The sequence below is a fragment of the Micromonospora sp. WMMA1947 genome, from assembly GCF_027497355.1.
GTDB lineage: Bacteria > Actinomycetota > Actinomycetes > Mycobacteriales > Micromonosporaceae > Micromonospora.
In genome coordinates, this window is record NZ_CP114909.1 from 5965605 (window position 1) to 6022978 (window position 57374).

A 57374-nucleotide genomic window follows, 5' to 3' on the forward strand; every position below is an offset into this window, starting at 1 on the left:
GCACCGGGGAGACGACCTTCTCCAGGTACGCCAGCTTCGGGTGCTCGGACGACTCGGCGCGCTCCAGCAGCCAGCCGTCGACGAGTTGCCCGGCGAACCGCACCTTCACCCGTACCCCGGGCCGGGCGTCGGCGTCGAGCGCCTCCGGCACCAGGTAGTCGAACGGGCGGTCGAGGTGCGGCAGCGGCACGTCCACGCAGACGCGCGCGACCGGCGACCCCGGTGCGGGTCGCCGGTCGCGGCGCGTGGTGGCGGTCAGGCTCCCGCGGCCGACTTGAGGTCGGCGGCCCGGTCGGTGCCCTCCCAGGTCAGCTCCGGCAGCTCCCGGCCGAAGTGGCCGTACGCGGCGGTCTGCTGGTAGATCGGGCGGAGCAGGTTCAGGTCCCGGATGATGGCGGCCGGGCGCAGGTCGAACACCTCGGCCACGGCCTTCTCGATCGAGGCGACCGGCACGGTCTCGGTGCCGAACGTCTCGATGAACAGGCTCACCGGATGTGCCTTGCCGATCGCGTACGCCACCTGCGCCTCGCACCGCTCGGCCAGACCGGCGGCTACGACGTTCTTCGCCACCCACCGCATCGCGTACGCCGCCGACCGGTCGACCTTCGACGGGTCCTTGCCGGAGAACGCGCCGCCACCGTGCCGGGCGTACCCGCCGTAGGTGTCCACGATGATCTTCCGGCCGGTCAGACCGGCGTCACCCATCGGCCCACCGATCTCGAACCGGCCCGTCGGGTTCACCAGCAGCCGGTAGCCCTCGGTCTGAAGGCCGAGGCCCTCCAGCTCCGGCGCGATCACGTGGTCCCTGATGTCCGGGGTGAGCAGCGACTCCAGCGAGATGTCCGCCGCGTGCTGGCTGGACACGACCACGGTGTCGAGCCGGACCGGCCGCAGCCCGTCGTACTCGATGGTCACCTGCGTCTTGCCGTCCGGCCGCAGGTACGGGATCGTGCCGTCCTTGCGCACCGCGGCGAGCCGGCGCGAGAGCCGGTGCGCCAGCGCGATCGGCAGCGGCATCAGCTCGGGCGTCTCGGAGCAGGCGAAGCCGAACATCATGCCCTGATCGCCCGCGCCCTGGGCGTCCAGCGCGCTCTCCGACCCGCCGGTACGCAGCTCGAAGGCGTTGTCGACGCCCTGGGCGATGTCCGGCGACTGGGCACCGATGGACACGCTGACGCCGCAGGACGCGCCGTCGAAGCCCTTCTTCGACGAGTCGTACCCGATCCCGAGGATGGTCTCCCGGACGATCGTCGGAATGTCGGCGTACGCCTTGGTGGTCACCTCGCCGGCCACGTGCACCTGGCCAGTGGTGATCAACGTCTCCACCGCGACCCGGCTGTGCGGGTCCTGGGCGAGCAGCGCGTCGAGAATGCCGTCACTGATCTGGTCGGCGATCTTGTCCGGGTGGCCCTCCGTGACCGATTCGGACGTGAAGAGACGTGTCACGGCACTCCTAAGCATGTGAAGACTTTTAAAGGTCGCTCGGCGGCAGTTTAGTCACCGTCGTTCCGCCGTGACCCGATGAACGCGGGTCGACCAACCGTCAGGAACGTGACGGCAACCGCGGACAGACGAGGTCCCAGACGGCGTCGGCCAGGGCCTCCTTGGGCTGCTCGGACAGCCGGTGCACGGCGCCGTCGGTTCCGATCACGGTGGCCGCGTTGATGTCGGCGCCGAAGACCTTGTCCACGCCGACCTCGTTGATCACGATCATGTCGGCCCCCTTGCGGGCCAGTTTGGCCCGGCCGTTGGCCTCCGCGTCGTCGGTCTCGGCGGCGAAGATCACCAGCACCTGGCCGGGACGGCGGACGCGCCCCAGCTCGGCGGCGATGTCCGGGTTGGTGACCAGCTCGATGACCGGCGCGACGCCGTCGTCGGACTTCTTGATCTTCGTGGTGGCGTAGCCGGCCGGCCGGAAGTCCGCGGGCGCGGCGGCCATGACCACGGCGTCCGCGTCGGCGGCCGCCGTGAGCGTGGCGGCGCGCAGCTCCTCGGTGGTGCCCACCCGGACCAGATCCACCCCGGCCGGGTCGGGCAGCGCCACGTTCGCCGCGACGAGCGTGACCCGGGCGCCCCGGGCGACGGCGGCGCGGGCGAACGCGTACCCCTGCTTGCCGGACGACCTGTTGCCCAGGAACCGGACCGGGTCCAGCGGCTCCCGGGTGCCCCCGGCGGTGACCACCACGTGCCGGCCCGCCAGGTCGGCCTCGGCCTCGGCACCGCGGGCCAGCGCCCGGCGGGCCACCGCGAAGATCTCCGCCGGGTCGGGCAGCCGGCCCTTGCCGGTGTCCCGCCCGGTGAGCCGGCCCACTGCGGGCTCGATCACGCGGACGCCCCGCGAGCGCAGCGTGGCCACGTTCGCGACGGTGGCCGGGTGCTCCCACATCTCGGTGTGCATGGCGGGCGCCAGCAGCACCGGGCAGCGGGCGGTCAGCAGCGTGTTGGTGAGCAGGTCGTCGGCGAGGCCGTGGGCGGCCTTGGCGAGCAGGTCGGCGGTGGCCGGTGCGACGACGACCAGGTCGGCGTGCTGCCCGAGCCGCACGTGCGGCACCTCGTGCACGTCGGACCAGACGTCGTCGGCGACCGGCTGACCGGACAGGGCCGCCCAGGTCGGCGCCCCGACGAAGCGGAGCGCCGAGGCGGTCGGCACCACCCGGACCCGGTGACCCGACTCGGTGAAGAGCCGGAGCAGCTCACACGCCTTGTAGGCGGCGATGCCGCCGCCGACCCCGAGGACGATCTCGGCGGGCATCGGCGCGGGCGCGGTTACGGCTGGTCGGTCGGCTCGGCGGTGAGCAGGCCCGCGTTGATCTCGCGCATGGCGATGGAGAGCGGCTTCTCCTGCGGGGTGGTCTCCACCAGCGGGCCGACGTACTCCAGGAGGCCCTCACCGAGCTGGCTGTAGTAGGCGTTCACCTGACGGGCGCGCTTGGCGGCGAAGATGACCAGCGCGTACTTCGAGGTGGTCTTCTCGAGCAGCTCGTCGATCGGCGGGTTGGTGATGCCCTCGGGGTTGGTGGCGATGGATCCCACGAATTAAACCTCTGCGTCTCGTGCGCCGCCCGCGGGCGGTCGGGCCGGAGCCAGGAAGGACGAACCGAGCAATCCTACCAGCTCCGCCGCGGCGCGCTCGGTGTGGTCGTGTGCCACCGCGTGGGCGAAGACGGCCGCCACGTCCGGGTCGGCGCGGTACGCCGGCGGCGCGAGGAGCACCAGCCGGACGCCGGGCGCCGCCGCCCGTACCGCGAGCGCGCCGGCCAGGTCCAGCGGCAGCAGCACCGGCCGTCCCTCGGCGAGCCGCGTCCGCACCGGGGCCCGGGGCACCCCCCTGCGGTACGGCCCGATCCGGCACCACTCGAGCAGCTCCCCGGCGGCGATCAGCCGGTCGAAGCCGGGCGCGTCGAGGAAGACGCGGTCGACGCCGTCGCGCTCGTCCGGACGCGGTGGGCGGGTGGTGGCCACCACCGGCACCCAGACAGACGCAAGGCGCGCCCGGACCGCCTCGACGACACTGCTCCGGCCGGCCCCGGAGGGACCGGACAGAACAGTGAGCCGAGCCGCCGAGCGCGCCTCGTCATCCGTGCTCACCGCTTGTTTCTACACGGCGGGCCGTTCAGTTGGCGGCGAACTCTCCGAGCAGAGCCTTGCGCTGCTGCTCGCCGAGGCCGCGCAGGCGACGGCTGTCCGCGATCTTGAGCTTCTCCATGATCTGGGTGGCCCGGATCTTGCCGATGCCCGGCATCGCCTGGAGCACGGCCGAAACCTTCAGCTTGCCCACGACGTCGTCGGACTCGGCCCGCTCGAGGACGGTGGCGAGGGTGGTCTTGCCCTGCTTGAGCTGCTCCTTCAGCTCAGCGCGGGCCTTGCGGATCTCCGCGGCCTTCTCCAGCGCGGCAGCGCGCTGTTCGGGGGTCAGTGACGGGAGCGGCACCAGTTCTCCTCAGGTCCCTAGTACGGCGGGCGGAGCGCCCCACCGCATCTGTGAAACGTGGTGTCGCTGGCAACCAAAGGGGTCCGTGGTTCCCAGCGCGGGGAAAACTAGCGGTCAACGGAGATTTCGGCAACGTGGGCGCGCGATGATCAACGGAAAGTGACCGAGCCGTCAGTCAGTCCGCCGCGCCCAGGGCGGCCCGGCAGTCGGCCAGCACCCGCTCGGTGGCGGCCCGCAGGTCGGCCGGGTCGGGGCCCGCGCCGAGCACCTCCCGGGAGTACGACGGGAGCACCGACGGCAGCGCGGCGCCGAACACGGTACGCAACCCGGCGGGCGTTCCGCCCTGCGCGCCCAGCCCCGGCGCGAGCAGCGGACCGTTGACCGAGTCCAGATCGTGACCCGTCTCACCGACCGTCGCGCCGACCACCAGACCGAAGCTGCCGAGCGGCTCCGCACCCCGGTTGAGCTGGGAAATCTCGTCGATCACGGTCTGCGCGACGGTGCGCCCGTCGGCACCCACGGCGCGCTGCACGGAGGCACCCTCCGGGTTGGACGTGAGCGCCAGGACGAAGACCCCGCCGCCGTGCTCGGCGGCGGTGGAGAACATCGGGGCGAGCGAACCTACTCCCAGGTAGGGGCTCGCGGTGACCGCATCGACATACAGAGGGCTGGATGGATCGAGGTACGCCGACGCGTACGCGGCGACCGTCGAGCCGATGTCGCCACGCTTCACGTCAAGCAGAGTGAGCGCTCCCAAATCTCGCAACTGTCGGATAGTTGACTCAAGCACGCCGACACCCCGCGCGCCGAAGCGCTCGAAGAACGCCGACTGCGGCTTGACCACGGCGACCCGGTCACCGATGGCCTCCACCACCGTCGCGCAGAACCGCTCCAGGCCCGCCACGTCGTCGGACAGGCCCCAGGCGGTCAGCAACCCGGGGTGCGGGTCGATCCCCACGCAGAGCGGCCCTCGTTCCGCCACGGCCCGGTGCAGACGGGTGCCGAACGTCTCCATCGCGTCTCTCCCTCTTCCGGCGGCTCCGGGCCGCCTGGCGTGTCCGGCGACGGTCCTCCCGTCGCGCCTGTCGAACCCGGCCGGGCTCAGCCGGCCTTGACCGCCGCGGCCACTCCGGCCGCGATCCGCGCCACGTCCGCGGCGTCGCAGACGTACGGCGGCATCGTGTAGACGAGATCCCGGAACGGGCGCAGCCACACCCCCTCGGCCGCCGCGGCGGCCGTCGCCCGGGGCAGATCCACCTCGTGGTCGAGCTGCACCACCCCGATGGCGCCGAGCACGCGGACGTCGGCCACGCCGGGGGCGTCCCGCAGCGGCTCCAGGCCGGCCCGCAGCCCCTCGGCGATGCCCGCCACGCGTCCCGCCCAGTCCCCGGCGCGCAGCAGGTCCAGGGAGGCGTTGGCGACGGCGCAGGCGAGCGGGTTGCCCATGAACGTCGGCCCGTGCGCCAGCACCCCGTCGGCGGAGATGGCCGCCGCCACCTCGGTCGTGCACAGCGCCGCCGCCAGCGTCAGGTAGCCGCCGGTGAGCGCCTTGCCGACGCACAGCACGTCCGGGGCGACACCGGCGTGCTCGGCGGCGAACATCCGGCCGGTCCGGCCGAAGCCGGTGGCGATCTCGTCGAAGACCAGCAGGATGCCGTGCCGCCGGGTCACCTCGCGCAGCACGCGCAGGTAGTGCGGGTGGTGGAACCGCATCCCGCCGGCCCCCTGGACCACCGGCTCGACGATCACCGCGGCCAGCTCGTCCGCGTGCCGTTCCACCGCCTCCACCAGCGCCGCCTCGTACGCCGGGTCCGGCGCCACGTCGAAGCCGGGCGGCGGCACCGGCGCGAACACCTGCCGGGGCAGCACGTCGCCCCAGAGGTGGTGCATGCCGCCCTCCGGGTCGCAGACGCTCATCGGGTGGAACGTGTCGCCGTGGTAGCCGCCCCGCCAGGTGCCCAGCCGGCGGCGCTGCGGGCGTCCCCGCGCCCGCTGGTACTGCAGGCACATCTTCACCGCGACCTCGACGCTGACCGAGCCGGAGTCGGCCAGGAAGACGTGTTCCAGGCCGTCCGGGGTCAGCTCGACGAGCGTGCGCGCCAGGCGTACCGCGGGCTCGTGGGTGAGCCCGCCGAACATCACGTGGCTCATCCGCCCGAGCTGGTCGGTCACCGCGGCGTCGAGCACCGGGTGCCGGTAGCCGTGGATCGCCGCCCACCACGACGACATGCCGTCGACCAGCTCCCGCCCGTCGGCGAGCCGCAGCCGCACCCCTTCGGCGCTGTCGACCACGTACGGCGCGCTGGCGGGCGGGACGGCGGCGTACGGGTGCCACACGTGCCGCCGGTCGGCTTCCAGAATCTCCTCAGGCGTCACGTCTCCTCCTCCTCGACCCCGCCCCCTCCCCGCCCTCCCCGCCTTCCCCGCCCTCCTCGCTGATCTTGCGGTTGCCGCCCCCGCCGCGCCCGCGATGAGGCGGTATGCCGGGGCCGGAAGTGCAAGATCGGCGGGGTGCAGGGGGGCGGGGGCGGGGGGCGGGGGGCGGGGTGGGTTGGGGTCAGGGTCGGGTGGTTCGGGTGATGGCTCGGGTCAGGGACGGGCCCCGGTAGATGAAGCCGGTGTAGAGCTGGAGCAGGGCGGCGCCGGCGTCGAACATGCGTGTCGCGTCGTCCGGGTCGAGGATGCCGCCCACGCCGATCACCGGTAGCCGCCCGCCGGTCTCGCGGTGTACGAAGGCGACCATCTCCCGGGCCCGGGCGGTCAGCGGCCGGCCGGACAGACCGCCGGCCTCGGCGGCCCGCGCCCGGTCGGCCGGGGCGAGTCCGTCGCGGGCGAGCGTGGTGTTCGTGGCGATGACCCCGGCCGCACCCCGGTCGAGGCACACCTCCAGCAGCTCGGCCACGGCCGGCTCGGTCAGGTCGGGGGCGATCTTCACCAGCACCGGCTTCTCCCCCACCAGCGCGGCGAGCAACGCGTCCAGGTGGGACCGGTCCTGAAGCGACCGCAGTCCGGGGGTGTTCGGTGAGGACACGTTCACCGCGAAGTAGTCGCCGTGCTCCTTGAGCGCCCGGTAGGACGCGAGGTAGTCCTCGACCGCCTCGTCCAGCGGGGTGACCTTGGACTTGCCGAGCGAGATGCCCAGCGGCACGCCGAGCGGGCGCGGCAGGGCGGCCAGCCGGTCCGCGAGCGCCGCCGCGCCCGCGTTGTTGAAGCCCATCCGGTTGATCACGGCTTCGCTGTCGCGCAGCCGGAACAGCCGGGGCCGGGGGTTGCCCGGCTGGGGGTGCGCGGTGACGGTCCCGACCTCGACGAAACCGAAGCCGAGTGCCGGCCAGGCGGGCAACGCGAGTCCGTTCTTGTCCATGCCGGCCGCCAGCCCGACCGGGTTGGGGAAGCGCACCCCGAACACCGTCCGCGGCGCCGCCCGGAAGTACGCCCGCCGCAGCGCCGCGAGGACCGCCGGCCGCCGCGACACCGCCGCGAGCCGTTCCAGCGTCCACTCGTGCGCGCCCTCGGCGTCCCCGCCCGCGAGCGAGAACAACCGGGGCCGCACCACCTTCTCGAAGATCACGCCCCGGCCCCCTGCCCGGCCGGCCCGTTGATCATGAGGTTGGCGGCGATGTGGATCTCGATATCCGCCGCCAACCTCATGATCGGCGCGTGGAGGCGCGCTGTCACTCGCCCGCCCGCAGGGCGGCGTGCAGGTCCTGCAGCGGACGGACCTTCAGGTCGCCGTTGATGCGGGCCTCGATGCCCATGACGGCCGCCGCCGCGCCCGGGACGGTGGTGATGCAGGGGATGTCCACGCTCACCGCCGCGCTGCGGATCTCGTACCCGTCGGACCGGGCGCTCGCCCCGGAGCCCTGCGGCGTGTTCACCACCAGCGCCACGTCGCCGCCGAGGATCAGCGAGACCGCGTCCGCGCCCTCCCCCGACTCGTAGTGCTTGCGGATCTGCTCGCAGGCGATGCCGTGCCGGCGCAGCACCTCGGCCGTACCGGTGGTGGCCACGATCTCGAAGCCCAGGTCGGCCAGGCGCTTGATCGGGAAGATCATGCCGCGCTTGTCCCGGTTGGCGACCGAGACGAAGATCTTCCCGGCGGTCGGCAGCGACCCGTACGCGGCCGCCTGCGACTTGGCGAACGCCTGCCCGAAGCCGGTGTCGATACCCATCACCTCGCCGGTGGACTTCATCTCCGGGCCGAGCAGCACGTCGATGCCCTTGCCGGACGGGGTGCGGAACCGCTTGAACGGCAGCACCGCCTCCTTGACCGCGATCGGCGCGTCGGCCGGCATGGTGCCGCCGTCGCCGGTCGGCGGCAGCATCCCCTCGGCCCGCAGCTGCGCGACGGTGGCGCCGAGCGCGATCCGGGCCGCCGCCTTCGCCAGCGGCACCGCCGTGGCCTTCGAGACGAACGGTACGGTCCGGGAGGCGCGCGGGTTGGCCTCCAGCACGTAGAGCATGTCGCCCTGCAGCGCGTACTGGACGTTGAGCAGGCCGCGCACACCGATGCCGCGGGCGATCTGCTCGGTGTAGTGCCGCACCTGGGCCAGGTGCGAGCCGGCCAGGGTGATCGGCGGCAGCGCGCACGACGAGTCGCCGGAGTGGATGCCGGCCTCCTCGATGTGCTCCATCACGCCGCCCAGGTAGACGTCGCCGTCGGCGTCCACGAGCGCGTCCACGTCGATCTCGATGGCGTCGTCCAGGAACCGGTCCACCAGCACCGGACGGTCCGGCGAGATGGCGGTGGCCCGGCCGATGTAGTCGCGCAGCGTGGCGTCGTCGTAGACGATCTCCATGCCGCGCCCGCCGAGCACGTACGACGGTCGGACCAGCACCGGGTACCCGATCTCGTCGGCGATCGCCTTCGCCTCGTCGTACGAGGTGGCCATGCCGTGCGCGGGCGCGCGCAGTCCGGCCCGGGCCAGCACCGCGCCGAACGCGCCGCGCTCCTCGGCCAGGTGGATCGACTCCGGGGAGGTGCCGACGATCGGCACCCCGGCGTTCTTGAGCCGCTGCGCCAGGCCGAGCGGGGTCTGGCCGCCCAGCTGCACGATCACCCCGATGACACCGGGTCCGTCGGCCTCCCGGCCGGAGGAGTCCTCCGCGTGCCAGACCTCCAGCACGTCCTCGAACGTCAGCGGTTCGAAGTAGAGCCGGTCGGCGGTGTCGTAGTCGGTGGAGACGGTCTCCGGGTTGCAGTTGACCATGACCGTCTCGTAGTCCACGTCCCGGAGAGCCTGGACGGCGTGCACGCACGAGTAGTCGAACTCGATGCCCTGGCCGATCCGGTTCGGCCCGGAGCCCAGGATGAGCACCTTGGGCCGGGCCGAGGGCGCCACCTCGGTCTCCGAGTCGTAGGTCGAGTAGTGGTACGGGGTGGTCGCCTCGAACTCGGCCGCGCAGGTGTCCACCGTCTTGTAGACCGGGCGGACGCCGAGCCGGTGCCGCAGCGTGCGGACGCCGTCCTCGGCGGCCAGCTCGGGACGCAGCGCGGCGAGCTGCCGGTCGGACAGCCCGGCCCGCTTGGCCCGGCGCAGCAGACCGGCGTCGAGCACCGGCGCGTCCACGATCTCGGCGCGCAGCTCGACCAGCGCGGCGATCTGGTCCAGGAACCACGGGTCGATGCCGCCGGACGCCTCGGACACCTCGGCGATCGACGCGCCCAGGCGCAGCGCCCGCTCGACGGTGTAGAGCCGGCCGTCGTGCGGCGTGCGCAGCGCGGCGAGGGTGTTCTCCTTCGTGGCGCCGTCCGGGTCCGGAGTGGTCCAGAAACCCGATGCCTTGGTTTCCATCGAGCGCATCGCCTTGTTCAGCGCCTCGGTGAAGTTGCGGCCCAGGCTCATCGCCTCGCCCACCGACTTCATGGTGGTGGTCAGCTCCGGGTCGGCGCCGGGGAACTTCTCGAACGCGAACCGGGGGATCTTCACCACCACGTAGTCGAGCGTCGGCTCGAACGCCGCCGGCGTCTTGAGCGTGATGTCGTTCGGGATCTCGTCGAGCGTGTAGCCGATGGCCAGCTTCGCGGCGATCTTCGCGATCGGGAAGCCGGTGGCCTTCGACGCCAGCGCCGAGGAACGCGACACGCGCGGGTTCATCTCGATCACGACGATCCGGCCGTCGGCGGGGTTGACCGCGAACTGGATGTTGCAGCCGCCGGTGTCCACCCCGACCTCGCGCAGCACGGCGATGCCAAGGTCACGCAGCCGCTGGTACTCCCGGTCGGTGAGCGTCATCGACGGCGCGACGGTGACGCTGTCGCCGGTGTGCACGCCCATCGGGTCGACGTTCTCGATCGAGCAGACCACCACCACGTTGTCGTGGCGGTCGCGCATCAGTTCGAGCTCGTACTCCTTCCAGCCGAGCACGCTCTCCTCGATGAGCACCTCGTGCACCGGGCTGGCCGCCAGGCCCGCCCCGGCGATGCGCTCCAGGTCCTCGTCGGTGTGCGCCATGCCGGAACCGAGGCCGCCCATGGTGAACGACGGCCGGATGACCACCGGCAGGCCCAGGTCGGCGACCGTCTCGCGGACCTCGTCCATCGAGTGGCAGACCCGCGAGCGCGGCACCAGCGCGGACGGATCCTCCAGGCCCAGCCGTACGCCGGCCTTCGCGACGATCTCCTTGAACAGCTGCCGGTCCTCGCCCCGGTTGATCGCCTCGATGTTCGCGCCGATCAGCTCGACGCCGTACTTCTCCAGCACGCCGGCCTCGTGCAGGGCGACAGCGGTGTTCAGCGCGGTCTGCCCGCCGAGCGTCGGCAGCAGCGCGTCCGGGCGCTCCTTGGCGATGACCAGCTCGACGAACTCCGGGGTGATCGGCTCGACGTACGTGGCGTCGGCGAACTCCGGGTCCGTCATGATCGTCGCCGGGTTGGAGTTGACCAGGCTGACCCGGATCCCCTCGCTGCGCAGCACCCGGCAGGCCTGGGTGCCGGAGTAGTCGAACTCGCAGGCCTGTCCGATCACGATCGGCCCGGAGCCGATCACCAGGACGTGCTTGAGGTCGGTCCGCTTAGGCATTGTCGCGCCCCTCAGTCTGCTTCCGGTCGGGGCCGCCGCCCTCGATCAGTTCGGCGAAACGGTCGAAGAGGTAGTCCGCGTCGTGCGGGCCGGCCGCCGCCTCGGGGTGGTACTGGACGGTGAAGGCGGGCACGTCCACGGCCCGCAGCCCCTCGACCACGTTGTCATTGAGGCAGACGTGCGACACCTGGACACCGCCGAACTCGGTCTGGATCACCTGATCCGGCACCACCGCACCGTCCCCGGCGCCCGGCACCTGCACCGCGAAGCCGTGGTTGTGGCTCGTCACCTCGACCTTGCCGGTGGCCCGGTCGAGCACCGGCTGGTTGATGCCGCGGTGGCCGTACCCCAGCTTGTAGGTGCCGAAGCCGAGCGCCCGGCCGAGGATCTGGCTGCCGAAGCAGATGCCGAACAGCGGGATCCGCCGGGTCAGCACCTCCCGGGCCAGCGCCACCGGGCCGTCGGCGGTCGCCGGGTCGCCCGGGCCGGGCGAGAAGAAGACAGCGTCCGCGCCGGTGGCGAGGAGATCCTTGATGGTCGACCCGGCGGGGAGCACGTGGGTGGTGACGCCGCGGGCGGCGAGCCGGCGGGGCACGTTGCGCTTGATGCCCAGGTCCACCGCGGCCACCGTGAACCGGTGCTCGCCCTGCGCCTCGACGACGTACGGCTTGGCGGTGGTCACCTCGTCGGACAGGTTCGCGCCGACCATCTGCGGCGAGCGGCGTACCCGCTCCAGCAGCGCGGCCGGGTCGTCCTCGACGCTGGAGATGCCGACCCGCATCGCGCCGCGCTCACGCAGGTGCCGGGTCAGCGCCCGGGTGTCCACGCCGCTGATGCCGACCACGCCCTCGGCGGCGAGCCGGTCCTCCAGGCCGCCGGTGGCCCGCCAGTTGGAGCTGATCCGGGCCGGGTCGCGCACCACGTACCCGGCCACCCAGATCCGGTCGGACTCGTCGTCCTCGCCGTTGACGCCGGTGTTGCCGATGTGCGGCGCGGTCTGCACCACCACCTGCCGGTGGTACGAGGGGTCGGTGAGCGTCTCCTGGTAGCCGGTCATGCCGGTGTTGAAGACCGCCTCGCCGAAGGTCTCCCCGACGCTGCCGTACGCCTCGCCGTGGAACGTGCGCCCGTCCTCGAGGACGAGAATTGCAGGCCGTCGCTTCACTGTGCCCGCCTTTCGTTCGCGACTGCGGGACTCCGCTCCGCTGCGTTCCTCGCGCTCACTTAACAGCCTTTCCGTCCAGGACCGTCGGCTCGCCGCGCAGGAAGGTCGCCACGATGCGACCCGGCAGCGTCATGCGGGCGTACGGGGTGTTGCGACTGCGACTGGCCAGTTCCGCCGGTTCGATGACGCGACGGACGGCCGGGTCGACAAGGGTCAGGTTGGCCGGTACGCCGGGCGCCGGGTCGAGGCCGTGCCCGGTCAGTCCGGCGATCCGGGCCGGGGTGCGGGACATCCGCTCGGCGATCAGGTCCCAGCGGGGGCCGAACACGTCGAGCGCGATGGACAGCGCGGTCTCCAGGCCGAGCATGCCCGGCCGGGCGTACGCCCACTCGCACTCCTTGTCCTCCACGGCGTGCGGCGCGTGGTCGGTGGCGATGATGTCGATCACGCCCTCGGCCAGCGCCTCCCGCAGCGCGGCGATGTCGGCGGCGGTGCGCAACGGCGGGTTGACCTTGAAGACCGGGTCGTAGCTCTCCGCCTTCTCATCCGTGAGCAGCAGGTGGTGCGGCGTCACCTCGGCGGTGACCCGTACCCCGCGGGCCTTGGCCTGGCGCAGCACCTCGACGCTGCCGGCGGTGGAGACGTGGCAGACGTGCAGGCGGCTGCCCACGTGCTCGGCGAGCAGCACGTCCCGGGCGATGATCGCCTCCTCGGCGACGGCCGGCCAGCCGGTCAGGCCGAGGCGGGTCGACACCTCGCCCTCGTGCATCTGCGCGCCCTCGGTCAGCCGGGGCTCCTCGGCGTGCTGGGCGATCACGCCGTCGAACGCCTTGACGTACTCCAGCGCCCGGCGCATCAGCCGCGGGTCGGACACGCAGTGCCCGTCGTCGGAGAAGATCCGCACCCCGGCGGCCGAGTCGGCCATCGCGCCCAGTTCGGCCAGGCGCTCGCCGGCCAGCCCGACGGTGACCGCGCCGATCGGCTGCACGTCGACCAGGCCGGCCTCCCGGCCGAGCCGCCAGACCTGCTCGACCACGCCCGCGGTGTCCGCGACCGGCGAGGTGTTCGCCATCGCGCACACCGCCGTGTAGCCGCCGAGCGCCGCCGCCCGGGAACCGGACTCGACGGTCTCGGCGTCCTCCCGGCCGGGCTCGCGCAGGTGGGTGTGCAGGTCGACCAGGCCGGGCAGCGCGACCAGGCCGCTCCCGTCGATGACAGTGGCGTCGTCCGCGACGAGCCCGCGGCCCGTCTCGGCCACCACGCCGTCGCGGATGAGCAGGTCGGTCGGCTCGCCGCCGACGATGCTGACGCTTCTGATGAGGTACGCGGTCACCGGTTGTTCCCTCCGAGCAGCAGGTAGAGCACGGCCATCCGCACGGAGACCCCGTTGGCGACCTGTTCGACGATGGTGGAGCGGGGCGAGTCGGCCACCTCGGGCGTGATCTCCATCCCCCGGTTCATCGGGCCGGGGTGCATGACGATCGCGTGCTCGGGCAGCCGGCGCATGCGCGGCCCGTCGAGCCCGTAGCGGCGGGCGTACTCGCGGGCCGACGGGAAGTAGGAGTCACCCATCCGCTCGCGCTGCACCCGTAGCATCATCACCACGTCCACATCTGGGAGAACGGCGTCGAGGTCGTAACAGACGTCGGTGCCGGGTGCCAGAGCGGCGGCGATGTCGACCGGGATGAGCGTGGGCGGGCCGACCAGTGTGACCTTCGCGCCGAGCGTGGACAGCAGCAGCACGTTCGAGCGGGCCACCCGGGAGTGCAGCACGTCGCCGACGATCGCCACGTGCAGGCCGTCGAGCCGGCCCAGCCGGGACCGCATCGTGTACGCGTCGAGCAGCGCCTGGGTGGGGTGCTCGTGGGTGCCGTCACCGGCGTTTACGACCGACCCGTCCACCCACTCGGCGAGCCGGTGCGGGGCGCCGGAGGCGGGGTGCCGGACGACCACCGCGTCCGCGCCCATGGCCTGGAGCGTGAGCGCGGTGTCCTTCAGGCTCTCCCCCTTGGCCACGCTGGAGCCCTTGGCGGAGAAGTTGATCACGTCGGCGCTGAGCCGCTTGGCAGCCGCCTCGAACGAGATCCGGGTCCGGGTGGAGTCCTCGTAGAAGAGGTTGACCACGGTGCGCCCGCGCAGCGCGGGCAGCTTCTTGACCTCGCGCCCGGCCACCGTCGCCATCTCCGCGGCGGTGTCCAGGACCAGGGTGGCGGTGCCGGCGTCCAGATCGGCGCCGGAGAGCAGGTGCCGGATCATGCGGATGTACCCCCGTACAACTTGACCTCGTCCGTGCCGTCGGTCTCGGCGAGGGTGACCTTGACGTTCTCGGCCAGCGCGGTGGGGATGTTCTTGCCGACGTAGTCGGCGCGGATCGGCAGCTGGCGGTGGCCGCGGTCGACCAGGACCGCGAGCTGCACGGACGCCGGGCGGCCGACGTCGCTGAGCGCGTCCAGCGCGGCCCGCACGGTGCGGCCGGAGAACAGCACGTCGTCGACGAGGATCACCCGCTTGCCGTCGATCCCGCCGGGCGGCAGGTCGGTCGGACCGACCGCGCGGGTGGCGTGCCGGCGCAGGTCGTCGCGGTAGAGCGTGATGTCGAGCACGCCGACCGGGACGGTGACGTCCTCGAAGGTGCTGATCCGGGCCGCCAGGCGGTGCGCCAGCGGCACGCCCCGGGTGGGGATGCCCAGCAGCACGGTGTCGGCGGCGCCCTGGGTCTTCTCCAGGATCTGGTGAGCGATGCGGTCGACCACCCGCGACACGTCCGCTGCGGTGAGGATCACCTTCACCGAGGGTTGTCGCGGCGGCGACGAGTGGGCAGCCGGTGGGTAGGCCACGGCGGACCTCCTTCCCCGCCTCACGGGACGGGTCGTTAAAGGACGTCTGGTCTGCTCCGGCAGGCCCGCGCGGGGCCCAGACCGGGGCTTCACGCCACGTTACCAGCGGTCACCGGGCCACCCGCCGCCGGTCCTGACCTGCTGGTCAGCCCGGAGAAATGCGGACAAGCCACACGTGGGTGCCGGACCTCGTGGACAGCAACACTTGACCACTTGTCGCAATCCCCGTACCGTCACGCTCCGTAGCGATAGCTCGGAGAACCCGAACAGCACTGGGAGTGTCCGAATGCCCTCTGAATACGCCAAGTCGCTGGGCGCCCGCCTGCGCTCCATCCGCCAGCAGCAGGGCCTGTCCCTGCAGGGGGTGGAGGAGAAGTCGAACGGGCGGTGGAAGGCCGTGGTGGTCGGCTCGTACGAGCGCGGCGACCGCGCCGTCACCGTGTCCCGCCTGGCGGAGCTGGCCGACTTCTACCGCGTTCCCGTCTCGGAGCTGCTGCCCGACGGCAGCGGGGTGCGTCACGAGCCCACCAGCAAGATCGTGCTGGACCTGGAGCGGCTCTACGACGAGGCCTCCGAGGACCTCGCGTACGTGGCCCGCTACGCGCGCGCCATCCAGCAGCAGCGCGGCGACTACAACGGCCGGGTGCTCTCCATCCGCGCCGACGACCTGCGCGCCCTCGCGATCGTGTACGACGCCTCGCCGTCGGGCCTGATCGAGCGGCTGACCGAGCACGGCGTGCTGGTCGCCGACCCGCGGGCGTTCTTCGCGTCCTGACACCCCGTACGACAGAAAGGGCCCGTGCCTACCGGCACGGGCCCTTCGTCGTCGCGGCGCGTCAGCGCGTGGCGTACTCGGCGATCCGGCCGAGGATGCCGTTGAGGAAGCGGGGCGAGTCGTCGGTAGACATCTGCCGGGCCAGCTCCACGGCCTCGCTGATCGCCACCGCGTCGTCGATCTCATCGACGTAGAGCAGCTCGTACACGGCGATCCGGGCCAGGTTGCGGTCGACCACGGGCATCCGCTCCAGCGTCCACCCCTCGGCGTAGCTGGCGATCGTCTCGTCGATCCGGTCGAGGTGCGCCGCCACGCCCTCGACCAGCCCGACCGCGTAGCCGAGGTGGTCGGGGCGCGGCTGCTCGATCCGTTCCAGGTAACCGGCGAGCACCTCGACCGGCGGGCGGTCCCGCAGGTCGGCCTCGAAGAGCACGTCCAGCGCCCGCTTGCGCGCCTTGCGGCGCGCCGGCATCTGCTGCTTGGGGCCCTCGGCCATCAGGCTCGGCCGAGGTAACGGCCGTCGCGGGTGTCGACCTTGATCTTCTCACCGGTGGTGATGAACAGCGGCACCTGCACTGTGGCGCCGGTCTCGACGGTGGCCGGCTTGTTGCCGCCGGTCGACCGGTCGCCCTGCAGGCCCGGCTCGGTGTAGGTGACCTCGAGCACGACCGAGGTCGGCAGCTCGATGTACAGCGGCACGCTCTCGTGGGTGGCGACTGTCGCCTCGGCCTCGGGGAGGAGGTAGTTGGCGGCCTCGCCGACGGTGCCGCCGGGGACGGTGATCTGGTCGAACGTCTCCAGATCCATGAAGACGTAGTCCTCGCCGTCGGCGTACAGGTACTGCATGGTGCGCTTGTCCACGGTCGCGGTCTCGACCTTGGTGCCCGCGTTGAAGGTCTTGTCGACCACCTTGCCGGACAGCACGTTCTTCAGCGTGGTGCGCACGAAGGCACCACCCTTACCGGGCTTGACGTGCTGGAACTCGACGACGGCCCACAGCTCGCCGTCCAGGTTGAGTACCAGGCCGTTCTTCAGGTCGTTGGTGGTGGCCATTTCCTGCCTTGATCATCAATTGGCGGACAGACCGTCCAAGTCTACTCGCTCTGTCGAATCGGACTCGCGCCGCGCGACGGACCGGCTCAGGCGCCCGCGGCGAGCCGGGCGGCCAGATGCTGCAGCGCCAGCCGGTAGCCGTCCACGCCCAGGCCGCAGATCACCCCGGTGGCCACCGCGGACACCACCGAGTGGTGCCGGAACTCCTCCCGGGCGTGGATGTTCGAGATGTGCACCTCGACCAGCGGGCCGCGCAGCATGGCGCAGGCGTCCCGCACCGCGATCGAGTAGTGCGACCAGGCGGCCGGGTTGAGCACCACCGCCGCCGCCTCGTCGGCCGCCTCGTGCAGCCAGGCGAGCATCTCGTGCTCGGCGTCGGTCTGCCGGACCACCACGTCCAGGCCCAGCTCCCGGCCGTGCCGCTCGCAGTCGGCCACGAGCTGGGCGTAGCTGGTCACCCCGTACACGTCGACCTGGCGGGTGCCGAGGCGGCCCAGGTTCGGCCCGTTGAGCACGTACACCCTCACGAGCTGATCTCCGCGTACGCGGCGGCGAGCAGGTCGTCCGACGGCGCCTCCAGGATCGCCGGGCGGGCCAGCCCGTCGAGCACCACGAACCGCAGCCGGCTGCCACGGGCCTTCTTGTCCACCCGCATCGCGGCGAGCAGCTCCGGCCAGGCGTCGGCCCGGTAGCCGGTGGGCAGGTCGAGCGCGGTCAGCACCCGGCGGTGCCGCTCGGCGTCGGCCGCGTCGAGGCGCCCGGCGAGCCGGGCCAGCGTGGCCGCGTACACCAGGCCGACCGCGACCGCGTGGCCGTGCCGCCAGCGGTACCCCTCCACCTTCTCGATCGCGTGCGCCAGCGTGTGCCCGTAGTTGAGCACCTCGCGTACCCCGGATTCGCGCAGGTCCCCGCCGACCACGTCGGCCTTCACGCGGACCGCGCGCTCGACCAGTTCCCGCAGCACCGGCCCGGCCGGGTCGAGCGCGGCGGCCGGGTCCCGCTCGACCAGGTCGAGGATGACCGGGTCGGCGATGAACCCGCACTTGACCACCTCGGCCATCCCGGCGGCCAGGTCGGCCGGGGGCAGGCTGTCCAGCGTCGCCAGGTCGGCCAGCACGCCGGCCGGCGGGTGGAACGCGCCGACCAGGTTCTTGCCGGCGGCGGTGTTGATGCCGGTCTTGCCGCCCACGGCGGCGTCGACCATGCCGAGCAGCGACGTGGCGACCGGCACCCAGCGCACGCCGCGCAGCCAGGTGGCCGCGACGAAGCCGGCCAGGTCGGTGACCGCGCCGCCGCCCACGCCGACCACCGCGTCGGTACGGGTGAACCCGGCGTCGCCGAGCCGGTCCCAGCAGGCCGCCGCCACGTCGACGTGTTTGCCCGCCTCGGCGTCCGGCACCTCGATCAGCAGCGGCGTCACGCCGCCCTCGCGGACCGCGTCGGCGAGCCGGTCGGCGAGCGCCTTGAGCGGCGGCGCGTGCAGGAAGGCCACCCGCTCGGCGCCCGGCAGCAGCACCGGCGGCGGGTCCAGCAGGTCACGTCCCACCAGCACGTCGTACGGCCGCTCGCCGCCGACCGGGATCCGGGTCACCTCGTCCATCGCGGGCAGCCTAGTCCAGCGCGCCGCCCTCGCGCGGCCGTTGTCCACTGGCTGGGTGTTTGCCCGGCCGCACCGCGGGTAGGGCGGCCGGAATGAGCGAGACGACGGCACAGGAGACCCGACAAGAGTCCGCGACGAGCATCCGGCTGCCCGCCACGATCCTCGGTGTCGGGCTGGGCGGCTTCGTCGACGGCATCGTCCTGCACCAGGTGCTCCAGTGGCACCACCTGCTCAGCAGCACCGGCAGTGACCGGGTCGGCATCCGCGAGTACCCGGTGGACACCGTGCCCGGGTTGCAGATGAACACGCTCTGGGACGGCCTGTTCCACGTGGTCACCTGGGTGGCGGTGCTGACCGGCCTGGCCCTGCTCTACTCCCGGGTGACCGGTTCCCGGGGCCGGCTGTGGCGCTCGCCGATGCTGTGGGGCTGGGCGCTGATCGGCTGGGGCCTGTTCAACCTGGTCGAGGGCATCATCGACCACCACCTGCTCGGCATCCACCACGTGCGCAGCGGCCCGAACCAGCTCTGGTGGGACCTCGGGTTCCTCGCCCTCGGCGTGGTGCTGATCGCCGTCGGCTGGGCGATCCAGCGCCGGGCCAAGGGCGTCGACCTCTGCGCGCCGGAGCGCCGGTGACGCTCGCCCACGCCGGGCACGCCGACGGCGGCTTCCCGGCGACCGCGCTGGTCCCGGCGGCGCTGTTCTGGGCGTACCTGGCCGCCGCGCTGCGGCTGCGCGACCCGGGCGGGCCGGGCTGGCCGCACGCCCGGACGGCGAGCTTCGGGCTGGGCGCGCTGCTGCTCGCGGCGGGGCTGCTGTGGCCCGCCGGGGACTTCGTCGGGCACATGTGGCAGCACCTGCTGATCGGCATGCTCGCGCCGCTCGCGCTGGTGCTCGGCGCCCCGGTCACGCTGCTGCTGCGCACGCTGGACCGGCGTACCGGCCGGGCCCTGGTCCACCTGCTGCGGCATCCCGTCGCGCGGGTGTTCGGCCACCCGGTGACCGGCCTGCTGCTCACCGCGGGCGGGCTGTGGCTGCTCTACCTCACCCCGCTGTACCGGGCCACCCTGGACAACCCGGCCCTGCACACGCTGGTGAACCTGCACTTCCTGCTCAGCGGCTGCCTGTTCGCCTGGTCGATCGCCGGTCCCGATCCGGGACCGCACCGCCCGCGCGTACCGGTGCGGCTCGTGGTGATCGGGTTCGGGGTGGCCGCGCACGCCACGATCGCCCAGTTGCTCTATGCCGGGCTGTTCGTCGACGTGCCGGCCACCGCCGCCGAGCTGCGGGCCGGGGCCACGCTCATGTACTACCTGGGTGACCTGGCCGAGATCGCGCTGGCGCTCGCGCTGCTGGCCACCTGGCGACCGGAACCGGCCCGGCGCCGCCGCGCGGCCGGGACCGTCGCGGCCAACGCCTGACCAGCGCGCCTTCCCACCCGCCCATGGCGTTCCACCCGCCGGCGTCATCCACGCCGAGTGGAACACCACGGGTGCCACAACCCTCGGGAGACACCCACACCGTTCCACCCACCGACGTCATGCGCGCCGACTGGAACGCCACGGGTGCCACAACACCCCGAAGACACCCACCGCGTTCCACCCACCCACGTCATCCACGCCGAGTGGAACACCACGGGTGCCACAACACCCCGAAGACACCCACCGCGTTCCACGGAGGGAGCCCGGAGCCGGCGGAGCGGGGCGGGCTCAGGGCTTGAGCAGGGCGGCGATCTCCGCGGCCAGATCCTCCGGCGTACGCCCGTCGGTGACCACCGTCGCGGTCGCCACCTCGGCGTAGAGCGGGCGGCGCTGATCCATCAGGTGCTTGAGCGTGGCGCGCGGGTTCAGCGCGAGCAGCGGACGGCCCGCGCCCAAGCCAACCCGCTTGACCGCGTCTGGCAGCTCCACCGACAGGTGCACGACGGTGTGGCCGATCAGCGCGGCCCGGTTCTCCTCGGCCAGGACCGCGCCGCCGCCGAGCGCGAGCACGCCCGCGTGCGACGCGAGCGCCGCCGCCACGGCGGCCCGTTCGAGGGTACGGAAGTGCTCCTCGCCCTCGTCCACGAAGATCTCCGGGATGGGCTTGCCGGCGAGGTTCTCGATGTCGGCGTCGGTGTCCCGGAAGTCGACGCCGAGCGCCTCGGCGAGCGCCGTACCGACAGTGGTCTTGCCGGACCCGGGCGCACCGACCAGCACGCAGACCGGCCGGGTGCTCATCGTTGCCACCTTTCGTTCGCGACTGCGGGACTCCGCTGCGCTGCCTTCCTCGCGCTCACCGAACCACCAGGCTGTCGAGGTAGCCCGTCAGGTTGCGGCGCATTTCGGCGACCGAGTCGCCGCCGAACTTCTCCACCGCCGCCTCGGCCAGCACCAGCGCGACCATCGCCTCGGCCACCACCGCAGCGGCCGGGACCGCGCACACGTCGGAGCGCTGGTTGATAGCGGTGGCCGGCTCGCCTGTGGTCACGTCGATCGTGGCGAGAGCCCGGTTCAGCGACGAGATCGGCTTCATGGCCGCCTTCACCCGCAGCGGCTCACCGGTGGTGATGCCGCCCTCCAGGCCACCGGCCCGGTCGGTGATCCGCCGCACGCCGGTCGCGGTGGGCACGATCTCGTCGTGCGCCTCCGAGCCACGCGAGCGGGCCTGCTGCCAGCCGTCGCCAATCTCCACACCCTTGATCGCCTGGATCGACATGAGCGCGGTCGCGAGGCGGGCGTCGAGCTTGCGGTCCCACTGGACGTGGCTGCCCAGGCCCGGCGGCACCCCGTACGCGAGCACCTCGACCACGCCCCCGAGCGTGTCGGCGGCCTTCTTCGCGGCGTCGACCTCGGCGACCATCCGGGCGCTGGCCTCGGCGTCGAGGCAGCGCAGCGGGTCGGCGTCGATGCGCGCGGCGTCCTCCGGTGTGGGCCGCAGGCCCGGCTTGACCGCCACCGGGCCCAGCTCGACCACGTGGGAGACGATCTCGACGCCGAGCGCCTGGCGGACGAGTGCCTTGGCGACGGTGCCCACCGCGACCCGGGCGGCGGTCTCCCGGGCGCTGGCACGCTCCAGGATCGGCCGGGCGTCGGTGTGCCCGTACTTCTGCATGCCGGCCAGGTCGGCATGGCCCGGCCGGGGCCGGGTCAGCGGCGCGTTGCGGGCCTGGCTCGCCAGTTCCTCCGGGTCGACCGGGTCGGCGGCCATCACGGTGCGCCACTTGGGCCACTCGGAGTTGCCGACCCGGATCGCGACCGGGCTGCCGAGCGTCACCCCGTGCCGGAGCCCACCGATGATCTCGACCTCGTCCTGCTCGAACGACATCCGGGCGCCCCGGCCGTAGCCGAGCCGGCGCCGGGCCAGCTCGCCGGAGATCTCCGCCGTGGTCACCTCGATGCCGGCGGGTACGCCCTCCAGCATCGCGACGAGGGCGGGTCCGTGCGATTCACCTGCAGTCAGCCAGCGCAACACGACGGTCAGTGTGTCACGCCCGGTGGTCACCGGCGTACGCCGCCCGCCGCATCCCGCCCACCGGACAGGCCACCTCCGCGTGCTGGTCTGCCGCCCGGCGGGTGAGGTGTTAACAGGGGGCCCTTCCTCTACCGGAGGCGTTAAGAAGGGGCCCTTCCTTACACCGGCAGCGCGGCGCGCATCGCGGCGCGCGGGGCGGCTACGCCAGTGAACTGCTCGAACTGGCCGTACGCCTGGGCCAGCAGCAGGTCCAGCCCGGAAACCACCCGGCACCCGGCGGCCAGCGCCGCCGCCGCGAGCGGCGTCGGCCACGGGTCGTAGACCACGTCGAAGAAGACCGACTCCGGCCGCCAGTCGAAGTTGTCGGCGAGCGGGTCGGCCACGCCCTTCGGCACCGTGGAGATCACCAGGTCGGCGCGGGCGTGCGCGGGCGCGCCGTCCCACTCGGCCCCGGCCAGCGGCACCCCGGCCGCCGCCGCGACCGGGCGCAGCTCGTCGACCGCCTCCGGGCGGCGGGCCACCACAGTCACCTCGGCCGCCCCGATCCGGGCCGCCGCCGCGATCGCGGCCCGGGCGGTGCCACCCGCGCCGAGCACGGTGACCACCGCCCCGGCCACGCAGCCGGCGCCGGTGAGCACCTCGACCATGCCGGTGACGTCGGTGTTGTCCGCGTACCAGGTGCCGTCGGGCCGGCGTACCAGCGTGTTGGCGGCGCCGACGGCGGCGGCGACCGGCGAGACCTCGTCGGCCAGCGCGAGCGCCGCCTCCTTGCCCGGCATGGTCACCGACAGCCCGGCCCATTCCGGGCCGAGGCCCGCGACCAGGCCGGGCAGCTCGTCGGCGCCGGCTTCGATCCGGGTGTACGACCAGCCGGTCAGCCCGGCCGCCGCGTACCCGGCGGTGTGGATCACCGGGGAGAGCGAGTGGGCGATCGGCCTGCCGACCACCGCGGCGCGGCGGGGATCGGCCATCAGATGATCCCGGCCTCCTTGGCCTTCCGCTCGTTGCGCAGTTGCTCGTCGTAGGTCTCGGCGAACGCGGAACGGCCGTCCTTGCTGATCGCCACGAAGTAGAGCCACTTGCCCGGCGGCGGGGTCAGCGCGCCCTCCAGCGCCTCCTTGCCCGGGTTGTTGATCGGCGACGGGACCAGCCCGCGCAGCTTGCGGTTGTACGGGTTCTTCGGGTCGTCCAGTTCGGCGGCGGTCATGTCCTTGGACGCCTTGGTCTTCTGCCCGGTCAGCTCCAGGTAGTAGTTGACGGTGACGTCCATCTCCAGGCAGTTGCAGGGGAACTCGCCGTAGACCCGGTTGTAGGCCACCCGGGCGACCTTGCCCAGGTCGGCCTTGTTACCGGCTTCCGCCTGGGCCAGCGAGGCGACGATCAGCGCCTCGTACGGGGTGATGCCGCCGCGTTCCTTCTGCACCTTCTCGGCGTACTGCATGCCGGAGGTGACGGTGAGGAAGTTGTCCACCATCAGCTTGAGCACCGTCTCGGCGGTGGCCTTCGGCGGGATCTCGTAGGTGTCCGGGAACAGGAAGCCCTCGATCGACGGATTGACCTTCTTGCCGTCGGAACGCTTGAACCACCAGTCCGGTACGCCGAGCGCCTCCGGGTCCTTCGCCGCCGCCTCGAAGTCCTTGACCGGGATGTCGGTCTTCTCGGAGAGCCGCTTGTAGACCGTCTTCGCGGTGAGGCCCTCGGGGATGGTGATCCCGTTGACGATCTTGTTCTTGAGGTCCAGCAGGGCCACGACCGCCGCGTCACCGCTCATCTGCTTGCGCAGCTTGTACGTGCCGGGCTGGATGTTCTTGCTGCGCGAGTTCTCCTCTGCGGCCTCGATGAACGCCTTGGTGCTCTTCACCACGTCGGCGGCGACGAGCGCGTCGGCCATGTCGGCGATCAACGCGCCCTGCTTGATCTCGACGGTCACCTCGCCGGTGCCGGAGCCGTCGTAGTCGGGCGTGACGAAATAGTTCTGGACCCGGTCGAAGCCGTAGAAGGCACCGCCGCCGATGCCGCCGAGCAGGACCAGCGCGAGCGCGAGGGCGAGCAGGGTCTTGCCCCGGCCGCCGCCGGACTTGCCCTGGCGCCGGCGTACCGCGCCGCGCCGGTGCCGGCCCTTCTCCCCCCTGTCCTGCTCGTCGAAGCCCAGATCAAGGTCGTCGATCATTGCGTCCGCCTCCGCTGTGCGTCCAGCCAGCTCTGCAGAATCTCCACCGCGGCGGCCTGGTCGACCACCGCTCGTTGGCGCTTTCCCCGGACGCCCCGTTCGGCCAGCCTACGACTCGCGACGACGGTAGACATCCTCTCGTCCGTCAGCGTCACCGGAATCGGCCTCATTACATCGGCCAATCGGCTGGCATATGCTGATACGTTCGCCGCCGCGGGGCCGTGTTTTCCGGCGAGGTTGACCGGCAGCCCGACCACGATCCCCACCGCCTCGTGCTCGGCGGCGAGCCGGACCAGCTCGGCCATGTCGGCGGGGACCGCGTCCGGTTCGGCGGTCAGATCACGGGCCAGCGTCACCAGCGGCGTGGCGAGGATGCCATGCGGATCACAGCGGGCCACCCCCACCCGGACCTGACCGACGTCGACACCCAGCCGGACGCCACGGGACAGCTCGGTCACGAGCGGACACCTCCCCGCCGGTACGGGCCAGGGCGGACCGGGTGGTCCGCCCTGGCGTCGATCGTCGCGCTCATGCCGCGTCGGCGACCGCCCGCTCGACGGTGACCAGCAGGTTAGGTGCCTCCGCCGCGGGCAGCCCGCCGCCCTGGGCCAGGTCGTCGCTGCCGCCACCCCGGCCGGAGAACGCCGCCTTGACCAGGTCCTTCGCGCTCAGGTTCCGTCCTCGGGCGGCCTGGTTGACCGCCACCACGAGGGACGCCTTGCCGTTGGCCCGGGCGGCCACCGCGACCACCGCCGGGCGGGCCGCGTCGATCCGGCCCCGGATCTCCTGGGCGAGGGTCCGCACGTCGTTCGCCGCCGCGCCCTCCGGCGCCTCGGTGCCGACGTACGCGACGCCGCGCACGTCCTTCGCCTGCGCGGCCACGGCACCGGCCCCGCCGAGCACGAGCTGGGCGCGCAGCTTCTCCAGTTCCTTCTCCGCGTCGCGCAGCTGGGTGACGGTCTGCTCCACCCGGTCGGCGACCTGCTCGCCGGGCACCCGGAACAGCTCGGCCAGCCGGGACACCAGCAGGTGCTCGCGGGCCAGGAAGCCGAACGCGTCCATGCCGACGAGCGCCTCGATCCGCCGGACACCGGAACCCACTGAGGCCTCGGAGAGGATCTTCACCAGGCCGAGCTGGGCGGAGCGGGCCACGTGGGTGCCGCCGCACAGCTCGCGGGCGTAGTCGCCGACCTCGACGACCCGGACCCGCTCGCCGTACTTCTCGCCGAACAGGGCCATCGCCCCGATCCGGCGGGCCTCCTCCTGGCTGGTGACGAACGCGTGCACCTCCAGGTCGGCCAGCAGCACCTCGTTCACCTGCTGCTCGACGTCGTGCAGCACGCTGGGCGCCACACCCGTCGGGGTGTTGAAGTCGAACCGCAGCCGGCCCGGCGCGTTCAGCGAACCGGCCTGGGTCGCGGACTCGCCGAGGAAGTTGCGCATCGTCTGGTGCACCAGGTGCGTCGCGGTGTGCGAGCGGGAGATCGCCCGGCGGCGGGACACGTCAATCTCGGCGTACCCGGTCTCCCCGGAGCGGACCTCGCCACGCACCACCTTGGCCCGGTGCACGATCAGGCCGGGCACCGGCTGCTGCACGTCGAAGACCTCGACCTGGCCGCCGCCGACGGTGATGAGGCCCTGGTCGGGCTGCTGCCCGCCGCCCTCGGCGTAGAACGGGGTGGTGTCGAGCACCAGCTCGATCGTGTCCCCCTCGACCGCCGCCGAGACGGCCGCGCCGCCGGACAGCAGCGCGCGGACCCGGGACTCGCGGCTCAACTCGGTGTAGCCGGTGAACTCGACCGGCCCGCCGCCGTCGAGCACCGACCGGTACGCCGACACGTCGGTGTGCCCGGTCTTGCGCGCCTGCGCGTCGGCCTTGGCCCGGCTGCGCTGGTCGGCCATCAGCCGGCGGAAACCCTCCGCGTCGACCTGCAACCCCTGCTCGGCGGCGATCTCCAGGGTCAGGTCGATCGGGAAGCCGTACGTGTCGTGCAGCTGGAACGCCTTGTCACCGGAGAGCGCCGCCTTGCCGGCCGACTTGGTCTCGGCGATGGCGGTGTCCAGGATCGTGGTGCCGGCACGCAGCGTGGCCAGGAACGCGTCCTCCTCGGCGTACGCGTACTGGGAGATCCGGCCGAAGTCCTCGGCCAGCTCCGGGTACGACGGCGCCATGCAGTCGCGGGCCACCGGCAGCAGCTCCGGCAGCGCGCGATCGGAGTAGCCGAGCAGCCGCACCGCCCGGATCGCCCGGCGCATGATCCGCCGCAGCACGTAGCCCCGGCCCTCGTTCGACGGGGTCACGCCGTCGCCGATGAGCATCAGCGAGGTACGCACGTGGTCGGCGATGACCCGGAGGCGCACGTCGTCCGGGTGCGACTCGTTCGCCGCGTGACCGGAGTGCACGCCGTAGCGCTTGCCGGTCAGCTCGGCGGCCTTGTCCAGGATCGGGCGGACCTCGTCGATCTCGTAGAGGTTGTCCACGCCTTGCAGCAGCGAGGCCATCCGCTCCAGGCCCATGCCGGTGTCGATGTTCTTCGCCGGCAGGTCGCCGAGGATCGGGAAGTCCTCCTTGCCGACGCCCGGACCCCGCTCGAACTGCATGAAGACGAGGTTCCAGAACTCCAGGTAGCGGTCCTCGTCGACCTCCGGGCCGCCCTCGCGGCCGTAGGCCGGGCCGCGGTCGTAGTACAGCTCGGAGCACGGGCCGCACGGGCCGGGGATGCCCATCGACCAGAAGTTGTCGGCCTTGCCCCGGCGCACGATCCGCTCGGCCGGCACGCCGGTGGCACGCCAGATGTCGTACGCCTCGTCGTCGTCCAGGTAGACGGTCGCCCAGATCCGCTCCGGGTCCAGCCCGAAGCCGCCCGCCTCGACCGACTTCGTCGCCAGGTCCCAGGCGAGCGGGATCGCCCCGGACTTGAAGTAGTCACCGAAGGAGAAGTTGCCGTTCATCTGGAAGAACGTGCCGTGCCGGCTGGTCTTGCCGACCTCGTCGATGTCGGGCGTACGGATGCACTTCTGCACGCTCGTCGCCCGCGCGTACGGCGGGGTCTGCTGGCCCAGGAAGTAGGGCACGAACTGCACCATGCCCGCGTTGATGAACAGCAGGTTCGGGTCGCTGATGGCGGGCAGCGGAGCGGACGGCACCACGGTGTGCCCGTTCGCCTCGAAGTGGGCGAGGAACCGCCGCTTGATCTCCGCCGTCTTCATCGCTGGTGGTCCTCCGGGAAAATCTCTCGATCACCGATGCGCGGGTCCTCCCGCAGCTCGGCGAACTGGTCGTCGTACACCTCGCCGCGGGCGAAGGCCTCGTGGATCTCCTGCTCACGCTCGGCCATGCCGACCCGGACGTCGTCCACGAACGCCCGGAGCGACTCGACCAGACCGCCGGCGGACTCGGACAGCCCGCTGGCGATGCCGGCCGGGGTGTACGCCTGCGCGGTCCGGGTGGCCTTGCGCACCACCAGGACGCCCACGGCCAGCCCGATGCCCAGCCAGAACAACCGCCTCATGCTCTCATCCTTCCCGCGTACGCCGGCCGGGGTCAGCGGTTGCCGCGCTTGGCGGCGCGACGCTGCTGCTTGATCGTGTCGCGCACCTCGCGCTCGGTCTCGGCGTGCCGGCGGGCGGAGGCGGCCCGGCGCACGCCGTACCCGAACGCGGCCACCTTGACCAGGGGGTTCGCGGCTGCGGCGGAGACCACGGTGGCCAGGTTCGCCACGTTCGCCGTGACGTTCTGCGCGTGGCTGGTCATGGTGTCCACCTTGGCGAGCTGCAGGTTCACCCCGTCCAGCGAGGTCTGCACCTGCTCCAGCGCCACGTTGACGTTCTTCACCGTGGTGTTCACGTCGCCGAGCAGCGGCGCGGTGCGCTCGTTCACGTCGGTGATCATGCGGGTCGTCGCGTCCACGGTGTGCCGCAGCCGCAGGATCGGCACCGCCAGCACGAGCACCAGCATCAGGAACGCGCCGGCCGCGATCAGCGCAGCGATCTCTCCACCACTCACGCGAAAGTCCTCCTCAAGCAGTGTCCCGGAACCCGACGCCCCGGAACGCGCGACCGTACCTACCCATTCGCGCCACGCCGACCCGGTCACCGGGCACGGACGGGCGTGCCAGCCCCAGACCCTACCGTCCGTGATGAAAGTCGGCTCACGACGGTGAGGGGGTCGCCTCGCCCAACGGGTCGTCGGTCAGGGTCGGGTACGGATCCTCACCGGTGAGTGACGGATCGGTGGTCGGTGTCGGTCCGGTGCGCTCGTCGTCGATCGCGTTGCGCACCTTCACCGAAATCAACGAGCCGGTGCAGTCCGCCGCTGCGGGCGCGGCCGGCGCGGTCGGCGCGGGCGCCCCGTCCACCGGCGGAGGGGTGCAGGTGCGGTCGCGTACCCACAGATCGAGCGTGAGTTCGTCCCGTCGCCAGCAGGTGTAGCTACCGGGGACCTTCTCGTCCGGGCAGCGGTCGACCTTCCAGCGCTGCCACCCGTCCCCGGCCAGCGCCGTCTCGTAGACCTCGACGGTCTTCTCCCACCCCTGCTCCGACTCGACGGAACGTTCGCGCAGCCGGCAGTCCTGCAGGCACCAGCGGCTGCCGCTGACGTTGTCGACGGTGTTGCTCTGCGCCCAGGCGGGCACCTTGAGCTCGTCGAGGCTGTCGAAGACCGGGTCGCGGCTGAGCGTCCGCATGCCGAAGTAGAGCGGCACCGCCCCCAGCAGCACGAGGCTGACCAGAGCGAGGATGCCCAGCCGCAGCCGGGTGCGCTCGCGCATCTGCCGGCGCAGCTCGGACCGGGCACCGCGCAGACCCCCGGCCTCCGCGCCGCTGTCGGCCGGTCCGGGACCGCCGGGCCGTGGCCCCGCGGGCTCCCCCGGGGGTACGACCACAGCCGCCCGGGCCGCCGCCGGAGCACCCGGTCCGGGCCGGTCCGCCTCCGGCCCGGGTGGTGTCGCCCGGCCGGCGGTCCGCTCGTCCGGCGCGACCGGGCGGGCCACACCGGCCGCCGCGCGGGCGGTCACCGGCGCGCCCGGCGGCACCGGGCCGTCGCCTGCCGGTCCCCGGACGCCGGGCGCTACCGGCGGGCGAGGCCCGGCACCGGGCCGGGCCGTGTCGTCGGGGCGTGCCACGCGTCCGTCGCCACCGGGTCCGGCCGGGCCGCCACCGGGGCGGCCGGCGCCCGCCGGAATCCCGCCCGTGCGGTCGAGGTCGCCGCGCGGGCCGGGTCCGGCCGGGCCGCCGCCGGGAACGGGCGCGACACCGGGCCGGGCCGCGCCGCGGGCCGGACCGGGCGCCGGTTCGGACGGCTGGGACCGGGCCGGGGGCACGACCGGGCCGGTCTGGTCGGGGCGGACCGGCGGGCCCGGCGGTTCGGCACGCGCCGGCACGTCGGGGCCGGGCTGTCCGGGGCGCCGGGGCGGCGTACCCGGCTCGGAACGCGTCGGCGGGACGGCGACACCGGCCCGGCCCGCGGCGCCACCGGAGCGGCCGGGCGGCTCGTCGGCCGGAGGACCGGCCGGGCGGCGGGTGACCGGCATGGCCGGATCGGTGTGCGGCGAGCGACCGGCCTGCCGCAACCAGTCGGCGGGCCGCTCGGGCCGTTGCGGCCGCGGCTCGGCGGCGTCGTCACGGGCGGCTCGGCGGCCGGGCGTCTCGGCGGCGACGCCGGGACCCGGTTCGCCGGGCGCGGCCCGCCTGCCGCCGGCTACGTCGGCACTCCGGTCGCCGGGCGCACCACGACGGCCGGCCTGCGGGCCGGTCGCCGGCCCGCCGGACACGGGCGCGCCGGGCAGGTCCGGCGCGTTTCCGCTGCGCGGTACGGCAGGGGCACCGTCCGGCGCGGCGCGACGGCCGGCGCCGGAGACCGGCCGGGTGCCGGGCGGAACGTCGTCGGCACGGGCCCGGCGGCCCGCCCCCGAGACCGGCCGGGTGCCGGGTGCCACGTCGTCGGGCCGCGCCCGGCGCGCTCCCCCGGGCATCGGCACCACGGCGCCGGTGTCGTCGGTACGGGCCCGGCGAGCGCCGCCGGACACCGGCTGGATGCCGGCGGTGTCGTCCGGCCGGGCTCGTCGGCCGCCGGGCTGCGGCGGGACCGTCGGGTCGACCGGGTGCGGGCCCTCGGGTCCGGCGGCTCCGTGCCGGCCGCGAGGCGTCGGCGGTACGCGGGTGTCACCGTCGACGGCCGGGCGGCCCGGGTCGACGGCTGCCCGGCCGGGCGACGGCGGGCCGGACGGGACGCGGGTGCCGGTGACGGGTGGCTGCTGACCGGTGGGGCCGTCCGTGCGGCGGCGGTACGGCGCGTCCGGCGGCCGGGGCGCCTCGGGCACGCCGGGCCAGGGGCCGTCGACGGGGCGGCGTGGAGCACCGGCTTCGGGGCCGCCCGGCCAGGGACCGTCGGCGCCCCGGTGCGGGGCACCGGTCTCGGGACCGCCGGGGCGTACCGGCGGCGCGGCCGGACCGGGCGCGCCGGGGCGACGCATGACCGGAGGGTGCGGACCGGGCCGGCCGCCGGGCGGCGTCTCCGGGGCGGGCCGGCCACGGCCGGCGGGCGTGTCCGCCACCGGCGGGCGGACCCCCGGCGGAACGTCAGCGGCCGGACGCCCGGGCGACGGGGGCATGCCCACGCCGGGCCGGCCGGACGGCGGGGCGGTGTCCACGCCGGACCGTCCCGGTGGCGCAGGTGTGTCCACGCCCGGGCGACCGGGGCCCGGGGGCAGGTCGGCACCGGGGCGGCCGGCAACCGGTCCGCCGGGACGACCGGCAGCGGAGGGCGTCGCCGGGCCGGGACGGCCGGTCGCGGGCGGCAACGTCGGGTCGGTGCGGCCACCCGGAGCGGGCGCGCCCGGATGAGCCCGGCCGGGCCCCTGCGGCGCGGCGGCCGGCGGTACGGGCCGGCCGGGAGCCTGCGGCCCGGCGGCCGAGGGGGGCACGGACCGGCCCGGAGCCTGCGGCGCGGTGGGCGAAGGCGGCACGGGGCGGGCCGGAGCCTGCGGCGCGGCGGCCGACGGCGGCACGGGCCGGCCCGGAGCCTGCGGCGCGCCCGCTGCCGGAGTACCGGGCCGGCCGGTGGGCGGAGGCGGCGGTTGAGCGGCCGGGGGGTGCTGCGGGCCCGGTGCCGGGTTCCGCGGATCCTGGCGACCGGCGGGCGGCGGCATGCCGGGGCCCGGACCCGGCGCGCCGGCCGGGCGGGGCGCCCGGGACGGGTCGGCACCCGGCCGGGACGGGCCGGCGTCGGAGCGCGGTGCCGGGAGGTCCCCGTCCGGTCCGAGTTCACCGCCCTGCTGCTTGGCGGTCCGCAGGTCGTCGATCCAGCCGAGGTCCTCGCCGCCGGCTGTCGGATCCGGCTCGGGCTCGGCCCGGCCGCGTCCCCACCGGCGGCCCTTGGCCCGCGGGTCGCGCCGCTCGTCGGGGCCGTCGGCCGGCCGCTCCGGACCACGCGCCATCACTCCTGACCCCCCTCGGCGGCGTCGCTGCCGCCCTCACTCGCCCCGCTGGCCTGATCTCCGCCCCCCACCCGGGCCCCGTTCGCGGTGGCCGGGGCGCCGGCCTCCGCCCGGGTCGCCGGAGCCGGCAGTCCGCGGACGATCCGGCGCAGCAGCGGCAGCCGGGTGGCCACCGCCCGCTCCGCGCCGTGCCCGCTGGGCTGGTAGTAGTCGGTGCCGACGAGGTCGTCCGGAGCGTACTGCTGGGTGACCACCCCCCGGTGGTCGTCGTGCGGGTAGCGGTAGCCGCGGCCGTGACCGAGGCCCCGCGCGCCGGAGTAGTGGGCGTCGCGCAAACCGCGTGGCACCGGGCCGCCGCGACCGGCGCGGACGTCGGCGACGGCGGCGCCGATCGCTGTGGTGGCCGAGTTCGACTTCGGCGCGGTGGCCAGGTGGATGACCGCCTGGGCCAGGTTGAGCTGTGCCTCCGGCAGGCCCACGTACTCGACCGCGTGCGCGGCGGCGGTGGCCACTGTCAGCGCGGTCGGATCGGCCATGCCGACGTCCTCGCTGGCGAAGATCACCAGCCGGCGGGCGATGAACCGGGCGTCCTCCCCGGCCACCAGCATCCGGGCCAGCCAGTGCAGTGCCGCGTCCACGTCCGAGCCGCGCATGCTCTTGATGAACGCGCTCGTCACGTCGTAGTGGGCGTCGCCGTCCCGGTCGTAGCGCACCGCCGCCACGTCGACCGCCTGCTCGGCCACGGCCAGGTCGATGCGGCCGGTGCCCAGCGCGGTCGCGGTGGCGGCTGCCGCCTCCAGCGCGGTGAGCGCCTTGCGCACGTCGCCTCCGGCCAGGCGGACCAGGTGGTCCTCCGCCTCCTCGGCCAGCACCAGCGCGCCGCCGAGCCCGCGCTCGTCGGCCACCGCGCGGCGCAGCAGGCCGCGTACGTCGTCGTCGTCCAAGGCCTGGAGGGTGAGCAGCACGCAGCGCGACAGCAGGGGCGAGATGACCGAGAAGTACGGGTTCTCGGTGGTCGCCGCGAGCAGCGTGACCGTCCGGTCCTCGACGGCGGCGAGAAGCGAATCCTGCTGGGTCTTGCTGAACCGGTGCACCTCGTCGATGAACAGCACCGTCGGCGGGCCGCCGGACCGGCGTTGCCGCCGGGCGGTGTCGATCACCGCGCGGACGTCCTTGACGCCCGCGGTCAGCGCGGACATCGCGACGAACCGCCGGTCGGTGGCCCGGGCCACGAGGTGGGCGATGGTGGTCTTGCCGCTGCCGGGCGGACCCCAGAGGATCACCGACATCGGCGCCGCGCCCTCGACCAGCTGACGCAGCGGCGCTCCCGGTGCGAGCAGGTGCTCCTGCCCGACCAGCTCGTCGATGCCCGCCGGTCGCATCCGCACCGGCAGGGGCGAGTCCGCCCGAGCGTCGGTGAAGCCGTCGGCGCCGCCCGCGCCCGCGGGTGCGCCGGCCGGCTCGCCGAGGGTGAAGAGGGCGTCCGATTCCATCACGAGAACAGTACCGGGCCGGGCCGACGACGCCGGAATCGCGCCGCCGCCCCGACCCGGGTGGTCTTTTCCGGTCAGCCGCGACCCGGCCGCCGGCCCCGGTACCACCGGCCGCCACCGCCGCCGCGCGGGCCGGAGCCGACGCCGGCCAGGTAGAGCGAGAGCAGCAGGAAGCCGATGAGCATGAGGGTCGTGGTGCTGAACAGATCGGGCGCGCCGAGGTCGGTGTTCATGAAGTCGAGCAGCAGCGCGAAGCCGAACACGATGGCCGCGAGAATGGCGAGCATGTCGTTCCTCCGGTGGGGGTTCCCAGCAGGTCGGCGACGGATGTACCCAATCGGTCTGTTCGTCAATCTCCACCGTGGAACAGGCGGTGGTCCGGCCCTCGGTACCGGCCGGGATGCTCGTAGGCTGGCGGAATGATCACGGTCGACGAGGCACTGTCCGGGCGGTACGCGCTGCTCGAGGCGACCGGTGGTCACCCGTACGCCCGGCACGCGCTGCGGCACGACCAGGCCGTACGGGGGTGGCGGCGCGGCGGCGCGGTCGGGTGGCTGCTGCCGCCGGGTGAGTGGTCGGTCGGCGGGGCGGTCGGCGCCCCCGGCCCGGCACTCGACGTCTTCGCCGCCCAGCGCGCGGACGGCTCGCTGCGGCCGGGCCAGTCGATCAACCTGCCCCACGCCGATCCGGAGGAGGTGGCCGCGCGGCTGCCGGTGGCCCGGCTGGTCGAGTGGGACCTCCTCTGGACGAGCGGCCCGCCGCCGCGCCGGCCGGAGCAGGAGCGGGTGGTCCGGCTCACCGAGGCCGACCACCCCGCGCTGGCCGCGCTGATCGAGGAGGCGTTCCCGAGCACCACCTCCCGGCCGGGCGAACCGGGCATCGTCGACTGGTACGGCATCCGCGACGGTGACCGCCTGCTCGCCTGCGGCGCCGACCGCAGCCGCGGCGACATCGGCTTCCTGGCCGGGTTGACGGTCCTGCCCGGGCAGCGCGGCCGAGGGCTGGGCGCGGCGCTGACCGCCGGGATGACGGAGGCCCTGTTCGGCCGGTACGACACTGTGGCGCTGGGCGTCTACCCGGACAACGTGGGCGCGGTCCGGCTCTACCGCCGGCTCGGTTTCACCGCCACCGAACGCCGCACCTCGATCAAGCTGGCCTGACGGCGCCGGCCAGGGCTCCGACCGGACGGCCGGCACCCCGCCACCCGAGGCACGCCGCACGCGATCTTGGTACGGAACGGCCCCTTCCGGGGCGCCCGACGTAGCGGGCGCGTCGAACCGGTGATTGGAACGTCATGGGTGTCAAACGGGAGCCGAGACACCCATGCCGTTCCACCCGCGGCGGGAGCGGGCAACGCTCAGGTCGCCGGGCGACGTCGGCAACACCGCCGCCCGGGCAACGTCCCGCCGAACTCAGTTCCGGCCGGGTGACACCGGAACGACCACCGGCCCGGGCCCGCCCGTGGCGGCAGCCGCGCCCGTGTCGAGGGGCGGCTCGGACGCCAAACCGGCGTGGCCGGGGCCGCCGCCCGTCGCCTCCGGCTCCACGGTGACGTCCGGCGGGGTACGGCGGGCGGCGCGCCAGGCCGGCAGGTAGAGCGGCGCGGCCACGGCGAGCACCACCCCGCCGACGATCATGGCGACGCTGACGCTCGTGGCGTCGGCCAGCGCGGTGAGCGCGACCGCGCCGAGCGCGCCGGCCGGCTGGGCGGCCATCGAGTTCAGCGAGAGCACGCTGGTCCGGTACGGGCCGTCGACCTGCCGATGCAGCAGCCCCATGTGCAGCGGGTTCGACGCGCCGTGCACGGCGTAGCAGGCGAGGTACGCGATGAGGATGCCGACCGGGCCGGCCAGCAGGCCCATGCCGACCACAGTCACGCCCTGGAGGATCCGCATCAGCGCGGCGGCCGGTGCGGCGCCGAGGCGGCGCAGCAGGAACGGGGTGAGCGCGGCGCCGGCGGCGTTGGCGAGCCAGGCCGCCGTGCCGGCGGGGCCGAGCAGCGCCGCGGCGCGGGCCGGGTCGTCGAGCACCTCGGCGAGGCGTACCGGGAGCAGCGACTCGAAGGTGACCATGCCGAAGCCCCAGAACAGCTCGACGGCGACCAGGGCCGCCAGCACCCGGTTGCGGCGCAGCAGCCCGACGGCCTGCCCGACCATGCGGGGCGCGTCGATGACCGAGGCGCGCAGCGCGGCCGGGCCGGATGCCGGCCGCCGCTCCGCCATCAGCGCGAGCAGCGCCACGATGGAGACGGCCTGGAGCACGGCGGCGACGATCACCGGCAGGGCCAGTGCGCTGACCGGGCCGACCGGGCCGAGCGCGACCAGGCCGCCGCTGATCAGCGCGCCCGCACCGATCGCGACACCGATCACGGTGCCGGCCCAGCCGAGGCCGCGCTCGTACTCGGCCTTCGGGTCGGCGGCGAGCGTGGCGTCGACGTACCAGGACTCCAGCGGGCCGCTGTCGAGCGCCCGGTAGACACCCTGCAACGCCCAGACCAGGAAGAACATCCAGAACGAGTCGGCCACCGCCATCAGCGCCAGCGAGGCGAGGCAGACCACCCAGGCGGCCAGCAGCACCGGCTTGCGGCCGAGCGCGTCGGCGAACCCGCCGGTGGGCAGCTCCAGCGCCAGCACCACCAGGCCCTGCGCGGTGGCGACCAGGCCGATCTGGGACAGCGAGAGCCCGCGCTCCTGCATGAGCAGGATCATCACCGGCATGAGCAGGCCGCTGGGTAACCAGCGCAGGCCGTACAGCGTGAGGTAGCGGATCCGGATCTGGCGTACGGACAGCGCGGTCACGGCTTCTCCTCGGCGGGTGGCGGGGTGGACCGCGGGTAGGCCGCGTCCATCGGGAGGGCGGCGAGGTAGAGCTGGACGGTCTCGGCGTCGGGGTCGTCGGGGTCGGTGGCGTCGCGATGCCGCTCGAAGACCGCGAAGACCTCCTCCTGGATCGCCTTGAGGCGGTCGACCGGGATCCGCATGAAGAAGTCACCCATGCCGAACGCGTCACGCCAGGCCGGCGACCACTGGTGCCGCTGGGCGAACCAGCGTTCGGCGTGCTGGGCGAAGAAGCGGACGTAGTCCGCCTCGATCCATTCGATGGCTGCCCGCGCGTCGGGGTCGTCGTCGAAGTCGCTGGATTCCCAGTTGGTGACGTCGTGCGCGGCCCGCCAGTAGCGCTGGCGGCCGGTGCCCAGGTTCGGGTCCTCCACCACGAGGCCCACCTCGGCGAGTTGGCGCAGGTGGTAACTGGTCGCGCCGCTGTTGGTGCCGAGCGCCTCGGCGAGGGCGGTGGCGGTGGCCGGGCCGCCCACGCGCAGCGCCCCGACCAGCCGCATGCGCAGCGGTTGGGCCAGGGCACGAACCTGGCGGTGGTCGATGTGTACGGTGCGCTCGGTCTTCTCCTCCATGCGATGCACAATATCTGTGCACACTTACTGTGCACAAGCTCTTTGCAAAGGATCTGTGCGTCTAGCCGTACAGCTCGGTGATCCCCCGCAGGCGGGTCCGCAGCAGCCCGGCGGCCCGGGTGGAGTCCAGCACCACCTCGCCCGGCCGGTGCAGCCCAGCGGCGGCGATGGTGGTCGTCCGCAGCCCGCCCGCGTCCACCCCGTCGTGCCGGGCCACCAGCAGCCCCAGCTCGGCCCGGCTCACCGCGTCCGGCCCGGCCACGTTGAGCAGCCCGGCGTAGTCGCCCGGCACCAGCTCCAGCACCGCGGCGGCGAGGTCGGCGACGTGCACCGGGCAGCGCAGCTCGTCTCTGAACAGCGTCGCCCGCCCGGCCAGCGCGTCCCGGCAGAGCTGGATCTGCTTGCTGCCCTCCCCCACGATCAGCGAGGTGCGCACGAGCGCCGCGCCCGGATCGACCGCCCGCACTGCCGTCTCCGCTGCCGCCTTCGCCGCCCCATACGGGTGCAGCGGTGTGGGCACGTCCTCGTCCGCGTACGGCGCCGGACGGCCGGCGTGCAGCGCGTCGCTGGACAGGTGCACCAGCCGGGCACCCAGCTCGGCGGCGGCCACCGCGATGTGGGCCGCCCCGTCCGCGGTGACCGCCCAGTCGTCGTACCGGTAGGGGGTGGCGACGACGGCGTCGGGGCGTACCCGGGTCAGCAGCTCACGCACGGCCGCGCGGTCGGTCACGTCGAGCCGGTGCGGCGCGACGCCGGGCACCGCGACGGCGGTCGAGTGGTACGTGCCGGCGACCCGGTGCCCGGCGGCGACCGCCTGCCGGCACACCTCGGCGCCGAGGAACCCGCTGGCCCCCACCACGAGCAGTTCCATCAATCCCCCTGAAGATCGAAAGGCCCGCGTCATCATGACGCGGGCCTTTCGACGAGGCGAGGATCAGGTGGGGTCGGCCACCGGGGCGGCCGGGCCGGCGGTGCCGGCGTGCGCACCGGCCGGCGCCTTCGGCTTGGCGTCGATGCCGGCCTCGGCGCGCTGCTGCCCGGTGATCGGGGTGGGCGCGCCGGTCAGGGGGTCGAAGCCGCCCCGGGTCTTCGGGAACGCGATCACCTCGCGGATCGAGTCCGCGCCGGCCAGCAGCATGCAGACCCGGTCCCAGCCGAACGCGATGCCGCCGTGCGGCGGGGCGCCGTACTTGAACGCCTCCAGCAGGAAGCCGAACTTGTCCTGCGCCTCGTCGACGGTGATGCCGAGCAGGTCGAACACCCGCTGCTGCACGTCGCCGCGGTGGATACGGATCGAGCCGCCACCGATCTCGTTGCCGTTGCAGACGATGTCGTACGCGTAGGCCAGCGCCCGGTCCGGCGCGTCCTCGAACCGGTCCACCCACTCGGCGTTCGGCGAGGTGAACGGGTGGTGCACGGCCGTCCAGCCGCCCTCGTCCGTGCGCTCGAACATCGGCGCGTCGACCACCCAGCAGAACGCCCAGGCGCTCTCGTCGACCAGGTTCGACCGCTTGGCGATCTCGATCCGGGCCGCGCCGAGCAGCTCCTGCGCCTCGCGGATGTTCGTGCTCGCGGCGAAGAAGATCGCGTCGCCGGGCTTCGCGCCGACCGCGTCGGCCAGGCCGGACAGGTGCGCCTCGGACAGGTTCTTCGCCACCGGGCCGCGCGGCTCGCCGGTCTCGGCGTCCAGCACCACGTACGCCAGGCCGCGCGCGCCGCGCGCCTTGGCCCAGTCCTGCCATCCGTCCAGCTCCTTGCGGGTCTGGGACGCGCCACCGGGCATGACCACCGCGCCGACGTAGCCGCCCGCGTCGATCGCGCCGGCGAACACCCGGAACTCGGTGCCGCGCAGGTAGTCGGTCAGCTCGGTCAGCTCCACGCCATAGCGCAGGTCCGGCTTGTCCGAGCCGTACCGGGACATCGCGTCGTGCCAGGTGATGCGCGGGATCGGCCGGGCGATCTCGTAGCCGGCGAGGTCCTTCCACAGCGCCGAGACGATCGCCTCGCCGAGGTCGATCACGTCGTCCTCGGTGACGAACGACATCTCGATGTCGAGCTGGGTGAACTCCGGCTGCCGGTCGGCGCGGAAGTCCTCGTCGCGGTAGCAGCGGGCGATCTGGTAGTACCGCTCCATGCCGCCGACCATCAGCAGCTGCTTGAACAGCTGCGGCGACTGCGGCAGCGCGTACCAGCTGCCCGGCTGCAGCCGCACCGGCACCAGGAAGTCGCGGGCGCCCTCCGGGGTGGAGCGGGTCAGCGTCGGCGTCTCGATCTCCAGGAAGTCCCGCTCGTGCAGCACGCCGCGGGCGATCTGGTTGGCCCGCGAGCGCAACCGCATGGCCTTCGCCGGGCCGCCCCGGCGCAGGTCCAGGTAGCGGTACTTGAGCCGGATGTCGTCGCCGGCCTCGATCTGGTCGTCCACCGGCAGCGGCAGCGGCGCGGCCTCGGACAGCACCTCCAGTTCGGACGCGGTCACCTCGACCTCACCGGTCGGCAGGTCCGGGTTCTCGTTGCCCTCCGGGCGGCGGGTCACCTCGCCGGTGACCTTGACACAGAACTCGTTGCGCAGCGCGTGCGCGTCCTCCTCGCGGAAGACCACCTGCACGACACCGGAGGCGTCGCGCAGGTCGACGAAGATGACACCGCCGTGGTCGCGCCGGCGGGCCACCCACCCGGCGAGCGTCACCGTCGAGCCGGCGTCCGCGGCGCGCAGGCTTCCGGCATTGTGGGTACGGATCACGGCTGGCGTCTCCTCAATCTGGTCCACTCACTGCTCCCCCGCATTCTGTCAGGACGGGCGGGCCCGCTCCCGGGCACCCGTCGAGCCGGTCCGCCCCGGTGGCGGCGAAACGCCGTGCGGGCCGGGTCCGGCGGTCTACCGTGACCGGGTGCGTGCCGTACCGAGCTGGGCCGTGGCCACCGCGGCCGCCGCGCCCGCGCTGCTGGTGGCGGGCTGGACGGTGGCGGGCGCCCGCCAGGGCCCGGGGTACGACCCGGTGCGGGACACGATCAGCGAGCTGGCCGGCGAGGGTGCCACCGATCCGTGGCTGATGGCCGGCGCGCTGGTGCTGCTCGGCTGCTGCTACTGCGCCACCGCCGCCGCGCTGCACGCCGCCGGGCTGCCCAGCCGCTTCCTGCTCGCGGTCGGCGGGCTGGCCACCGTCGCGCTCATCGCGTTCCCCCGCCCGCAGGTGGGGGGCTCCCCGGCGCACGGCGTGGTGGCCACGGTGGCGGTGCTCGCGCTGTCGCTCTGGCCGGCCGGGACGGCGCTGCGCCTGCCCCGCAGGGTGCCGCGCGAGGTGGCCGCCTCCCCGGCGGGCCGGCCGCCGTGGGCGTTCCGCCGGCCGGTGGCGCTGGCCGTCACGGCCGTGTTGCTGGCGTTGTTCGGCTGGTCGGTGGCCGAGGTGACCGGCGGCTCCCGGACCGGGCTGGCCGAGCGGGTGGCAGCGCTCGCGGTGACGCTCTGGCCGCTGGCCGCGGTGCTGTCCGCCCGGCGGGCCCACCGGCACTGGACGGCCCGGCCGGCGGAGCCGCCGCGCCCGGACGGGCCGCCGGTCGGTCCGGGCCGCCTCGGGGCAGGCACCTGAGACGGGTACGCGGAACGGGCCGCCGGTCACCCGGCGGCCCGTTCGTGGGAGTGCGTGGATCAGAAGACGCTCACGCCGTAGCGGCTGAGGGCCTCGGTGACCGGCTGGAAGAAGGTGGTGCCACCGGTGCGGCAGTTGCCGCTACCGCCGGAGGTGAGGCCGAGCGCGGTGGTGCCGGCGAACAGCGAGCCGCCGCTGTCGCCCGGCTCGGCGCAGACGTTGGTGCGGATGAGGCCGGAGACGCTGCCCTCGGCGTAGTTCACGGTCGCGTTCAGCGCGGTGACGCTGCCGCTGCGCAGGCCGGTGGTGCTGCCGGAACGACGCACGGACTGGCCGACGTAGGCGTTGCCGGCCGAGGTGATGTCCTGGAAGCTGCCGTTGTACAGCGACACGTTGCCGGCCGCGTTGGCCGAGTTGTTGTGCCGGACGATGCCGTAGTCGTTGCCCGGGAAGCTGGTGCCGGTCCGGGTGCCGAGCAGGTTGGACTGCGCGGAGTTGCTGTACCAGCTCGACGAGATGTTGGTGCAGTGGCCCGCAGTGAGGAAGTAGTAGGTCGAGCCGCTACGGACGTTGAACCCGAGCGAGCAGCGGCCACCGCCGCCGGCGTAGATCGCCTGGCCGCCGGAGATCCGGGTGCTCAGCACGCCGGCCTCGGCCTCGATACGGATCGCGCCGTTGTGGCGGGCGGCGGCGGCCTTGACCCGCTCCAGCTTGGCGCCGGTGACGGTGCTGTCGACGGAGACGACGACCTGGTTCGTGGCCGGGTCGGTCCACCAGGCGGTGCCGGGGATCTTGGCGGAGCGCTCCAGCTCGCCGGTGGCGGCGTTGAGCTTGTCCGCGCCGCGGGCCACGATCTTCGGGATGGCGCCGGCGTCGCGCACCTGGCGGGCGGTCGCGGTGTCGGTCACCGTGACGATCATCTTGCCGCTGGCGTCGGCGTACGTGCCGGCCGCGCGGGCGCCGAGCTTCTCGACGAGGGTGGCGGCGGCGTCCGGCGAGAGGGCCGTGGGGGCGGCCTGCGCGGGTGCGCCGAGCAGCGAGCCGGTGACCAGGGTGCCGGCGACGGCGACTGCGGCGGCGCGGCGGAGCGTGGACCTCGTGGGTCGCATGTAACAACCTCCGGATGGGGGTGAACGGGCGCTGTCATGGGGGCGCGCCCGAGGGCAACCCGGGCGACCTGGGGAAACCGCCCGGGTGCCCAAAGTATTCACACATTTAAGATCGTAAGCAAGACATGGCTTTGCCCTAATTCGCACCCGCGCCCGATGTAACGCTCCAGCAACAACATCGACTCAAGGTGTCAGAGCCGGGGATCGACCCGCGTCGACACCGGCCTGCTGCGCTGCGAGGGCACGGTGCTGCAGCGGGGCCGCCGTACCGCCCTGGCCGAGGCCCGCCTCACGGACCCGGCCAACCGCCTGGCAGCCCACGCCACCTCGACCTGCCTGATCTTCCCCCTCCCCTAACCCTCTCCCCCGCCCCCCTGAGCTCGACGATCTTGCAGTTACGGCCCCCGCAGTGCCGGTTTCGCGGCATTCGCGGGGGCCGTAAGTGCAAGATCGCGCGGGAGAGGGAGCGGTCTGTCAGGCCTTGGCAGCGGTGCGGGCGGCTCGGGCGGCGCGGCGCTCCTCGAAGCGGGACGCCTGGGTCTCCAGCGTGTCCAGGTGGGCGGCGATCTGGTCGCGGGCGGCCTCGCCGTCGGCGTTCAGGCCGGTCACGTCGAACAGGTTCCACTGGCGCAGCACCGGCATCACCACCTCGTCGCGGTGCTGGCGCAGGTCGTAGATGCCGGCCAGCGCGATCGCCACCGACTTGCGGGCGAAGCCCTCGATGCCCACGCCCGGCATCTGGAAGTTGGCGAGCACGTCGGCGACGGCCCGCATCGCCTGCGACGGCGCCAGCTCGAACGCCGCGCCGAGCAGGTTGCGGTAGAAGACCATGTGCAGGTTCTCGTCCGCGGCCACCCGGGCCAGCAGCGCCTCGCACGTCGGGTCGCCGGTGGCCCGGCCGGTGTTGCGGTGCGAGATGCGGGTGGCCAGTTCCTGGAACGACACGTACGCCAGCGAGTGCAGCATCTCCTGGTCGTGCACGTTCTGGTAGCCCGCCGACATGTGCACCATCCGGGCCCGCTCCAGCGCCACCGGGTCCACCGCCCGGGTCACCGTGAGGTAGTCGCGGATCGCCGTGCCGTGCCGCCCCTCCTCGGCGGTCCACCGGTGCACCCAGGTGCCCCACGCGCCGTCGCGCCCGAACAGCGTGGCGATCTCGTGGTGGTACGAGGGCAGGTTGTCCTCGGTGAGCAGGTTGACGATCAGCGCGGTCCGCGCCACCTCGGGCAGCGTCGAGTCCTCCGGCGACCACGCGTCGCCACCCAGCGGGCCGTCGAAGGTGCGGCCCTCGCTCCACGGCACGTACTCGTGCGGGAACCACTCCTTGGCCAGCGACAGATGGCGGTCGAGGTTCTTCTCGACCACCGGCTCGAGTTCGGTGAGCAGAGCGGTCTGGCTGAGCACGGTCACGACGTTCTCCCTACGGTGGCGTAACTTACGCCACCGTAGGTCGAAACGTCTTCAGACGCCAGTGCCGGCCGCGCCGACCAGCGGCTTCAGGTCCGCCCGGGGCGGCGTCCACTCGCCCGCCGCGGCCGGCACCTGCTCGCCGGAACGGATGTCCTTGACCTCGTCGCCGTCGGCGCCGGGGAACCAGACGTACGGGATGCCGCGCCGCTCGGCGTACCGGATCTGCTTGCCGAACTTGGCCGCCGACGGGGACACCTCGGTCGGCACGCCACGCGACCGCAGCGCCGCCGCGACCGCGTCGCTGGCCGCCCGGTCCTCCTCGGCGGTGACCGCCACCAGCACGCAGGTCGGCACCGACCGGGACACCGACAGCGCCTCGGCGCCGAACAGCAGGCCGAGCAGCCGGGTCACCCCGATCGAGATGCCCACCCCGGGGAACCGCATGGCCCCCGAGCTGGCCAGGTTGTCGTACCGGCCGCCGGAGCAGATCGAGCCGAACCGCTCGTAGCCGATCATCTGCGTCTCGTAGACCGTGCCCGTGTAGTAGTCCAGGCCCCGCGCGATGCGCAGGTCGGCCACGCAGAGGCCGGGCGCGTGCGCGGCGGCGGTCTCCACCACGGCGGTCAGTTCCGCGACGCCCTCGTCCAGCAGCGGGTCGCTCACCCCGAGGCCGCGCACCGCGTCGGCGAACGAGGCGTCCGGCGCGGAGATCTCGGCCAGCGCGAGCACGGCCTTGGCCTGCGCCTCGCTCGCCCCGGCGGTGCTCGCCAGCAGCTCCGTCACACCGGCCGGGCCGATCTTGTCGAGCTTGTCGACGGCGCGCAGCGCCGCCTCCACGTCGGTCAGCCCGATGCCCCGGTAGAACCCCTCGCAGATCTTGCGGTTGTTGACCTGGATGCGCACCGGCGGGATCGGCAGGGACCGCAGCGCGTCGCCGATGACCAGCGGCATCTCGGCCTCGTAGTGCGCCGGCAGCGTGTCCCGGTCGACGATGTCGATGTCGGCCTGGAGGAACTCCCGGTAGCGGCCCTCCTGCGGGCGCTCGCCCCGCCACACCTTCTGGATCTGGTAGCGGCGGAACGGGAACTGCAGCTTGCCGGCGTTCTCCAGCACGTAGCGGGCGAACGGCACGGTCAGGTCGAAGTGCAGGCCGAGCGCGTCGTCACCGGCCGGGCCGTCGGTGTCGGCCTGCAACCGGCGCAGCAGGTAGACCTCCTTTGCGGTATCCCCCTTCCGCAGCAACTGATCCAGCGGCTCCACCGAGCGGGTCTCCAGCGGCGCGAAGCCGTACAGCTCGAACGTGGTGCGAATGCGATCGAGCACGAACTGCTCGATCGTCCGCTGCGCCGGCGTCCACTCGGGGAAGCCGGAGATGGGCGTGGGCTTGCTCATGGCGTACTCCTCGATCCCGCGCGTCCGGCGCGGGCGATGTCGTGGGTCGCGGCCGTCAGAGGCCTCGGGTGGGCGCGGCCGGGCGCGCGCCGCCGGTGCCCGCCACCTCGAGGAGGTACGGGTTGGTCGCGCGCTCGCGGCCGATCGTGGTCCGGGGGCCGTGGCCGGGCAGGACGACGGTGTCGTCGGCCAGCGGGAGAACCTTGTCCCGCAGGCTGGACAGCATGCGGGGCATGCTGCCGCCCGGCAGGTCGGTGCGGCCGATCGAGCCGGCGAACAGCACGTCACCGGAGAGGCAGATCTGGTCCGCCTCCCAGGGCGAGCCGGCGCCGGGCAACCGGAACAGCACCGACCCGCCGGTATGGCCGGGAGCGTGGTCGACGGTGATCTCCAACCCGGCCAGCGACAGCGTCGCGCCGTCGGTCAGCTCGGCCACGTCGTCCGGCTCGGTGTACGGCAGCCGCCCGCCGAACAGCTGGGTCAGGTCCATCGAGAGCGCCTTGCTCGGGTCGGCCAGCAGCTCCCGGTCGTCCGGGTGGACGTAGGCGGGGATGCCGCGCGCGCCGCAGACCGGGGCGACGGAGAACGTGTGGTCGAGGTGGCCGTGGGTGAGCAGCACGGCGGCCGGGTGCAGGCGGTGCTCGGCGAGCACGGCGTCGAGCCGGTCGAGCACCCCGATGCCGGGGTCGACCACCACGCACTGCTCCCCCGGCCCGGTCGCCACCACGTAGCAGTTGGTGCCGAAGGCGTCCGCGGGAAAGCCGGCCACGAGCACGTCGCTCCCCTTTCCGTCCGGTCGTCGTCTGCCTGCAGCCTAGTCGTAGCGGCCAGCGAGTTCCGTCCGCCACCGCCCTCGTCCGCACCGGCCGGGCTGAGACGGCGGGACCTCGTACACCACATTCCCAGTCGCTACCCGTACACTCTGGCGGGCGTGTGGCGTGGCGCACCCCGATCGGAACGGCGGACGGCGCCCGACGCCGGCGGCGATCAGGCAGAGGAAGGGGAGCGCACGTGGCTTCCAGCAGGGACCGGCAGCGCAAACTGGCGCGCGCCAAGCTCGACCGGCAGCTCGCCCGGCGGGCGGCGGCCGCGAAGCGCCGCCGCCAGATCCGGGCCGGTGTGGGCGCCGCGGTGGTGCTCGTGCTGATCGTGGCCGGCTCCGCCTGGGCGCTCGGCGCGTTCGACTCCGAGCCGGAGAAGAAGGCCGCCGAGGACGTCTGCCTCTGGACCGCGGAGGACGGCGCCGTCAACACCAACCTCAAGGACGTCGGCGAGCCGCCCACCACGGGCCTGCCCACCTCGGGCACCCGTCCGATGACGATCACCACCAATCAGGGTGGGCCGATCACCGTGGAGCTGGACCAGACCGACGCGCCCTGCGGCGCGGCGAGCCTGAGCTACCTGGCCGGCCGGTCGTTCTTCGACAACACCACGTGCCACGAGATCACCACCGAGGGCGCGCTGCGCTGCGGCGACCCGACCGGCACCGGGCTCGGCGGCCCGACCTACTCGTTCTACGACGAGAACGTCCCGGCCGCGCCGGAGCCCAGCCCGTCGGCCTCGCCGGCGCCCGGGCAGCCGGCGACGTACCCGAAGGGCACGGTCGCCATGATCGGCAACCCGCCCGGCAGCAACAGCAGCCAGTTCCTGATCTTCTTCAAGGACGCCAGCCCGGCCAAGCCGGCCTACTCGGTGGTCGGCAAGGTCACCGGTGGGCTCGACGTGGTGGAGAAGATCGGTGCCCTGCCGACGGTGGACAATGGCAACGGCGCCAAGGTCAAGCCGAAGACGCAGGTGCTGGTTCAGAGCGTGACCGTCGGCGAGCCCGGCGCGGCGCCGGCCGGCAGTCCCGCGCCCTCGCCGAGCGCCAGCGCGGGCTGAGCACACACGCCACCGGCGGCGTGCCGCCGGTGCGATCCAGACGTGACCCGGCGCGCGCGCCGACCCCATACGCAGCAGGTGAGGAGTGACCGTGACGTCCACCAGAGACCGCCAGCGCGCGGCGGCGCGAGCCAAGCTCGAGCGGGAGATGGCGGAACGGGCCGGTCGGGCCCGCAAGCGCCGGCAGACCCAGGCGATCGTCGGGGCCGCGGCGGTGCTGGTGCTCGTCGTGGCCGGCACGGTGTGGCTCGTCGCCGCGCTCGGCGACGACGACGAGAAGCAGGGCGGCACGGCCGCCGGGGCCGACGCTGTGCAGTGCGCGTACACGGAGGTGCCCAAGGAGGGCCGTCCGGCGCAGATCAAGGACGTCGGCCTCCCGCCGGCCCAGCAGTCCGGCAAGGGCACCCAGACGATGACCATCGACACCAACCTGGGCCCGATCACCGCCAAGATCGACCGCACCAAGGTGCCGTGCACCGCCGGCAGCTTCACGCACCTGGCCAGTAAGGGCTTCTTCGACAACACCAAGTGCCACCGGCTGGTCACCGAAGGCATCAAGGTGCTCCAGTGCGGCGACCCGAGCGCCACCGGCAAGGGCTGGCGGGACACCGACGGCACCGGCGGTCCGTCGTACAACCTGGCCGAGGAGAACCTGCCCACCGACAAGCGCCCGCCGTACCCGGAGGGTGTCATCGCGATGGCCAACTCCGGCCAGCCGGGCAGCACCGGCAGCCAGTTCTTCATCGTGTACGGCGACTCGCCGCTCGACCCGAACTACACCGTGCTGGGCACCATCACCGGCGGCATGGACGTGGTGAAGCAGGTCGCCGCGGCCGGTGACGACGGCGCGTTCGCCAAGCAGGCCGGCGGTGGTCACCCGAAGAAGGAGATCACCATGACCAAGGTGACGATGAGCCCGGTCGAGGGCGGCTGACCGCACCCGCGCGACGACGAAGCGCCCGCCGGCTGATCGCAGCCGGCGGGCGCTTTCGCGTGCGTGGGCGGCTCAGGCGCCCGAGGTGACCCGGTACGCGTCGAACACGCCGTCGACCTTGCGGACGGCGGCCAGCAGGTGCCCGAGGTGCTTCGGGTCGGCCATCTCGAAGCTGAACCGGCTGACCGCCACCCGGTCGCGGGTGGTGGTCACCGTCGCGGAGAGGATGTTCACCCGCTCCTCGGACAGCACCCTCGTCACGTCGGCGAGCAGCTTGTGCCGGTCCAGCGCCTCGACCTGGATGGCGACCAGGAACGTGGAGGCGGACGTGAGCTTCCAGCTCACCTCGACCACCCGCTCGGGCTGGGCGCGCAGGTCCTCGGCGTTGGCGCAGTCGTCGCGGTGCACGCTGACCCCGCCGGAGCGGGTGACGAACCCGAACACCGAGTCCGGCGGCACGGGCGTGCAGCAGCGGGCCAGCTTGATCCAGACGTCGCTGACGCCGCGGACCACGACGCCCGGGTCGGCGCTGCTCTGCCGGCTGCGCGGCGGCCGGGTGGCGACGGCGGTCTCGGCGATGTCCTCCGCCGCGCCCTCCTCGCCACCGTAGGAGGCCATCAGCTTCTGCACCACCGACTGCGCGGAGACCTGGCTGTCGCCGACCGCCGCGTAGAGCGAGGCCACGTCGGCCAGGTGCAGGTCCCGGGCGATCGCCATCAGCGCGTCCGAGGTGAGCATCCGCTGCAACGGCATGCCCTGCTTGCGCATCGCCTTGACGATCGCATCCTTGCCGGCCTCGATCGCCTCCTCGCGCCGCTCCTTGTTGAAGTACTGGCGGATCTTGGTGCGGGCGCGCGGGCTCTTGACGAAGCCCAGCCAGTCCTGCGTGGGGCCGGCCGTGTCGGACTTCGACGTGAAGATCTCGATCACGTCGCCGTTGGACAGCGTCGACTCGAGCGGCACCAGCTTGCCGTTGACCCGCGCGCCGATGCACTTGTGCCCGACCTCGGTGTGCACCGCGTACGCGAAGTCCACCGGCGTCGACCCGGTCGGCAGCGGGATGACGTCGCCCTTGGGCGTGAAGACGTACACCTCCTGGCTGGACAGGTCGAACCGCAGCGCGTCCAGGAACTCGCTCGGGTCCGCCGCCTCCCGCTGCCAGTCCAGCAGCTGCCGCAGCCAGGTCATCTCGTCGATGTGCGCCGGCGGGCCCACCACCGGGGTGCCCTTGTGCTCCTTGTACTTCCAGTGCGCGGCGATGCCGAACTCGGCGGTGCGGTGCATCGCGTACGTGCGGATCTGCATCTCCACCGGCTTGCCGGTGGGCCCGATCACAGTCGTGTGCAACGACTGGTACATGTTGAACTTGGGCATGGCGATGTAGTCCTTGAACCGGCCCGGCACCGGCTGCCAGTTGGCGTGGATGACCCCCAGCGCCGCGTAGCAGTCCCGCACCGTGTCGACCAGGATCCGCACACCCACCAGGTCGTAGATGTCGTTGAAGTCGCGCCCCCGCACGATCATCTTCTGGTAGATCGAGTAGAGGTGCTTCGGCCGCCCGGTGGTCTCCGCCTTGATCTTGGCGGCCTTCAGGTCGGTGGACACCTTCTGGGTCACCTGGCGCAGCAGCGCCTCACGCTGCGGCTGGTGCTCCCCGATCAGCCGGTTGATCTCCTCGAACCGCTTCGGGAACAGCGTGCCGAAGGCCAGATCCTCCAGCTCCCACTTGATCGTGTTCATACCGAGGCGGTGCGCCAGCGGAGCGAGGATCTCCAACGTCTCCTTGGCCTTCTGCTCCTGCTTCGGGCGCGGCAGGAAGGTCAGGGTCCGCATGTTGTGCAGCCGGTCGGCCAGCTTGATCACCAGGACCCGGGGGTCCTTCGCCATCGCCACGACCATCTTGCGGATGGTCTCGGCCTTGGCCGCGTCGCCGAGCTTGACCTTGTCGAGCTTGGTGACGCCGTCGACGAGCAGCGCGACCTCACCGCCGAAGTCGGCGCGCATCGCATCGAGCGTGTATTCGGTGTCCTCGATGGTGTCGTGCAGCAGCGCCGCGACCAGCGTGGTGGTGTCCATGCCCAGGTTCGCCAGGATGGTCGCCACCGCGAGGGGGTGCGTGATGTAGGGGTCGCCGGACTTGCGGTACTGCCCCGAGTGCCACCGCGCGGCCGTGTCGAAGGCGCGCTGCAGCAGCCGCGCGTCGGCCTTGGGGTGGTTCTCCCGGTGGGTCGCGATCAGCGGCTCCAGCACCTCGCTGACCTGCGAGGTCTGCCAGGGCGCGTTGAACCGGGCCAGCCGGGCGCGGACCCGCCGGCCGGTGGGCGCGTTGGACAGGGCGAAACCGCTGCCGGTCGTGGACTCGGTGGAACCCTCGGTCGGGAACGGCACCACGACCGCCCCGCCGTCGGCCGTCGCGTCGGGCGCACCGCCGGTGGCGCCGGTCGCCCGGGCCGGCGGGTTGCCGCTGCGCTCGGTCACCGAGCCGTCCGCGTCGCCTGTCGGGTGCACCGTGCCCTCCACCGGAGGGACGACATCGTGGGACACCGGCCTCCTCACCGCTCGCCGGGATGCGCCGGCCGTCCGGCCGACGTCTGGTTCAACCGGCCCGGGGGCCGGTCTTGTTCCACGCGGTCGCCGGGGCCGGGCCCCGGCGCCTTCGCCGCCCCGGACACACCTCGGCCGGGTCGGGCAAAGGGCAATGCTACCCGTACGCAGGGTACGCCACCGCTCCCCCGGACGGTCGGCGCCGACCGGCCCGACGGGCCGGCCTGGTCAAACGGTCAACAGGGCATGGACCGGTCGCTGTGCCAGCCGCTTACGGCCCTCGAGGAAGCCCAGCTCCAGCAGCACGGTGAACCCGGCCACCGTCCCACCGGCGCGTTCCACGAGGTCGAGCGTGGCCTCGGCGGTGCCGCCGGTGGCGAGCACGTCGTCGAGCACCAGCACCCGGTGGCCGGCGGTGAAGGCGTCCTGGTGCACCTCCAGCGTCGCCTCGCCGTACTCCAGCGCGTAGGAGGCCGAGTGGGTGGCCCGGGGCAGCTTGCCGGCCTTGCGCACCGGCACCACGCCGACCCCGGTGGCGTACGCGACCGCCGCCGCCAGCACGAACCCGCGCGCCTCGATGCCGGCGACGGTGTCGAACGAGTCCCGCCCGTGGTACGCGATGATGCCGTCGATCACCGCCCGGAACGCCTCACCGTCGGCGAACAGGGGCATCAGGTCCTTGAACACGACACCCGGCTTGGGGAAGTCCGGCACGTCCAGCAACCGGCTGGCGACGAGCTGGGCGACCTCCGGGCCGCTGTCTCCGCGTACCCCTGCGGTGTGGGTCTCCGTCACGGTGCGTCCCATGTCCTCTCGAAACGACGACGGCGTCCGTCATGCCGTGAGTCCAGCATGACGGACGCCGTCGGACCGATTCCGTCCGGCCCTACGGTCAGCGGCGCTTGCCGCCGGGCCGGTTGCCGCCGCCCCCGGCGGGACGCCCGCCGCGGGCGCCGCTGGGACGCTTGCCGGCCGGCCGGGCGCCCACCTTGGGTGCGGCGCCGGCCAGCGCGGCCGCCTCCGGGTCGATCGGCGCGTCGGCGGCCGGTGCGGCGGTACGCGGGCCCTTCGGCGTGATCTCGCCCTTGGCGATCGCGGCCCGGCGGGCGGCGACCCGCTTGTTGTGCGCGCTGATCCGCGGGTCCATGTTCTTCAGCAGCACCAGCAGCGGCGTGGCCAGCAGGATCGAGGTCAGGAACGCCACCGCCATACCGACGAACAGCACCAGGCCGAGGTCCTTCAGCGTGCCCGCCCCGAGCAGGCCGGCGCCGATGAAGAGCAGGCCGCCGACCGGCAGCAGCGCCACGACCGAGGTGTTCAGCGACCGCATGAGGCTCTGGTTGAGCGCCAGGTTGGACGCCTCGCCGTAGGTGACGTTGTTGTTCGCGGTGATGCCGCGTGTGTTCTCCTGCACCTTGTCGAAGACCACCACCACGTCGTAGAGCGCGAAGCCCAGGATCGTGAGGAAGCCGATGATCGTCGACGGGGTGACCTCGAAACCGACGAGCGAGTAGATGCCGGCGGTGAGGATCAGGTTGGTCAGCAGCGAGATGATGGCGGCGACCGCCATTCGCCACTCGAAGCGCAGCACCAGGTAGATCGACACCACCGCGATGAAGATCACCAGACCGAGGAAGGCGCGCGAGGTGACCTGGCTGCCCCACGCCTCGGAGACCTGGCTGCCGCTGATCTGGTCGGCCTGGATGCCGAACTCCTGCGCCATCGCGGCCTTGGCCGCGTTGGCCTGCTCGGCGCTGAGCTGCCCGGTGCGCATCTCGTAGAACTCGCCGCTGGTGCTGCCGACCTTCTGCGCGCTGACCACCTCGACGCCGGGCGCCTCGTCGGCCAGCACCTCGTCGACGGTCTGCTCGGCCCGGTCCAGCGTGCCGACGCTGGCCGGCACCTGGAACGTGTTGCCGCCGGCGAACTCGATGCCGAGCTTGAAGCCGCTGATCGCGAAGCTGAGTACCGCGATCAGGACCAGGACACCCGCCACACCGAACCACAGGTTCCGGCGGCCGACGATGTTGAGATCCGCCTCGCCCCGGTAGAGCCGCGCGGCCAGACCGTTCTTAGCCATCTCAGGCCTCCTTGACACGCGGGTTGCGGGCGGTGCCCGGCTCGGTCGACCGGGCCGGCAGCGCCCGGCCCAGACCGCTGACCCGCGGCGACAGGAACGCCCGGGTACGGGCGAACATCGTCATGATCGGGTGGCGGAAGAGGAAAACGACGACCAGGTCGAGCACTGTGGCCAGGCCGAGCGCGAAGGCGAAGCCCTTCACCGCGCCGACCGACACGATGTAGAGCACCACCGCCGACATCAGCGTGATCGCGTTCGCCGAGATGATCGTCCGGCGAGCCCGGATCCAGGCGCGCGGCACCGCGCTCCGTGGACTCCGGCCCTCCCGGATCTCGTCCTTCAATCGTTCGAAGTAGATGACGAACGAGTCCGCCGCGACGCCCAGCGAGACGATCATGCCGGCGATGCCGGCGAGCGTGAGCGTGAAGCCGATCGACCGGCCGAGCACCACCAGCGCGCCGAACACCAGCAGCGCGGAGAGCACCAGGCTCAGGAAGATGACCGAGCCGAGCAGACGGTAGTAGAAGAACGAGTAGATGATGACCAGCAGCATGCCGATGCCGGCCGCCAGCAGACCCGCCTTGAGGTGGCTGTCGCCGAGCGTCGCGGTGACGTTCTGCTGCTCCTGCGGCTCGAAGGTCACCGGCAGCGCGCCGTAGCGCAGCTGGCTGGCGAGCGCGTTCGCGGCCTTGTTGTCGAAGCTGCCGGTGATCTGCGAGTCACCGGTCAGCACGCCCTGGATCTCCGGGGACGAGACGATCTCGTTGTCCAGCACCACGGCGACCCGGCACTTGCCGTCCTGGCCGAGCGCGGTCTGGTCGCAGGCCTGGCCCTCGTTGTTGAACGCCTCGCGGGTCAGCGCGGTCCACTTCTCCTGGCCCTTGCCGGTGAAGTTCAGGCTGACCACCCAGGAGCTGGTCTGGTCGAGCTGGGCGGAGGCGTTCTTGACGTCGGTGCCGAGCACCTTCGCGACGTCGAGCAGATACTTCGCGCCGGACTCGCAGGCGACCGCCTTCTGCTTCTCGTCCTTGATCGAGGCGGCGGGCCGCGTGTCGAGCTGGGTGCAGGTGATGGTCGGGACGTTGAACTGCATCTCGACCGGCAGGACGGCGACCTCCTGCGGGGTGAGCGTCCCGAACGGCTTGAGCTTGTCGGCCAGCGACGGGTCGGTGGTCAGGTCCGCCGGGGCCTGGAGACCGGAGGCGGCGGCCCAGGCGGCCGCGCCGACCTTCTGCTCGACGGCCTTGCGCTGCTGCTCGATGCTCTGCGCCACCGGCTCGGCGCTGGCGCTCGGGCTCGGCGCGGCGGCGCTCGGCGAGGCCGAGGCGCTGGCGCTCGGCGTCGGGGCCATGCCGCCCTGCCCGCCGGCGCTCGGCGAGCCGCTCACCTTGGGGCTCGTGGTCGCCTGCGGCGACGCGCTGCCCGACGGGGTCGGGGTGGCGGCGCCGGACGGCGAGGCGCTCGGGGTCGGCGCGGGCGCGGCCGCGGCACCACTGCCGTCGGTGGCCTTGAGCACCTTGCGGAAGCGCAGCTCGGCGGCCTCACCGACGTCGGTGAGGTCGCGGTTCTGGCCGGGCAGGGAGATGACGATGTTGCGGTTGCCCTCGGTGACCACCTCGGCCTCGGCCACGCCGTAGGCGTTGACCCGGCTCTCGATGATCTGGCGGGCCTCCTCGAGGTTGTCGGCGGTCGGGGGCTTGCCGTCCACCGTGTTGGTGGCCTCGAGCGTCAGCCGGGTGCCGCCGACGAGGTCCAGGCCGAGCCGCGGCTCCAACCGGTCCTTCCAGCCACCGCTGGCGCCGCCCGAGAAGAACACCAAAAGATAGAGGACGACGAAGATGAGCCCGAGCACGGCGAGCTGCCGTCCGGGCCGCATCTGTCCCTGAGGTGGTGCCACGGCTGTCCTGTCTCCCTGTACGGTCGCGCCGCTTCCGCGGCGGCGACAACTGTCGGGCCGGGGGTGTCCGCCCGACTGCTCCGGCGGGTCGGCACCGGAGGACGGCACGCCGGCTGGTGCGCGGCGCGGGGGCGCCGCACGGCCCGGCCGGGTGCCGGCGCCGGGCGCCGACCCCAACTATCCACTTGTACCGATGATTCCGCTGCCCCGTCCGGGGCGGCAGTCACTCCTTGACCGGCTCGGCTTCCTCGGTGATCGTCTCGGCCGCCGGCGCCTCGGCGCGCTTGATCACGCGGGCCACGGCGGGGCGGGCGTACCGGGTCTGCACGCCCGGCGCGACCTCGAGCAGGACCGTCTCGTCCTCGACCGCGGTGACCGTGCCGTGCAGGCCGCCGATGGTGACCACCTCGTCGCCGGGGGCGAGGGCGGACTGCATCTGCTCGGCCTCGCGGCGGCGCTTCTGCTGCGGACGGATCATCATGAAGTACATGACGACGAAGAGCAGAGCGATCATGAGGATCGGCGTCAGACTGCCGGCTCCCCCGCCACTCGCTGCTGCGTAAAGCACGGTGTAGACCTTCCGGTTGGCCTCCGTCCCGGCGCCGGAGGGCGCCGCAGCGGAAGCGGATTCTCACGTCCTGTACAAACCGCGGCGAAGTCTAGTCCCTGCTCCTGAGAAGACCGAATGCGGCACAGATCACGAACGGATCACGGCTGATCGGTCTGCACCGAGAACAGATCGGGCCCCGGAGGGGCATCCACACCAAATGTACCATTCGGGGGCGTACGCCCCAGATGGCGCCAGGCGGCCTCGGTCGCCACCCGCCCGCGCGGCGTACGGGCCAGCAGCCCGGCCCGGACCAGGAACGGCTCGCAGACCTCCTCGACCGTGTCCGGCTGCTCCCCCACCGTCACGGCGAGGGTGGACAGGCCCACCGGACCGCCCCGGAACGAGTCGACCAACGCGGTCAGCACCGCCCGGTCGAGCCGGTCCAGGCCCAGCGCGTCCACGTCGTAGACGGTCAGCGCCGCCCGTGCGGTCTCCAGCGTGACCACGCCCTCGGCGCGCACCTCGGCGTAGTCGCGCACCCGGCGCAGCAGCCGGTTGGCGATGCGCGGGGTGCCCCGGGACCGGCCGGCGATCTCCGCCGCCCCCTCGGGGGTGATCGGCACGCCGAGGATCCGGGCCGACCGGTGCAGCAGCACCTCCAGGTCGGCCGGGGCGTAGAAGTCGAGGTGCGCGACGAAACCGAACCGGTCGCGCATCGGGCCGGTCAGCAGGCCGGACCGGGTGGTGGCGCCGACGAGCGTGAACGGCTCCACGTCGAGCGGGATGGCCGTGGCGCCCGGCCCCTTGCCCACCACCACGTCGACGCGGAAGTCCTCCATGGCGCTGTAGAGCAGTTCCTCGGCCGGCTTGGCGATCCGGTGGATCTCGTCGATGAACAGCACGTCGCCCTCGGCGAGGCTGGTCAGGATCGCGGCCAGGTCGCCGGAGCGCTCGATGGCCGGGCCGCTGGTCACCCGGATCCCGGTGCCCAGCTCGGCGGCGACGATGTTGGCAAGGCTGGTCTTGCCGAGGCCGGGCGGCCCGGACAGCAGGATGTGGTCCGGCGGGGAGCCGCGCCGCATCGCGCCCTGCAACAGCAGGTCGAGCTGGTCGCGGACCCGGTCCTGGGCGATGAACTCGGAGAGCCGCTTCGGGCGGACGCTCGCCTCGGCGTCCCGCTCGGCGTCGTCGACGTACGCCGAGACCAGGTTGTCCCCGCTCATCGGGTCCGGCCCAGGAGGCGGATCGCCTGCTTGAGCAGGACCGGCACCGGCGGCGTCTCACCGTCCACGGTCTCCGCGACCGCGGCCACCGCCTGCTCGGCCTGGGCGGCCGTCCAGCCCAGCCCGACGAGGGCCTGGCGGACCTGCTCCGGCCAGGCGCCGGCGGTCACCCCGGCCGCGCCGTCGGCGCCCACCGGCACCGGGCCGATCCGGTCGCGCAGCTCCAGCACCAGCCGCTCGGCGCCCTTCTTGCCGATGCCCGGCACCCGGGTCAGCGCCGCGGTGTCGGCGTTGGCGATGGCCTTGCGGACCGCGTCCGGCGTGTGCACGGCGAGCACCGCCTGGGCCAGCCGGGGACCGACCCCGCTGGCGGTCTGGAGCAGCTCGAACAGCTGCTTGGCGTCGTCGTCGGCGAAGCCGTAGAGGGTGAGCGAGTCCTCCCGGACCACCAGGCTGGTGGCCAGCCGGGCCGGCTGGCCCACGCGCAGCTCGGCGAGCGTGCCGGGGGCGCACTGCACGGCCAGGCCGATGCCGCCCACCTCCACCACCGCGTGATCCGGGCCGGTGGCGGTCACCGTGCCGCGTACGCTCGCGATCATCGCGTCCCTCCTCGTCGGGCCCGTTGCGCGGCCGCGGCCAGCTTGGACCGGGTGCCGCCGCGCCACACGTGACAGATGGCCAGCGCCAGGGCGTCGGCGGCGTCGGCCGGCTTCGGCGGCTCGGGCAGCCGCAGCAGCCGGGTGACCATCGCCGTCATCTGCGCCTTGTCGGCCTGGCCGGAGCCGGTCACCGCCGCCTTCACCTCGCTCGGCGTGTACGTCGTCACCGGCAACCCGGCCCGGGCCCCGGCGAGCACCGCGACGCCGCTGGCCTGCGCGGTGCCCATCACGGTGCGGACGTTGTGCTGGCTGAACACGCGCTCCACGGCGACCGCGTCCGGCCGGTGCTCGACGACCAGGTCGGTGAGCGAGCGGTCCAGGTGCAGCAGGCGCAGCGCGAGGTCGTCGGCCGGGTCGGTGTAGACCACGTAGTAGGCCACGAGCGTGCAGGGACGGCCCGGCACGCCCTCGACCACGCCGACCCCGCACCGGGTCAGCCCCGGGTCGACGCCCAGCACGCGCACGCCGCCTCCTCCCCGAGCCGCCAGCAGTACGTGTGTTCGACACACCCTACTGGTGCCCGCCGACGCCGGGGCGGCCGGACACGCCGGGCCCCGGCGGTGACGCGGCGCACCACACAGGCGGGCGGTGGAGTATGTGTCGCCACCCCATGTGCCAGGGGACACCCGGCTCGTACGTTCATGCGCCATGACGGCAGAACCCGTGGCGGTCCCCCACGTCGTACACGTCGACCTGACCGGTCGCACCGCGCTGGTGACAGGTGGTGGCGGCGGCATCGGACGGGCCTGCGCGCTGCGCCTGGCGGCGGCCGGCGCGACGGTGGTGGTGCTGGACCGCGACGTGGCGGCGGCCGAGGCGGTGGCCGGCGAGGCCGGCGGCCGGGCGGTGGGGATCGACCTGGCCGACCCGGCGGCGGTGGACCGGCTCGACGTCGACGCCGACATCGTGGTCAACAACGCCGGGCTGCAACACGTCGCGCCGGTGCAGGACTTCCCGGTCGAGCGCTTCGAGTACATCCAGCGGGTGATGGTGGAGGCGCCGTTCCTGCTGATCCGCCGGGCGCTGCCCCGGATGTACGCGTCCGGCTGGGGCCGGATCGTGAACATCTCCTCGGTGCACGGGCTGCGCGCCTCGCCGTTCAAGTCGGCGTACGTCTCGGCGAAGCACGCGCTGGAGGGCCTGTCCAAGGTGGTCGCGCTGGAGGGCGCCGCGCACGGCGTCACCGCCAACTGCATCAACCCGGCGTACGTGCGCACCGCGCTGGTGGAGAGCCAGATCGCCGACCAGGCGGCCACCCACGGCATCGGCGAGGACGAGGTGGTCGAGAAGATCATGCTGGCCCGGGCGGCGATCAAGCGGCTGATCGAGCCGGAGGAGGTGGCCGAACTGGTGGCGTACCTGTGCTCCCCGCCGGCCGCGTTCCTCACCGGCACCTCGATCGCCCTCGACGGGGGCTGGACGGCGAACTAGTGGCCCCGCGCACAATGTCGGTCATGTCGTCGCCGGTCGAGTTCCTGGAGCTGCTGGCGCGCGAGGCCGCCGCGGTCGAGTTCGAGGGCCCGCTGGTCGCCGCGCGCGCCGCCGGCCTGCCCGCCGAACGGCTCGCCGAGCTGGAACAGGCCAAGGTGGTGGCGCTGCGGGTCCGGGCGCTGCTGGCGCGGCGGCGTCGCCGGGAGACCGAGCTGTCCGGCCTGTACGACACCGCGAGCGACCTGGCCGGGCTGCGCGACCTGGACGACGTGCTGCGCGCGATCGTGCACCGGGCGCGGATCCTGCTCGGCACCGACGTGGCGTACATGACGCT

Annotated in this window: 54 protein-coding genes and 1 pseudogene (2 of these 55 cut by a window edge); 10 read left to right on the forward strand and 45 right to left on the reverse strand. The window is 73.2% G+C overall.

The window, feature by feature from the left end:
- The 14 genes from O7604_RS27965 to pyrR all read right to left on the reverse strand — a co-directional run.
- On the reverse strand, positions 1 to 196 hold the 5' portion of the coding sequence (locus O7604_RS27965) for a primosomal protein N' (protein ID WP_269700472.1). Its footprint begins 1802 nt before the window's first position; only the first 196 of its 1998 coding nucleotides appear in the window; the start codon lies at positions 194 to 196; its stop codon lies beyond the left edge, outside the window.
- Between the two features lie 59 nt (positions 197 to 255).
- Positions 256 to 1446 carry a methionine adenosyltransferase gene (gene metK / locus O7604_RS27970; protein WP_269700473.1) on the reverse strand — a complete coding sequence of 397 codons (1191 nt, stop codon included), beginning with the start codon at positions 1444 to 1446 and terminating at the stop codon, positions 256 to 258.
- Positions 1447 to 1543: 97 nt separating this feature from the next.
- Entirely contained in the window at positions 1544 to 2752 is a 1209-nt protein-coding gene (coaBC, locus tag O7604_RS27975; RefSeq protein ID WP_281578315.1) for a bifunctional phosphopantothenoylcysteine decarboxylase/phosphopantothenate--cysteine ligase CoaBC, read from the reverse strand.
- 14 nt (positions 2753 to 2766) lie between these two features.
- Positions 2767 to 3033 carry a DNA-directed RNA polymerase subunit omega gene (rpoZ, locus tag O7604_RS27980; RefSeq protein WP_013285517.1) on the reverse strand — a complete coding sequence of 89 codons (267 nt, stop codon included), beginning with the start codon at positions 3031 to 3033 and terminating at the stop codon, positions 2767 to 2769.
- 3 nt (positions 3034 to 3036) lie between these two features.
- On the reverse strand, positions 3037 to 3588 hold the full coding sequence (locus O7604_RS27985) for a guanylate kinase (RefSeq protein WP_269700475.1): 552 nt from the start codon (positions 3586 to 3588) through the stop codon (positions 3037 to 3039).
- A gap of 25 nt (positions 3589 to 3613) precedes the next feature.
- Positions 3614 to 3931: an integration host factor, actinobacterial type gene (gene mihF / locus O7604_RS27990; protein ID WP_013285515.1), complete on the reverse strand. Its 318-nt coding sequence runs from the start codon at positions 3929 to 3931 to the stop codon at positions 3614 to 3616.
- 175 nt (positions 3932 to 4106) lie between these two features.
- Positions 4107 to 4946, reverse strand: coding sequence for an orotidine-5'-phosphate decarboxylase (gene pyrF / locus O7604_RS27995; protein ID WP_269700476.1), 840 nt, complete (start codon positions 4944 to 4946; stop codon positions 4107 to 4109).
- Positions 4947 to 5032: 86 nt separating this feature from the next.
- Positions 5033 to 6307 carry an adenosylmethionine--8-amino-7-oxononanoate transaminase gene (locus tag O7604_RS28000; protein ID WP_281578316.1) on the reverse strand — a complete coding sequence of 425 codons (1275 nt, stop codon included), beginning with the start codon at positions 6305 to 6307 and terminating at the stop codon, positions 5033 to 5035.
- 181 nt (positions 6308 to 6488) lie between these two features.
- A complete protein-coding gene (locus tag O7604_RS28005; RefSeq protein WP_269700478.1) occupies positions 6489 to 7502 on the reverse strand; it encodes a quinone-dependent dihydroorotate dehydrogenase in 1014 nt (337 codons plus the stop codon).
- Positions 7503 to 7605: 103 nt separating this feature from the next.
- Complete coding sequence (gene carB, locus O7604_RS28010) at positions 7606 to 10953, reverse strand: carbamoyl-phosphate synthase large subunit (RefSeq protein ID WP_281578317.1); 3348 nt, start codon at positions 10951 to 10953, stop codon at positions 7606 to 7608.
- Positions 10946 to 12118, reverse strand: a complete 1173-nt coding sequence (gene carA / locus O7604_RS28015) for a glutamine-hydrolyzing carbamoyl-phosphate synthase small subunit (RefSeq protein ID WP_281578318.1) — start codon at positions 12116 to 12118, stop codon at positions 10946 to 10948. The genes carB and carA overlap by 8 nt, the downstream gene beginning before the upstream one ends.
- A 55-nt stretch (positions 12119 to 12173) precedes the next feature.
- A complete protein-coding gene (locus tag O7604_RS28020; RefSeq protein ID WP_281578319.1) occupies positions 12174 to 13451 on the reverse strand; it encodes a dihydroorotase in 1278 nt (425 codons plus the stop codon).
- Positions 13448 to 14374, reverse strand: a complete 927-nt coding sequence (locus O7604_RS28025; RefSeq protein WP_120570510.1) for an aspartate carbamoyltransferase catalytic subunit — start codon at positions 14372 to 14374, stop codon at positions 13448 to 13450. The genes O7604_RS28020 and O7604_RS28025 overlap by 4 nt, the downstream gene beginning before the upstream one ends.
- Positions 14371 to 14955: a bifunctional pyr operon transcriptional regulator/uracil phosphoribosyltransferase PyrR gene (pyrR, locus tag O7604_RS28030; RefSeq protein ID WP_269700482.1), complete on the reverse strand. Its 585-nt coding sequence runs from the start codon at positions 14953 to 14955 to the stop codon at positions 14371 to 14373. The genes O7604_RS28025 and pyrR overlap by 4 nt, the downstream gene beginning before the upstream one ends.
- Positions 14956 to 15241: 286 nt before the next feature.
- Between pyrR and O7604_RS28035 the strand changes: the two genes are divergently transcribed.
- Positions 15242 to 15730 (forward strand): helix-turn-helix domain-containing protein, encoded by a 489-nt coding sequence (locus tag O7604_RS28035; RefSeq protein WP_013285505.1) that lies wholly within the window; start codon positions 15242 to 15244, stop codon positions 15728 to 15730.
- Between the two features lie 61 nt (positions 15731 to 15791).
- Here the strand turns inward: O7604_RS28035 and nusB are convergent, their stop codons facing one another.
- From nusB to aroB, 4 genes are all read right to left on the reverse strand, one after another.
- A complete protein-coding gene (gene nusB / locus O7604_RS28040; protein ID WP_174361785.1) occupies positions 15792 to 16202 on the reverse strand; it encodes a transcription antitermination factor NusB in 411 nt (136 codons plus the stop codon).
- A gap of 23 nt (positions 16203 to 16225) precedes the next feature.
- Positions 16226 to 16783 carry an elongation factor P gene (gene efp, locus O7604_RS28045; RefSeq protein ID WP_013285503.1) on the reverse strand — a complete coding sequence of 186 codons (558 nt, stop codon included), beginning with the start codon at positions 16781 to 16783 and terminating at the stop codon, positions 16226 to 16228.
- A gap of 86 nt (positions 16784 to 16869) precedes the next feature.
- A complete protein-coding gene (aroQ, locus tag O7604_RS28050; protein ID WP_269700483.1) occupies positions 16870 to 17310 on the reverse strand; it encodes a type II 3-dehydroquinate dehydratase in 441 nt (146 codons plus the stop codon).
- A complete protein-coding gene (aroB, locus tag O7604_RS28055) occupies positions 17307 to 18383 on the reverse strand; it encodes a 3-dehydroquinate synthase (protein ID WP_281578320.1) in 1077 nt (358 codons plus the stop codon). The genes aroQ and aroB overlap by 4 nt, the downstream gene beginning before the upstream one ends.
- A 92-nt stretch (positions 18384 to 18475) precedes the next feature.
- On the opposite strand from aroB, the gene O7604_RS28060 reads away from it, so the two are divergent.
- Positions 18476 to 19018 carry a DUF2243 domain-containing protein gene (locus O7604_RS28060; protein ID WP_281578321.1) on the forward strand — a complete coding sequence of 181 codons (543 nt, stop codon included), beginning with the start codon at positions 18476 to 18478 and terminating at the stop codon, positions 19016 to 19018.
- Complete coding sequence (locus O7604_RS28065; protein WP_281578322.1) at positions 19015 to 19803, forward strand: cytochrome c oxidase assembly protein; 789 nt, start codon at positions 19015 to 19017, stop codon at positions 19801 to 19803. The genes O7604_RS28060 and O7604_RS28065 overlap by 4 nt, the downstream gene beginning before the upstream one ends.
- 288 nt (positions 19804 to 20091) lie before the next feature.
- Here O7604_RS28065 and O7604_RS28070 read toward each other — a convergent pair whose 3' ends face one another.
- From O7604_RS28070 to O7604_RS28120, 11 genes are all read right to left on the reverse strand, one after another.
- Complete coding sequence (locus O7604_RS28070; RefSeq protein ID WP_269700491.1) at positions 20092 to 20601, reverse strand: shikimate kinase; 510 nt, start codon at positions 20599 to 20601, stop codon at positions 20092 to 20094.
- Positions 20602 to 20656: 55 nt separating this feature from the next.
- On the reverse strand, positions 20657 to 21835 hold the full coding sequence (gene aroC, locus O7604_RS28075) for a chorismate synthase (protein WP_281578323.1): 1179 nt from the start codon (positions 21833 to 21835) through the stop codon (positions 20657 to 20659).
- 158 nt (positions 21836 to 21993) lie between these two features.
- Positions 21994 to 22806 (reverse strand): shikimate dehydrogenase, encoded by an 813-nt coding sequence (locus O7604_RS28080; protein ID WP_281578324.1) that lies wholly within the window; start codon positions 22804 to 22806, stop codon positions 21994 to 21996.
- Entirely contained in the window at positions 22806 to 24005 is a 1200-nt protein-coding gene (gene mltG, locus O7604_RS28085; RefSeq protein WP_269700494.1) for an endolytic transglycosylase MltG, read from the reverse strand. The genes O7604_RS28080 and mltG overlap by 1 nt, the downstream gene beginning before the upstream one ends.
- The gene (gene ruvX / locus O7604_RS28090) at positions 24002 to 24463 is read right to left on the reverse strand and encodes a Holliday junction resolvase RuvX (protein ID WP_128138093.1); all 462 of its coding nucleotides are present in this window, start codon (positions 24461 to 24463) and stop codon (positions 24002 to 24004) included. The genes mltG and ruvX overlap by 4 nt, the downstream gene beginning before the upstream one ends.
- A gap of 70 nt (positions 24464 to 24533) precedes the next feature.
- Positions 24534 to 27215, reverse strand: coding sequence for an alanine--tRNA ligase (gene alaS, locus O7604_RS28095; RefSeq protein WP_281578325.1), 2682 nt, complete (start codon positions 27213 to 27215; stop codon positions 24534 to 24536).
- Positions 27212 to 27517, reverse strand: a complete 306-nt coding sequence (locus tag O7604_RS28100) for a hypothetical protein (RefSeq protein WP_013285491.1) — start codon at positions 27515 to 27517, stop codon at positions 27212 to 27214. Before O7604_RS28100 ends, alaS begins: the two co-directional genes overlap by 4 nt.
- A gap of 32 nt (positions 27518 to 27549) precedes the next feature.
- On the reverse strand, positions 27550 to 28011 hold the full coding sequence (locus tag O7604_RS28105; protein WP_013285490.1) for a DUF948 domain-containing protein: 462 nt from the start codon (positions 28009 to 28011) through the stop codon (positions 27550 to 27552).
- Positions 28012 to 28156: 145 nt separating this feature from the next.
- Entirely contained in the window at positions 28157 to 28774 is a 618-nt protein-coding gene (locus O7604_RS28110; RefSeq protein ID WP_269706865.1) for a hypothetical protein, read from the reverse strand.
- 2666 nt (positions 28775 to 31440) lie between these two features.
- Positions 31441 to 32934: a replication-associated recombination protein A gene (locus O7604_RS28115; protein WP_269700497.1), complete on the reverse strand. Its 1494-nt coding sequence runs from the start codon at positions 32932 to 32934 to the stop codon at positions 31441 to 31443.
- 74 nt (positions 32935 to 33008) lie between these two features.
- Positions 33009 to 33221, reverse strand: a complete 213-nt coding sequence (locus O7604_RS28120; RefSeq protein ID WP_013285485.1) for a hypothetical protein — start codon at positions 33219 to 33221, stop codon at positions 33009 to 33011.
- A gap of 132 nt (positions 33222 to 33353) precedes the next feature.
- On the opposite strand from O7604_RS28120, the gene O7604_RS28125 reads away from it, so the two are divergent.
- Positions 33354 to 34094 (forward strand): N-acetyltransferase, encoded by a 741-nt coding sequence (locus O7604_RS28125; RefSeq protein WP_269700498.1) that lies wholly within the window; start codon positions 33354 to 33356, stop codon positions 34092 to 34094.
- Between the two features lie 252 nt (positions 34095 to 34346).
- On the opposite strand, the gene O7604_RS28130 is transcribed toward O7604_RS28125, so the two are convergent.
- The 4 genes from O7604_RS28130 to aspS form a co-directional block, all read right to left on the reverse strand.
- Entirely contained in the window at positions 34347 to 35732 is a 1386-nt protein-coding gene (locus O7604_RS28130; protein ID WP_269700499.1) for an MFS transporter, read from the reverse strand.
- Positions 35729 to 36343 (reverse strand): helix-turn-helix domain-containing protein, encoded by a 615-nt coding sequence (locus O7604_RS28135; protein WP_269700500.1) that lies wholly within the window; start codon positions 36341 to 36343, stop codon positions 35729 to 35731. The genes O7604_RS28130 and O7604_RS28135 overlap by 4 nt, the downstream gene beginning before the upstream one ends.
- A 61-nt stretch (positions 36344 to 36404) precedes the next feature.
- Entirely contained in the window at positions 36405 to 37214 is an 810-nt protein-coding gene (locus O7604_RS28140) for a sugar nucleotide-binding protein (protein WP_269700501.1), read from the reverse strand.
- A gap of 63 nt (positions 37215 to 37277) precedes the next feature.
- Entirely contained in the window at positions 37278 to 39083 is a 1806-nt protein-coding gene (aspS, locus tag O7604_RS28145; protein ID WP_269706866.1) for an aspartate--tRNA ligase, read from the reverse strand.
- A gap of 148 nt (positions 39084 to 39231) precedes the next feature.
- Between aspS and O7604_RS28150 the strand changes: the two genes are divergently transcribed.
- Positions 39232 to 39930 carry a DUF998 domain-containing protein gene (locus O7604_RS28150; RefSeq protein WP_269700502.1) on the forward strand — a complete coding sequence of 233 codons (699 nt, stop codon included), beginning with the start codon at positions 39232 to 39234 and terminating at the stop codon, positions 39928 to 39930.
- 59 nt (positions 39931 to 39989) lie between these two features.
- Here the strand turns inward: O7604_RS28150 and O7604_RS28155 are convergent, their stop codons facing one another.
- Complete coding sequence (locus O7604_RS28155; protein WP_269700503.1) at positions 39990 to 41039, reverse strand: alpha-lytic protease prodomain-containing protein; 1050 nt, start codon at positions 41037 to 41039, stop codon at positions 39990 to 39992.
- A 213-nt stretch (positions 41040 to 41252) separates the two neighbouring features.
- Between O7604_RS28155 and O7604_RS28160 the strand changes: the two are divergent.
- Positions 41253 to 41396, forward strand: a pseudogene (locus O7604_RS28160) (aromatic compound degradation protein PaaI); the annotation flags it as partial.
- Between the two features lie 117 nt (positions 41397 to 41513).
- Here the strand turns inward: O7604_RS28160 and O7604_RS28165 are convergent.
- Genes O7604_RS28165 through O7604_RS28175 form a run of 3 tightly spaced genes read right to left on the reverse strand, consistent with a single transcriptional unit; the run spans position 41514 to position 44616 of the window.
- Positions 41514 to 42449: an acyl-ACP desaturase gene (locus O7604_RS28165; protein WP_281578326.1), complete on the reverse strand. Its 936-nt coding sequence runs from the start codon at positions 42447 to 42449 to the stop codon at positions 41514 to 41516.
- Between the two features lie 51 nt (positions 42450 to 42500).
- A complete protein-coding gene (gene hisS / locus O7604_RS28170; RefSeq protein WP_281578327.1) occupies positions 42501 to 43841 on the reverse strand; it encodes a histidine--tRNA ligase in 1341 nt (446 codons plus the stop codon).
- Between the two features lie 55 nt (positions 43842 to 43896).
- Positions 43897 to 44616 (reverse strand): MBL fold metallo-hydrolase, encoded by a 720-nt coding sequence (locus O7604_RS28175; RefSeq protein WP_269700510.1) that lies wholly within the window; start codon positions 44614 to 44616, stop codon positions 43897 to 43899.
- 236 nt (positions 44617 to 44852) lie between these two features.
- On the opposite strand from O7604_RS28175, the gene O7604_RS28180 reads away from it, so the two are divergent.
- Complete coding sequence (locus tag O7604_RS28180; protein WP_269700512.1) at positions 44853 to 45722, forward strand: peptidylprolyl isomerase; 870 nt, start codon at positions 44853 to 44855, stop codon at positions 45720 to 45722.
- A gap of 91 nt (positions 45723 to 45813) precedes the next feature.
- A complete protein-coding gene (locus O7604_RS28185; RefSeq protein ID WP_281578328.1) occupies positions 45814 to 46656 on the forward strand; it encodes a peptidylprolyl isomerase in 843 nt (280 codons plus the stop codon).
- Between the two features lie 72 nt (positions 46657 to 46728).
- On the opposite strand, the gene O7604_RS28190 is transcribed toward O7604_RS28185, so the two are convergent.
- The 8 genes from O7604_RS28190 to ruvC form a co-directional block, all read right to left on the reverse strand.
- A complete protein-coding gene (locus O7604_RS28190) occupies positions 46729 to 49176 on the reverse strand; it encodes a bifunctional (p)ppGpp synthetase/guanosine-3',5'-bis(diphosphate) 3'-pyrophosphohydrolase (RefSeq protein ID WP_281580014.1) in 2448 nt (815 codons plus the stop codon).
- A gap of 252 nt (positions 49177 to 49428) precedes the next feature.
- Positions 49429 to 49995, reverse strand: coding sequence for an adenine phosphoribosyltransferase (locus tag O7604_RS28195; RefSeq protein ID WP_120573853.1), 567 nt, complete (start codon positions 49993 to 49995; stop codon positions 49429 to 49431).
- 97 nt (positions 49996 to 50092) lie between these two features.
- A complete protein-coding gene (gene secF / locus O7604_RS28200; RefSeq protein ID WP_281578329.1) occupies positions 50093 to 51280 on the reverse strand; it encodes a protein translocase subunit SecF in 1188 nt (395 codons plus the stop codon).
- 1 nt (position 51281) lies between these two features.
- Positions 51282 to 53177, reverse strand: coding sequence for a protein translocase subunit SecD (gene secD / locus O7604_RS28205; protein WP_281578330.1), 1896 nt, complete (start codon positions 53175 to 53177; stop codon positions 51282 to 51284).
- Positions 53178 to 53400: 223 nt separating this feature from the next.
- The gene (gene yajC, locus O7604_RS28210) at positions 53401 to 53745 is read right to left on the reverse strand and encodes a preprotein translocase subunit YajC (protein WP_036345294.1); all 345 of its coding nucleotides are present in this window, start codon (positions 53743 to 53745) and stop codon (positions 53401 to 53403) included.
- A gap of 140 nt (positions 53746 to 53885) precedes the next feature.
- Positions 53886 to 54950 carry a Holliday junction branch migration DNA helicase RuvB gene (gene ruvB, locus O7604_RS28215; protein WP_281578331.1) on the reverse strand — a complete coding sequence of 355 codons (1065 nt, stop codon included), beginning with the start codon at positions 54948 to 54950 and terminating at the stop codon, positions 53886 to 53888.
- Positions 54947 to 55549, reverse strand: a complete 603-nt coding sequence (gene ruvA / locus O7604_RS28220; RefSeq protein ID WP_269700519.1) for a Holliday junction branch migration protein RuvA — start codon at positions 55547 to 55549, stop codon at positions 54947 to 54949. The genes ruvB and ruvA overlap by 4 nt, the downstream gene beginning before the upstream one ends.
- A complete protein-coding gene (gene ruvC / locus O7604_RS28225; protein WP_281578332.1) occupies positions 55546 to 56073 on the reverse strand; it encodes a crossover junction endodeoxyribonuclease RuvC in 528 nt (175 codons plus the stop codon). The genes ruvA and ruvC overlap by 4 nt, the downstream gene beginning before the upstream one ends.
- A gap of 184 nt (positions 56074 to 56257) precedes the next feature.
- On the opposite strand from ruvC, the gene O7604_RS28230 reads away from it, so the two are divergent.
- On the forward strand, positions 56258 to 57040 hold the full coding sequence (locus O7604_RS28230; protein ID WP_281578333.1) for a 3-hydroxybutyrate dehydrogenase: 783 nt from the start codon (positions 56258 to 56260) through the stop codon (positions 57038 to 57040).
- Between the two features lie 14 nt (positions 57041 to 57054).
- A protein-coding gene (locus tag O7604_RS28235; RefSeq protein WP_269706868.1) for a helix-turn-helix domain-containing protein crosses the window boundary here: on the forward strand, positions 57055 to 57374 show its 5' end (the start). 1600 nt of this gene lie beyond the right edge of the window; 320 of the gene's 1920 nt are visible here — the first part of the coding sequence; the start codon lies at positions 57055 to 57057; the stop codon falls past the right edge of the window.

What these genes read in the sequence shown, in the direction of transcription:
- O7604_RS28230 (WP_281578333.1), top strand. Translation starts at nt 56,258, where the DNA reads ATGACGGCAGAACCCGTGGCGGTCCCCCACGTCGTACACGTCGACCTG.
- O7604_RS28025 (WP_120570510.1), bottom strand. Translation starts at nt 14,374, where the DNA reads ATGATCCGGCACCTGCTCTCCGGCGCCGATCTGGACGCCGGCACCGCC.
- O7604_RS28035 (WP_013285505.1), top strand. Translation starts at nt 15,242, where the DNA reads ATGCCCTCTGAATACGCCAAGTCGCTGGGCGCCCGCCTGCGCTCCATC.
- aroB (WP_281578320.1), bottom strand. Translation starts at nt 18,383, where the DNA reads ATGGACGAGGTGACCCGGATCCCGGTCGGCGGCGAGCGGCCGTACGAC.
- secF (WP_281578329.1), bottom strand. Translation starts at nt 51,280, where the DNA reads ATGGCTAAGAACGGTCTGGCCGCGCGGCTCTACCGGGGCGAGGCGGAT.
- pyrF (WP_269700476.1), bottom strand. Translation starts at nt 4,946, where the DNA reads ATGGAGACGTTCGGCACCCGTCTGCACCGGGCCGTGGCGGAACGAGGG.
- O7604_RS28120 (WP_013285485.1), bottom strand. Translation starts at nt 33,221, where the DNA reads ATGCTCGCCATTCTCGCGGCCATCGTGTTCGGCTTCGCGCTGCTGCTC.
- nusB (WP_174361785.1), bottom strand. Translation starts at nt 16,202, where the DNA reads ATGCCGGCGCGCCGCAAGGCGCGCAAGCGGGCGCTGGACGTGCTCTTC.
- O7604_RS28070 (WP_269700491.1), bottom strand. Translation starts at nt 20,601, where the DNA reads ATGAGCACCCGGCCGGTCTGCGTGCTGGTCGGTGCGCCCGGGTCCGGC.
- alaS (WP_281578325.1), bottom strand. Translation starts at nt 27,215, where the DNA reads ATGAAGACGGCGGAGATCAAGCGGCGGTTCCTCGCCCACTTCGAGGCG.
- mltG (WP_269700494.1), bottom strand. Translation starts at nt 24,005, where the DNA reads ATGATCGACGACCTTGATCTGGGCTTCGACGAGCAGGACAGGGGGGAG.
- O7604_RS28140 (WP_269700501.1), bottom strand. Translation starts at nt 37,214, where the DNA reads ATGGAACTGCTCGTGGTGGGGGCCAGCGGGTTCCTCGGCGCCGAGGTG.
- O7604_RS28155 (WP_269700503.1), bottom strand. Translation starts at nt 41,039, where the DNA reads ATGCGACCCACGAGGTCCACGCTCCGCCGCGCCGCCGCAGTCGCCGTC.
- O7604_RS28100 (WP_013285491.1), bottom strand. Translation starts at nt 27,517, where the DNA reads ATGAGGCGGTTGTTCTGGCTGGGCATCGGGCTGGCCGTGGGCGTCCTG.
- ruvB (WP_281578331.1), bottom strand. Translation starts at nt 54,950, where the DNA reads ATGAGCGGGGACAACCTGGTCTCGGCGTACGTCGACGACGCCGAGCGG.
- O7604_RS28115 (WP_269700497.1), bottom strand. Translation starts at nt 32,934, where the DNA reads ATGGAATCGGACGCCCTCTTCACCCTCGGCGAGCCGGCCGGCGCACCC.
- O7604_RS28135 (WP_269700500.1), bottom strand. Translation starts at nt 36,343, where the DNA reads ATGGAGGAGAAGACCGAGCGCACCGTACACATCGACCACCGCCAGGTT.
- efp (WP_013285503.1), bottom strand. Translation starts at nt 16,783, where the DNA reads ATGGCCACCACCAACGACCTGAAGAACGGCCTGGTACTCAACCTGGAC.
- coaBC (WP_281578315.1), bottom strand. Translation starts at nt 2,752, where the DNA reads ATGCCCGCCGAGATCGTCCTCGGGGTCGGCGGCGGCATCGCCGCCTAC.
- carB (WP_281578317.1), bottom strand. Translation starts at nt 10,953, where the DNA reads ATGCCTAAGCGGACCGACCTCAAGCACGTCCTGGTGATCGGCTCCGGG.
- O7604_RS28060 (WP_281578321.1), top strand. Translation starts at nt 18,476, where the DNA reads ATGAGCGAGACGACGGCACAGGAGACCCGACAAGAGTCCGCGACGAGC.
- O7604_RS28110 (WP_269706865.1), bottom strand. Translation starts at nt 28,774, where the DNA reads ATGCGCGAGCGCACCCGGCTGCGGCTGGGCATCCTCGCTCTGGTCAGC.
- ruvA (WP_269700519.1), bottom strand. Translation starts at nt 55,549, where the DNA reads ATGATCGCGAGCGTACGCGGCACGGTGACCGCCACCGGCCCGGATCAC.
- O7604_RS28080 (WP_281578324.1), bottom strand. Translation starts at nt 22,806, where the DNA reads ATGGCCGATCCCCGCCGCGCCGCGGTGGTCGGCAGGCCGATCGCCCAC.
- O7604_RS28125 (WP_269700498.1), top strand. Translation starts at nt 33,354, where the DNA reads ATGATCACGGTCGACGAGGCACTGTCCGGGCGGTACGCGCTGCTCGAG.
- hisS (WP_281578327.1), bottom strand. Translation starts at nt 43,841, where the DNA reads ATGAGCAAGCCCACGCCCATCTCCGGCTTCCCCGAGTGGACGCCGGCG.